The sequence below is a fragment of the Paenibacillus sp. 1011MAR3C5 genome (genome assembly GCF_003591485.1).
Taxonomy (GTDB): domain Bacteria; phylum Bacillota; class Bacilli; order Paenibacillales; family Paenibacillaceae; genus Pristimantibacillus.
The window spans coordinates 57,672-115,342 of the sequence record NZ_QZCF01000009.1 but is presented as its reverse complement, the minus strand read 5'-3'; the positions used below and the strand labels follow the sequence as shown (position 1 = coordinate 115,342).

General features: G+C 51.5%; 45 protein-coding genes, 1 tRNA gene and 1 pseudogene (2 of these 47 cut by a window edge). 12 read left to right on the top strand and 35 right to left on the bottom strand.

Features of this window, described 5'->3' with window-relative positions; genetic code table 11:
- Positions 1–3,272: the 5' portion of a family 10 glycosylhydrolase gene (locus D3P07_RS22565; RefSeq protein ID WP_119802500.1), read on the bottom strand. Its footprint begins 5,857 nt before the window's first position; the window shows 3,272 of its 9,129 coding nt (coding positions 1–3,272); the start codon lies at positions 3,270–3,272; the stop codon falls past the left edge of the window.
- 526 nt (positions 3,273–3,798) lie between these two features.
- On the opposite strand from D3P07_RS22565, the gene D3P07_RS27200 reads away from it, so the two are divergent.
- The 4 genes and pseudogenes from D3P07_RS27200 (at position 3,799) to D3P07_RS22555 (ending at position 5,703) form a co-directional block, all read left to right on the top strand.
- The gene (locus D3P07_RS27200) at positions 3,799–4,143 is read left to right on the top strand and encodes a helix-turn-helix domain-containing protein (RefSeq protein ID WP_182914477.1); all 345 of its coding nucleotides are present in this window, start codon (positions 3,799–3,801) and stop codon (positions 4,141–4,143) included.
- Positions 4,065–4,688: pseudogene (locus D3P07_RS22560) on the top strand (IS3 family transposase); the annotation flags it as partial. The gene D3P07_RS27200 and the pseudogene D3P07_RS22560, both read left to right, overlap by 79 nt.
- 83 nt (positions 4,689–4,771) lie before the next feature.
- Positions 4,772–4,948, top strand: a complete 177-nt coding sequence (locus tag D3P07_RS27970; RefSeq protein ID WP_397334615.1) for an IS3 family transposase — start codon at positions 4,772–4,774, stop codon at positions 4,946–4,948.
- Between the two features lie 563 nt (positions 4,949–5,511).
- The gene (locus D3P07_RS22555) at positions 5,512–5,703 is read left to right on the top strand and encodes a hypothetical protein (protein WP_119802498.1); all 192 of its coding nucleotides are present in this window, start codon (positions 5,512–5,514) and stop codon (positions 5,701–5,703) included.
- Between the two features lie 720 nt (positions 5,704–6,423).
- Here D3P07_RS22555 and D3P07_RS22550 read toward each other — a convergent pair.
- Positions 6,424–6,496 (bottom strand) — tRNA-Ala (locus D3P07_RS22550).
- A 177-nt stretch (positions 6,497–6,673) separates the two neighbouring features.
- A complete protein-coding gene (gene nrdR / locus D3P07_RS22545) occupies positions 6,674–7,153 on the bottom strand; it encodes a transcriptional regulator NrdR (protein ID WP_119802497.1) in 480 nt (159 codons plus the stop codon).
- Between the two features lie 144 nt (positions 7,154–7,297).
- Here nrdR and D3P07_RS22540 point away from each other — a divergent pair, with 144 nt between their 5' ends.
- A complete protein-coding gene (locus D3P07_RS22540) occupies positions 7,298–7,513 on the top strand; it encodes an alpha/beta-type small acid-soluble spore protein (protein WP_119802496.1) in 216 nt (71 codons plus the stop codon).
- A 101-nt stretch (positions 7,514–7,614) separates the two neighbouring features.
- On the opposite strand, the gene D3P07_RS22535 is transcribed toward D3P07_RS22540, so the two are convergent.
- The 11 genes from D3P07_RS22535 to D3P07_RS22485 all read right to left on the bottom strand — a co-directional run bounded on the left by D3P07_RS22535 (position 7,615) and on the right by D3P07_RS22485 (position 19,888).
- Entirely contained in the window at positions 7,615–8,184 is a 570-nt protein-coding gene (locus D3P07_RS22535; RefSeq protein ID WP_119802687.1) for a lytic transglycosylase domain-containing protein, read from the bottom strand.
- Entirely contained in the window at positions 8,181–8,783 is a 603-nt protein-coding gene (gene coaE, locus D3P07_RS22530) for a dephospho-CoA kinase (protein ID WP_119802495.1), read from the bottom strand. The genes D3P07_RS22535 and coaE overlap by 4 nt, the downstream gene beginning before the upstream one ends.
- A 15-nt stretch (positions 8,784–8,798) precedes the next feature.
- Entirely contained in the window at positions 8,799–9,494 is a 696-nt protein-coding gene (gene ytaF, locus D3P07_RS22525) for a sporulation membrane protein YtaF (RefSeq protein WP_182914463.1), read from the bottom strand.
- 159 nt (positions 9,495–9,653) lie between these two features.
- Positions 9,654–10,490: a DNA-formamidopyrimidine glycosylase gene (mutM, locus tag D3P07_RS22520; RefSeq protein ID WP_119802494.1), complete on the bottom strand. Its 837-nt coding sequence runs from the start codon at positions 10,488–10,490 to the stop codon at positions 9,654–9,656.
- A gap of 59 nt (positions 10,491–10,549) precedes the next feature.
- A complete protein-coding gene (polA, locus tag D3P07_RS22515) occupies positions 10,550–13,228 on the bottom strand; it encodes a DNA polymerase I (RefSeq protein ID WP_119802493.1) in 2,679 nt (892 codons plus the stop codon).
- Between the two features lie 115 nt (positions 13,229–13,343).
- Positions 13,344–14,546: an EAL domain-containing protein gene (locus D3P07_RS22510; RefSeq protein WP_147384559.1), complete on the bottom strand. Its 1,203-nt coding sequence runs from the start codon at positions 14,544–14,546 to the stop codon at positions 13,344–13,346.
- The gene (locus tag D3P07_RS22505) at positions 14,530–16,047 is read right to left on the bottom strand and encodes a diguanylate cyclase domain-containing protein (protein ID WP_182914462.1); all 1,518 of its coding nucleotides are present in this window, start codon (positions 16,045–16,047) and stop codon (positions 14,530–14,532) included. Before D3P07_RS22505 ends, D3P07_RS22510 begins: the two co-directional genes overlap by 17 nt.
- A gap of 241 nt (positions 16,048–16,288) precedes the next feature.
- Positions 16,289–17,047: a phosphate ABC transporter ATP-binding protein PstB gene (gene pstB / locus D3P07_RS22500; RefSeq protein WP_119802490.1), complete on the bottom strand. Its 759-nt coding sequence runs from the start codon at positions 17,045–17,047 to the stop codon at positions 16,289–16,291.
- Positions 17,048–17,059: 12 nt separating this feature from the next.
- Positions 17,060–17,947 (bottom strand): phosphate ABC transporter permease PstA, encoded by an 888-nt coding sequence (gene pstA / locus D3P07_RS22495; protein WP_119802683.1) that lies wholly within the window; start codon positions 17,945–17,947, stop codon positions 17,060–17,062.
- The gene (pstC, locus tag D3P07_RS22490) at positions 17,947–18,855 is read right to left on the bottom strand and encodes a phosphate ABC transporter permease subunit PstC (protein ID WP_119802489.1); all 909 of its coding nucleotides are present in this window, start codon (positions 18,853–18,855) and stop codon (positions 17,947–17,949) included. The genes pstA and pstC overlap by 1 nt, the downstream gene beginning before the upstream one ends.
- 76 nt (positions 18,856–18,931) lie before the next feature.
- Positions 18,932–19,888: a phosphate ABC transporter substrate-binding protein gene (locus D3P07_RS22485; protein WP_119802488.1), complete on the bottom strand. Its 957-nt coding sequence runs from the start codon at positions 19,886–19,888 to the stop codon at positions 18,932–18,934.
- Positions 19,889–20,058: 170 nt separating this feature from the next.
- Here D3P07_RS22485 and D3P07_RS22480 point away from each other — a divergent pair, with 170 nt between their 5' ends.
- Positions 20,059–20,955: a LysR family transcriptional regulator gene (locus D3P07_RS22480; protein WP_119802487.1), complete on the top strand. Its 897-nt coding sequence runs from the start codon at positions 20,059–20,061 to the stop codon at positions 20,953–20,955.
- Positions 20,956–21,259: 304 nt separating this feature from the next.
- Here D3P07_RS22480 and phoU read toward each other — a convergent pair whose 3' ends face one another.
- From phoU to D3P07_RS22465, 3 genes are all read right to left on the bottom strand, one after another.
- Positions 21,260–21,919 (bottom strand): phosphate signaling complex protein PhoU, encoded by a 660-nt coding sequence (gene phoU / locus D3P07_RS22475; RefSeq protein ID WP_119802681.1) that lies wholly within the window; start codon positions 21,917–21,919, stop codon positions 21,260–21,262.
- Positions 21,920–21,964: 45 nt separating this feature from the next.
- Positions 21,965–22,762: a phosphate ABC transporter ATP-binding protein PstB gene (pstB, locus tag D3P07_RS22470; protein ID WP_119802486.1), complete on the bottom strand. Its 798-nt coding sequence runs from the start codon at positions 22,760–22,762 to the stop codon at positions 21,965–21,967.
- Positions 22,763–22,881: 119 nt separating this feature from the next.
- A complete protein-coding gene (locus D3P07_RS22465; protein ID WP_119802485.1) occupies positions 22,882–24,129 on the bottom strand; it encodes a methyl-accepting chemotaxis protein in 1,248 nt (415 codons plus the stop codon).
- 200 nt (positions 24,130–24,329) lie between these two features.
- On the opposite strand from D3P07_RS22465, the gene D3P07_RS22460 reads away from it, so the two are divergent.
- The 4 genes from D3P07_RS22460 to D3P07_RS22445 are packed head-to-tail and all read left to right on the top strand — an operon-like array spanning position 24,330 to position 27,696.
- Positions 24,330–25,505: a M20 family metallopeptidase gene (locus D3P07_RS22460; RefSeq protein ID WP_119802484.1), complete on the top strand. Its 1,176-nt coding sequence runs from the start codon at positions 24,330–24,332 to the stop codon at positions 25,503–25,505.
- Between the two features lie 45 nt (positions 25,506–25,550).
- Entirely contained in the window at positions 25,551–26,351 is an 801-nt protein-coding gene (locus D3P07_RS22455) for a threonine/serine exporter family protein (protein ID WP_119802483.1), read from the top strand.
- 30 nt (positions 26,352–26,381) lie between these two features.
- Positions 26,382–26,813 carry a threonine/serine exporter family protein gene (locus D3P07_RS22450; protein WP_119802482.1) on the top strand — a complete coding sequence of 144 codons (432 nt, stop codon included), beginning with the start codon at positions 26,382–26,384 and terminating at the stop codon, positions 26,811–26,813.
- Positions 26,814–26,829: 16 nt separating this feature from the next.
- On the top strand, positions 26,830–27,696 hold the full coding sequence (locus D3P07_RS22445) for an AraC family transcriptional regulator (RefSeq protein ID WP_119802481.1): 867 nt from the start codon (positions 26,830–26,832) through the stop codon (positions 27,694–27,696).
- Between the two features lie 33 nt (positions 27,697–27,729).
- Here D3P07_RS22445 and D3P07_RS22440 read toward each other — a convergent pair whose 3' ends face one another.
- From D3P07_RS22440 to D3P07_RS22430, 3 genes are all read right to left on the bottom strand, one after another.
- Positions 27,730–28,452, bottom strand: coding sequence for a response regulator transcription factor (locus D3P07_RS22440; protein WP_119802480.1), 723 nt, complete (start codon positions 28,450–28,452; stop codon positions 27,730–27,732).
- 103 nt (positions 28,453–28,555) lie between these two features.
- A complete protein-coding gene (pnpS, locus tag D3P07_RS22435) occupies positions 28,556–30,337 on the bottom strand; it encodes a two-component system histidine kinase PnpS (protein WP_119802479.1) in 1,782 nt (593 codons plus the stop codon).
- A gap of 35 nt (positions 30,338–30,372) precedes the next feature.
- A complete protein-coding gene (locus tag D3P07_RS22430; protein ID WP_310732569.1) occupies positions 30,373–31,356 on the bottom strand; it encodes a bile acid:sodium symporter family protein in 984 nt (327 codons plus the stop codon).
- A gap of 102 nt (positions 31,357–31,458) precedes the next feature.
- Here D3P07_RS22430 and D3P07_RS22425 point away from each other — a divergent pair, with 102 nt between their 5' ends.
- A complete protein-coding gene (locus D3P07_RS22425) occupies positions 31,459–32,598 on the top strand; it encodes a YfbR-like 5'-deoxynucleotidase (protein WP_182914461.1) in 1,140 nt (379 codons plus the stop codon).
- A gap of 466 nt (positions 32,599–33,064) precedes the next feature.
- Here the strand turns inward: D3P07_RS22425 and D3P07_RS22420 are convergent, their stop codons facing one another.
- The 9 genes from D3P07_RS22420 to D3P07_RS22380 all read right to left on the bottom strand — a co-directional run bounded on the left by D3P07_RS22420 (position 33,065) and on the right by D3P07_RS22380 (position 46,890).
- A complete protein-coding gene (locus D3P07_RS22420) occupies positions 33,065–34,675 on the bottom strand; it encodes a glycoside hydrolase family 3 protein (protein WP_119802477.1) in 1,611 nt (536 codons plus the stop codon).
- A gap of 33 nt (positions 34,676–34,708) precedes the next feature.
- Complete coding sequence (locus D3P07_RS22415; protein ID WP_119802476.1) at positions 34,709–36,355, bottom strand: response regulator transcription factor; 1,647 nt, start codon at positions 36,353–36,355, stop codon at positions 34,709–34,711.
- Positions 36,352–38,163 (bottom strand): cache domain-containing sensor histidine kinase, encoded by a 1,812-nt coding sequence (locus D3P07_RS22410; protein ID WP_119802475.1) that lies wholly within the window; start codon positions 38,161–38,163, stop codon positions 36,352–36,354. The genes D3P07_RS22415 and D3P07_RS22410 overlap by 4 nt, the downstream gene beginning before the upstream one ends.
- 14 nt (positions 38,164–38,177) lie before the next feature.
- Entirely contained in the window at positions 38,178–39,542 is a 1,365-nt protein-coding gene (locus D3P07_RS22405; protein ID WP_119802474.1) for an extracellular solute-binding protein, read from the bottom strand.
- 116 nt (positions 39,543–39,658) lie between these two features.
- Positions 39,659–39,850 (bottom strand): hypothetical protein, encoded by a 192-nt coding sequence (locus D3P07_RS22400; protein WP_119802473.1) that lies wholly within the window; start codon positions 39,848–39,850, stop codon positions 39,659–39,661.
- Positions 39,851–39,859: 9 nt separating this feature from the next.
- The gene (locus D3P07_RS22395) at positions 39,860–42,739 is read right to left on the bottom strand and encodes a DEAD/DEAH box helicase (RefSeq protein WP_119802472.1); all 2,880 of its coding nucleotides are present in this window, start codon (positions 42,737–42,739) and stop codon (positions 39,860–39,862) included.
- The gene (locus tag D3P07_RS22390) at positions 42,736–44,325 is read right to left on the bottom strand and encodes an SWIM zinc finger family protein (protein ID WP_119802471.1); all 1,590 of its coding nucleotides are present in this window, start codon (positions 44,323–44,325) and stop codon (positions 42,736–42,738) included. Before D3P07_RS22390 ends, D3P07_RS22395 begins: the two co-directional genes overlap by 4 nt.
- A 123-nt stretch (positions 44,326–44,448) precedes the next feature.
- Entirely contained in the window at positions 44,449–46,197 is a 1,749-nt protein-coding gene (locus D3P07_RS22385; protein ID WP_119802470.1) for a sensor histidine kinase, read from the bottom strand.
- Between the two features lie 24 nt (positions 46,198–46,221).
- Positions 46,222–46,890 (bottom strand): tetratricopeptide repeat protein, encoded by a 669-nt coding sequence (locus D3P07_RS22380; protein WP_119802469.1) that lies wholly within the window; start codon positions 46,888–46,890, stop codon positions 46,222–46,224.
- Between the two features lie 181 nt (positions 46,891–47,071).
- Here D3P07_RS22380 and D3P07_RS22375 point away from each other — a divergent pair, with 181 nt between their 5' ends.
- Positions 47,072–48,685, top strand: coding sequence for a catalase (locus D3P07_RS22375; protein WP_119802468.1), 1,614 nt, complete (start codon positions 47,072–47,074; stop codon positions 48,683–48,685).
- Positions 48,686–48,924: 239 nt separating this feature from the next.
- On the opposite strand, the gene D3P07_RS22370 is transcribed toward D3P07_RS22375, so the two are convergent.
- The 6 genes from D3P07_RS22370 to D3P07_RS22345 form a co-directional block, all read right to left on the bottom strand.
- On the bottom strand, positions 48,925–50,763 hold the full coding sequence (locus tag D3P07_RS22370; protein WP_119802677.1) for a sensor histidine kinase: 1,839 nt from the start codon (positions 50,761–50,763) through the stop codon (positions 48,925–48,927).
- A gap of 15 nt (positions 50,764–50,778) precedes the next feature.
- Positions 50,779–52,353 (bottom strand): response regulator, encoded by a 1,575-nt coding sequence (locus D3P07_RS22365; RefSeq protein ID WP_119802467.1) that lies wholly within the window; start codon positions 52,351–52,353, stop codon positions 50,779–50,781.
- Positions 52,354–52,395: 42 nt separating this feature from the next.
- A complete protein-coding gene (locus tag D3P07_RS22360) occupies positions 52,396–54,063 on the bottom strand; it encodes an extracellular solute-binding protein (RefSeq protein ID WP_259391646.1) in 1,668 nt (555 codons plus the stop codon).
- A 164-nt stretch (positions 54,064–54,227) separates the two neighbouring features.
- A complete protein-coding gene (locus D3P07_RS22355; RefSeq protein WP_119802466.1) occupies positions 54,228–55,907 on the bottom strand; it encodes an extracellular solute-binding protein in 1,680 nt (559 codons plus the stop codon).
- Positions 55,908–55,984: 77 nt separating this feature from the next.
- Positions 55,985–56,881 (bottom strand): carbohydrate ABC transporter permease, encoded by an 897-nt coding sequence (locus D3P07_RS22350; RefSeq protein ID WP_119802465.1) that lies wholly within the window; start codon positions 56,879–56,881, stop codon positions 55,985–55,987.
- A gap of 34 nt (positions 56,882–56,915) precedes the next feature.
- Positions 56,916–57,671, bottom strand: partial view of an ABC transporter permease gene (locus D3P07_RS22345; protein WP_259391656.1) — the 3' portion only. Its footprint extends 159 nt past the window's final position; only the last 756 of its 915 coding nucleotides appear in the window; its start codon lies off the right edge, out of view; the stop codon is at positions 56,916–56,918.

Sequence of the window (57,671 nt, the reverse complement as noted above, 5' to 3'; positions counted from 1 at the left end):
TGCCCGTTGCCTGTACCGGCAGCTGAGCTGTCATAAAGGCTTTGCGCAGCTGCAATTGCCCCGCTTATTTCTGCTGTATCCTTTGTTTCGCTTCCATAAACAGCCACAAGATCATCGATATAAATGGTGCTGTCCACCTTATCATTGGATGATGTGGCAACGATACCGGGCAAAAGTGTTATAGTAAGGCCCGTAGTTTGATAGGACGGAGCCACCGTGTACTCCAGATACTTCCATCCAGTAAAATTCAGCGTATTAGAAATGTTTTGATTTGTATTAGTGGAACCAGCAGTAATTCCTGAACGGAACTCTGCCCTTAGAGCAAAAGTTGTAACATTATTTCCATACACCCAGAAACCTATCTTTTGCGGCACTTCCCCGGGTTTAAACACAAGGCCCGTACCTTGGTTCGGTCGAACATAAGCGCTTGCAGTACCTGCAACTTTGGATAGCTTATAGTCAACCTTCAAGGAACTATTTCCACTATGCTTTATAGCGGTATCATAGGACAAAGTTGGCGGTGTGCTGCTGGCACTGTCGCCTGTCCACTTAATCATGCTTTGGGCAGCACCGCCGTAAACAACCCCATTTTCAAAGTCGTCTAGCACTATTACTGCAGCAACTTCAACTGTAGCTGTAACATTAGTGGATGTACCATTTATTGTCCCTGTAACCGTAAATCTGTGTGTTGTTAAGCAGTCAACAGCCGGATCCACACTTGGCCAGGTTACTAAAACAGTGTCCTTCGTGCCATCATCATAGGTTACCTTAACGGTATTTGGAAGTTTTGGTGCTACGCCGATACCTGTCTTCACATATACCGGATCAATGCTTACTATGTTTACAGCGCTTTCAACAGTTACCGCAGCTTCTACCTTCATTGCGGCACCTTCAACGGTTCCCTTTACGGTAAAGTCATTAATGCTAGCGTAGTTTTCTGCCGGAATATCATCCCAGACTACTGCTACGCTTGAGCTTGTACCGTCAGTGTATGTGGCATTAACGCTAGGGGGAAGTATTGGAGGTATTCCCACCCGAGTTGTAACAGCTATGGGCGCATATACGTTAACTGCCGGATATACGATATAATTGCCTTCTGCTTTTAGATTTGTTCCATCAACTATTCCCTGTATGCCTTTCACACTTGGATTTCTGTATTCATCGAAAGGTGCGGCGTTTTTGTAATCTTCAGGATCCGGTGTTTCCCATATAACAGGAAGTGACGAAACTGTATGGTCTGTATATATGACATCCACAGTAGCTGGAAATACCGGAGCAGTATTTTGTTCTGTTCTTACAATTACAGGATTAATATATTTTATAGCCGGTGCAACAACTGAAACATGTGCTGTTACAGTCATTTCTGTTTGTGTTCCGTTAGTATGAATAACTTTCCCGGTTACATCAAAGCTATTTCCGGCAGCGGAATAAAGATTAGGGTCAGTTATCTTGTCCCACTTTACCATCATATTAGCCGGAGAACCTGATGTCATGTTAACCTTTACGGATACCGGAAGAACCGGGGCTGTACCGGCTGCAGTAGTAATGTCTGCATCGATTGCACTAACCGGTGTCGGTGCATTTGGCGAGCTCTCGTTCTGGAGGCGGTCAAGTGCCGTGACTACATACTGTACCTTGCTTGGATCGGATACAGCTGTATCAGTATAGCTTGTTATATCCTTACCGTCACTATCAACTGTCTTACCAACAACTGCAATTATTTTTGTTGAATCTGATGTATCAAGATTTTCATTCTGTCCAAATCTATAAATCGCATAATATGCTGTGCTGCCTGTTTCATCATTAGATGTCCATGTTACTTGTGTAGCGCCATCTACAGCCTTGGCAGTAACGTTTGTGGGCATCGCTGGAGCAACGCCGCTCTTCCAGGTTGATTTTGGTGATATAGCCTTATTTGCCCAAGCGGTCCTTACTCCCTCTTCTACAGCTTCCTTTTTATAAATTTTTGAACCTGGAATAATATTGCTGCCCTGGTATAGGAATGAACCATCGATCCCGCGGCCTGTAATTTCACTTCTATAGTTTGTATTGAGTTGTATCTCCCTGATAATCTCTTCTTTGGCATAGGGATCTAAAAATCCTGTTTCAGTTGAATTGGTTGTATCATTTACCCTATACAATCCCATACCCATATAAAGCTTTGTATTGGGATTTGTAAGGTGATCCGCCCACCATGTTGCTATTACACCGTAGGGAGCCACATCACGGCCAAAGGGCCAGTAAACCTGTGGGGTCAGGTAGTCAATCAGCCCCTCGTTCCCCCATCTTAACGTATCTGCAAAGGCCCTATCATAGTTTGGTCCACCACCGGCAGTTGGAGAACCGTTAACATGCCCGTCTTTAATATTGCCCCACATACCAGCAGGGCTTATTCCAAACTGTACCCAGGGTTTTGCTGAACGAATTTCTTGGGAAAGATCGCTGATTAGTTTGTATGTATTATTTCTTCGCCAATCGCCTCTGTCTGTAAAACCGCCCTTATACTTTTCAAATGTAGCTTTGTCATCATAATCATAGGCTTTGCCCTCATGGTAGAAATAGTCATCGAAATGAACGCCGTCAATATCATACTTATTAACAACTTCCATAACGCTATCCACTATCCATCCTTGTGCTTCAGGTATACCTGGATCTACTACATACACTCCATCATAGGCTTTTTTAATCCAATCAAAATGAGTGTTGAAAATACTCTTTGGCAGTGCCTTGAGTTGAGCAACCATGGCATCATTTACCGCAGTTGCAGCACGATATGGATTAAACCATGCGTGCAGCTCTATTCCACGCTTGTGCGCTTCGTCTATTGCATATTCAAGCGGATCAAAGCCTGGATCACCGCCTGGTGTCCCTGTCATAACTGTAGACCAGGGAACTAGATCAGATTTATAAAGCGCATCGGAAGATGGGCGAACCTGAAACATAACTGCATTCAGATTGCTAGCAACTGCCGCATCCAAGATATTGCTTAGTTCTTGCTTTTGCTTTTCCACCCTTGCTGCAGTATCAGAAATAGCTAACGATGCTGAAGATGGCCAGTCTGAATTGTAAACGGTTACAATCCAAGTCGCACGCATATCTTCCTTCTTAGAAACATTCGAGTTTAAGTACTGTTGATATGGTGTCCATGCATCTGAATCTGGAGGAGTAACCCCCGCCGCTGAAACGTGAACAGCAGGTAACATGGATGTTAGCATTAATACGATAAGCATCCGGCTGCATATTGCTTTGCAACGCACAAATAAACGATTCATTTTCACTGCTCCTTTTATTAATGTTGGTATTTCGCCCCAAGCCACTGAACAGTTTCGCCTTATTTCTTTTCCCCATCCCTCCCTATAAAGTAATTTTTCAGCTTAATATCGCACAGCGTTTCCTATCTGAATATTATACAAATTCGAATGTTTCGTCAATAAATTTCGCAAATACATTTTATTATGAAACTTTATTTCGACATAAAAATATAAGATGCCTCGCTCTACTCTGCAGAACGAGGCATCCGTTGCGGCTGTGTTCCTGATAACTGAAGCGGTAATTGTAAATAAACTAAGAAAAGATAAAGGGCCTGCCTGCAGGCATGCCTGATTTGGGCGGCATGATGTAAAATAGGCTGCAAAGCCGTGCGGGGCAAAGGTTTCTCCTCGGAGAAACCCGGATTGCCTACATTTTGCATACCGTGCAAAATAAAGACACCTAAGAGTGTTGTAGTGCACCCCTTAGAATGGACATTGGATTAACCCCCAGGTTTAACCGATGAAATTCTAGGGGGTGCATTTTTTCGTGGCATTTAAAGGGCAGAAGCTAAAACAATACTCGCATGAGGTTAGAGTTGAGGCAATTAGACTGCATGTTGAGGAAGGTTGGACTTATCGTCGGATTAACGTACATTTTGGGATCATAGACAAAGATCGAATGAAAATATGGATGAGAAAATATCGAAAGCTAGGCGAGTTTGGACTCTTGGATCGTCGAGGGCGTAAAGAGGAATACATCGATGAGAACCTCCATATCGAAAGCTTAAAGCGGGAGAACGACATGCTAAAAAAGTGTTGGGAAATCTGGATGCAGGAGGAACGCGTCAAAAGTACAGGGCCATTGAACAGACAACAAGATGGTACGGTGTAGCGGAGTTGTGTAAAGCGTTCAACGTCTCGCGTAGTGGCTATTATGCGTATTTAAAGCGTAAGTCAGGCGATCGGGATCAAGAGCTTAAGGAGAAGATCCAAGCTTTGTACGCTAAGTATGACGGCAAATACGGGTACAGACAGCTTCAGCTCTTTCTGTTGCGAGAACATGGAATTTGGGTCAATCACAAGAAGGTTCTGCGTCTCATGCAGGAACTTGGAATACGTTCTAAAATCCGGCGTAAGCATCGATGCAACTATGTGTCGTCTGCAGGTGGTCGTGTTGCGGAAAACGTACTGAACCGAGAATTTCAAGCCGAGTTGCCAAGTCAAAAATGGGTCACTGACGTGACGCAATACCGCGTCTCGGATACATGGATGTACCTATCTGCGATTAAGGACCTGTATAACAATGAGATTGTGGCATACCACATGGATCTTCGAAAAGACAACCAGCTCATCCTACAGACATTCAAAAAAGCATTTGAAAAGCAAAAAGACGTGACTGGATTAATCGTTCACAGCGATCAAGGATTCCAGTACACGTCCCATGTATACCACGACATGCTGCCAAAGGTTGGCGCCCAAATCAGCATGTCTCGTCGGGCAATTGTCATGACAACGCCTCATTGGAGAGTTTCTTCTCGCCTCTCAAAACGGAAGGACTCTACCTCTATGATATTCGATCCATTGAGGAAGCACAAAGGAGAATTGAGTCCTACATCACTTTTTACAATCATTCGCGACCGCAGAGAAAACTAAAAAAATTGACGCCGGTTGAGTACCGGCGTCAGTTTGCTGCTTAGGTGTTTTTCCAATGTCCGCTAATTGGGGTCTTGACCAACATTCATGGGCGGGCAGCGGAGGCTTTTCTGTTTCGCACGCTTCGCGTGCTCGACTGGCTTAAGCCATTAACAGTAGCCCAAGCGCAGCAGAATCTGAGCTTCGTCGGATAGGTAAATGTTGCTCCAATATGCTATTTCCTTAATAAGCGACACACAGCAATCCGCAGTAAATACAAAAAAACGGCATCTCTGCCGTTTAGTGTTAGGTGTTGGTGGAGAATAGGGGGATCGAACCCCTGACCTCATCGCTGCCAGTGGGGAGATGGGGGTTTGTGCGTTAAGGATATAGCAGGAGAAAGCCTTGTGAGACAAGGCTTTCAAGAATTTTTATGTTTTTTCGTTCGAGCTTATAGAACCTATAAATCAAACGTTCTGAAACATATTGTGCCTACTTCGAAAATCAGGAAATGAGCAAGTAAACCACTGTCTTAATTGAAAAGTTTTACGTATTTCTGCTTAGAGACACTGGACTATCTGAACGTTCCATCCAAGACATTCAAAAGATCGTGAAAAGCTCATTTAAGATGGCTCAAAGACGCAAATACATTACTTACAATCCGGCTGCTGATGCTGAGGCTCCAAAAGTTCCCCATAAGGAGATGTCCGTATGGAACCTGGAAGAAGCCGTTAGTTTCTTAAAGCTTGCAGAGAAAGATGACCTTCATATTGCTTTCTTACTTGCTTTGACTACTGGGATGGGCAATAAGAAATATTAGGACTGCGCTGGAAGGACATTGACTTTAATGAGCCCCCTTAACCCTCGGAATTTACTTCGCAAGTTCTACAGCTTAATCAAGAAAGCTGATGTACCACAGATCCGCTTCCACGACCTAAGGCATACAGTAGCAACTCTCATGTAAGCCCAAAATATAAACCCTAAAGTTGTTAAAGAAATTCTAGGACATTCAGACATCAGAGTAACTCTCGATACTTACTCTCATGTTTTACCTTCAGTCCATAAGCAGACTGCTTCGCAATATGGGGATATGTTATTTGGGCAATCAATTAATCAAGGCTAAATATTTGAACCTATGTGCTATTTCCCCATACGTTGGAATCGGTGTACTCAATGAATTTCCTCTAAAGTAGCTCAAAAAATTCAGTACTGTGACCAAACGTGTGACCAAGATAAGATTCTTAGTCAATAAATAACATCAAAAAAACCTTGTAGCTTCGGGAAATCCCGTTGTTACAAGGTTTTTTTAGTATGGAGCCTAGGGGGATACGACTCGGATAAGCTCGTCAATCAACATGGGATGTCCGAATCCTGATCCTATGCTGACGAAGCTTATTCAACGAGGACTTTTAGCGGTAGATTCAGACGCCGTGCTCCTCCGCATTCGCTCCGTCCGCGCGGACTGAACCCCGGGGTTCGCCCCCTAGGCAATCCATACAAAAAAACGCCATCACAATATGTGATGACGTCCTTTTTTGTATGGAGCCTAGGGGGATCGAACCCCTGACCTCATCGCTGCCAGCGATGCGCTCTCCCAGCTGAGCTAAGGCCCCGAATAACGACAAGATAGATCATACCATGAGAGGAAAGCGATGTCAATTGCATTTTAATAGGCTATTGGGCTGCTTCTGTATCACATTATAAGAAGAAGCGCGGGGAGACATATGCTCCCCTGACGATCTGCTCCGCCCTATGCAATTCCACGCTATTCCCGGCAGAAATCCCTCTCCCTAACCCTTATCCCCGCCATTAAGCGGATGCTTATGCAGCAAGCTGTTGAGCTCCTTCATAAACATGTCGATGTCCTTGAATTGACGGTAGACGGATGCGAAGCGGACATAGGCCACTTCGTCGACCGGATAGAGCTGGCTCATGACGATACCGCCGATCTCGCTGCTGTCGACCTCTGCATGTGCTGTCGTGCGAAGCTCCTTCTCCACCTCGGAGACGATCACTTCCAGGCGCTCAACTGGCACAGGACGCTTCTCGCATGCGCGGATGAGGCCGCGAAGAATTTTGTCACGGCTGAATTCCTCGCGGCTTCCGTCTTTTTTGATGACGATTAGTGGTGTTTCTTCAATCATCTCGAACGTTGTAAAGCGACGGTTGCACTTCTCGCACTCCCTGCGGCGGCGGATGGACTTGTTTTCGTTGGCTGGACGAGAGTCCAATACCTTGGTTCCCGCATAGTCACAATACGGACATTTCATAGTGATATCCTCCCTTCAACTTACTGTTTCATCAGATTACATCCTTACAAGCTAACTACATCCATGAAATCCCATACGTTTCCTGTAATGATCTTTGGAATATCGCACATAATACAGTTACCAACCGCAAGGAGGTGAACAACAATGAGTCAATCCCGCAGCAGCAACCAATTGGTAGTGCCGCAAGCGACTGCCGCTCTGGACCAACTGAAATATGAAGTTGCACAAGAGCTGGGTATCGCGATCCCACAAGACGGCTACTACGGTAACATGGCAACGAGAGACGCAGGCTCCATCGGGGGTTCCATTACCCGTCGCCTGGTTCAAATTGCTGAACAATCTCTAGCCGGCACAAAATAATGATTCATCTGTATGAATAACGAAAGTCTTGGAGCAGCTTGTCCAGAAGAGACAAGCTCTCCAAGGCTTCCTTAACGTTCAATGGTCATATGATATTCGTCCTAGAAACGGGGATACAAATCTTTATACTTATTATAATAGTAAAAGACCCGTTGTACATAGTGCCGCGTCTCGCCGAACGGGATATCCTTGACGCTATCCATGTTCCCGTCCCAGCTTCCAGCCTCCAGCCACTTGCGCACATTGCCAGGTCCGGCATTGTATGCGGCTACAGCAGCCACGGCGTTTTGCTCGAATTGCACATGCAAGGAATTCAAATACCAAGCTCCAACCTCGATACTTACATCCGCCCGGTGACGAAGTATGTCATCATCCACCTTGGCGAATCCCGCCTTCTCCACGACCCAATGCGCCGTGTCCGGCATGATCTGCATTAATCCCAAAGCACCCTTCCTTGACTCGCGGCCCGTGACGTAATTGGATTCTGCCCGTATAATCGCTGCGATCAGATGAGGTTCCAGATCGTAATTCGATGCGCTTGCCCGTATATCTTCCTTATAGTAAACCGGATACATCCATGAAGCCAACCAATCTGATTTCAGAAAAAGAATGGCGAGCAGAGCTAGTACCAACACTAGAGCGTACCGTTTCTTCATCCGCAGTCTCTTCATCTTGATGTCCCGACCAGACGATGCCATAACGCAACTACCTGCTCCTGCGTCTCCTCCATCGTCCCGCTGTTGTCAATGATCCAATCCGCGCGCTTTCGCTTCTCTTCGATATCCATCTGCAAGGAAACTCTGCGCCGCGCTTCTTCCTCTTTCATCCCATTGCGATCCATTAGCCGCTCGACCTGAAGCTCGGGAGGAACATAGACCACAAGCACGCCTTCATACAGATCAGCTTGCTTCGTCTCGTACAGAAGCGGCACATCTCCAATGACCAATCCCTCAGGCTCCGCTTCCGCATACGTATGTATTTGCTCCCACATTCGCTTGCGCACAGCCGGATGCGTGATCGCTTCCAGCTTCGCCAGCAAGTCCGGGTCCTTGAATACAATATTGCCCAGAGCTGCGCGGTCCAGCGTGCCCTCAGGCTGCAGGACAGCTTGTCCGAAGAGAGAGGCGATCGCCTCTAGCGCCGGCTCTCCGGGCCGCACGATCTCGCGCGCGACCGCATCGGCATCCACAAGCCGAGCGCCAAGCTCGACGAGCATGCGCCCGACTGTGCTCTTGCCGCTGGCGATTCCGCCGGTCAAACCAATGATCATTGCGACCACCTCCATTTATAACAGCTTCATAATGCCTATCAAAATCAATAATATGCCCGGCACATACGACAGCACATGCATGCCTTTCTTTGCGGCGAACCGCATGCCGAGCCGTGTGCCCGCGACCAGGAATAATGCTCCCGCAGCCGCAATAACAAGCGGTGTCAGAAGCGGCGGAAGCCCCAGCAGCGCAGCGCCGAGACCAGCGCCGAATGCATCCAGCGACAGAGCTACACCAAGCATGACGGCTTCGGATGATGAGATGGTACCCGAGCGGTCCACATCAGCCGCTTGCGGCGTACGCAAGATCTGAATCACCAGCCCCAGCCGCTTCAGCTCCAGCTTCAGCACTTGGGCCGTCTCTACAGCTGCAGCAATTCTGGCAGGCTCACTAGCCCTCCCAATACCCTCAGCCGCGGGTTCCGGATCATCATTGCTTTTGCCCCGCACTAGTTGAATCAATGCCCAGCAGCCTATCGCGATGAGTATAGATGCGCCGATAAGCGAAGCGGCGGATTCCGAAATATACTTGCCGATCCACCCCCCGGCTTGCATAGAGAGCCCGATAATTAATCCGGAGCAGCATGCGATAATGAACACCGACAGGAAAGGAATACGGATTTTCCTGAGGCCATAGGTCACGCCGACGCCAAATCCATCCAAGCTAACGGCAAAAGCAAGCACGACCAGCGATATCAAATGTGCAATCAACGTAAAGCTCCTCCCCGCAAGAGCAGATGACTGTTACATGGTCAGGTCCAACGGGACGGACCAGCGACAGGGCATCCGCCTATCGTTCGTAACATCATCATATGCGGGGGTGACGCCACGGTGCACAGTATACGGCAAATTGGACTATGGCTTAGTCAGCTATGCTTCCTTCATCGGCTGGCACTTTGTACAGATGTGCGTGCCTCTGCCGCCCACGACAAACTTATGCAGCGGCTTGCCGCAGCTATTGCAAGGCTCGTTCTTCCTGCCATAGACCAGGAATTGATGCTGGAACATCCCCATCTCGCCCTGTCCGTTCACATAGGACTTGATAGACGAGCCGCCGGCATCAATCGCCCGCGCAAGCGTAGAGCGAATCGCTTCATGCAATCTCTTCCATTCGGCCCCGGTCAGACTGCCCGGCGACCGCTCGGGATGGATGCGAGCCAGGAACAGCGACTCATCTACATAGATATTGCCCAGACCGACAATAAGCTCTTGATTAAGCAGCAACGGCTTGATCTTGGTCGTGCGCTTCTCCAGCTTGCTCTTCAGCACTTTCACCGTAAAAGCTTCGTCCAGCGGCTCGATGCCCAGCTTGTTCAACGGCGGCAGCTCCAGCTCCTCGCCTGTCTTGAATATATGCATCGTGCCGAATTGACGGACATCCTTGTAGCGGAGATCCGTTCCGTCTTCGAAGTGGAACATCACATGCGTATGCAGCTCTACCGGTTCATCGGAAGGGTAGACGCCGTAACGCCCTTCCATCCTTAGATGCGACACCAGCACCAGTCCGTCAAGTATGATGCGGAGGAACTTCCCTCTGCGTTCTACCGTTTGAATCGTATGGCCGACTAGCGCGTCCGCGAATTGCTGCGGTTCCGCCGGCCGTTGTATAATGCGTGGCAGCTTCACGGTAACGGATTGGATCCGTTTGCCCGCGACAAGCTCCATTAATGTTCGTCTAACCGTCTCTACCTCTGGCAGTTCAGGCATGTCTCCTCACCTCAACAACCATTATACTGCATTCAGGTCCCATACGCCTTATCTCAGCCCTACTTCGCCTCGTACCAATTATCTCCGAAGCTGACATCCGCCTTCAGCGGCACAACCAGCTCAAGCGCGCCTGACATCACCTCAGGCAGCAGCGTCTTCATCAGCTCCAGCTCATCCGGCGGAACCTCGAATACCAATTCGTCATGCACTTGAAGCAGCATGCGGCTCTTAAGGCCGCGCTCGCGAAGCGCTTCATCCATCTGCACCATCGCCAGCTTGATAATATCGGCAGCCGTGCCTTGGATTGGTGTATTCATCGCCGTCCGCTCAGCGAACGAACGTAGATTGAAGTTCGACGCCTTGATCTCCGGCAAGTAGCGGCGGCGGTCCAGCAGCGTCGTCACATAGCCGTCGCGCTTCGCCTGGGCTTTGATATTGTCCATATAATTGCGCACACCCTTGAATACGCTGAAATACTGCTCGATAAACTGTGCCGCATCCTTGCGTGTAATGCCCAGATTCTGAGACAAGCCAAAGTCGCTGATGCCGTATACGATGCCGAAGTTGACGGCCTTGGCGGAGCGGCGCATATTGCTGTCCACTTGTTCAGCCGTTACGCCGAATACGTCCATCGCTGTTTTCGTATGAATGTCCATGTCGTGGATGAACGCTTCCTTCAAGTTCTCGTCATCGGAAATATGAGCAAGTACACGCAGCTCGATCTGCGAGTAGTCGGCTGCCAGAATCGTCCAGCCCGGCTCAGAAGGCACGAATGCCTTGCGGATTTGACGGCCTTCCTCCAGCCTGATCGGAATGTTCTGCAGGTTCGGGAATTGGCTGCTTAAGCGGCCTGTTGCCGCGATTGTCTGGCGGTAATACGTGTGCACCTTGCCCGTCTCCTCGCGAACCTCCTTCAGCAAGCCTTCCACGTATGTGGATTGCAGCTTCGAGAGCTGGCGGAAATGCAGGATCAGCGGAATGATATCATGGTATGGAGCAAGCTCCTCTAATATTTCCGCATCGGTCGAGTAGCCTCCTGTCTTCGTTTTCTTCTTCGAGGGCAGATTCAGCTTTTCGAACAGGATCTCGCCCAGCTGCTTCGGCGAGTTGATATTGAACTCCGTGCCCGCAAGCGTGTAGATCTCACTCATAATGCGGGAGAGCTGTGATTCCAGATCCTTGCCCAGCTCCTCCAGCACGCTCTTCTCCACCTTGATGCCTTGGTGCTCCATGCCGGCAAGCACACGGGATAGCGGATGCTCCAGGTCAAAGTACAGCTTGCTCATGCCTCTATTCTTCAGCTCTTCGGTCATAATCGGCAGCAGTCTTCTGACCGCGTCCGCCTTCAGCGCCAGATGGCGGTGAAGCGTCTCGGCGTCCGGCACCTTGAACTTGGCGCCTTTGCCGTAGACGGATTCGTCCGACGGCACACCGCTCAGTCCTTGGCGGTCATGGATCGCGCTCAGAGACAGCGCGCTGTCTGTCGGATCGAGCAGGTACGCGGCGAGCTGGACGTCGAATGCCGCCCCGCCAAGCGCTAGACCGTTCCAGCGCAGCGCCAGCTCTGCCTTATGTGTATCGAAGCCGTACTTCGGCTTGCCTTCGTCAGCCAGCCATTCGCGGAAGCCCTCTGCTCCCTCTCCCTTGACCGCTTCCATAGAGAGAACGAACACCTCATCCTCTGTTGCTATGGATAGGCCAAGCAGCTCTGCGTGATGCGGGTTTTCGCCGACTGCTTCGATGTAGAGGCCCTGCTTGTCCGATGCCAGCAGCGCTTTCGTCAGCCGCTCCAGCTCGCCGGAGTCGCCCTCATCCACAACCGTAATGTTCAGCTCCGCGATCGCCGCCTTTGCCTCGGACTCCGTCGCTCCACTGTCAGAGCTTAGCTGCAGCTTCTCCAGCAGCGACTTGAACTCCAGCTTGCGGAATGCCTCGCCCAGCTTCGCGTTGTCATAGCCGCTCCAGCGCAGCTCGTCCGTCTCCCGCTCGAGCGGAACCTCACGATAGATCGTCGCCAGCTTTTTGCTCATCATGGCGTCATCCTGATGATTCTCCAGATTTTCCTTCAGCTTGCCTTTCAGCTTGTCAAGATTGCCAAGCACATTCTCTACCGAAGCATATTCATGAAGCAGCTTAAGCGCCGTCTTCTCGCCTACGCCCGGCACACCGGGGATGTTATCGGACGTATCGCCCATCAGCCCCTTCAGATCAATGATCTGCAGCGGCACGAGTCCGTACTTCTCTTGGATCGACTCAGGCGTATACAGCTCCACCTCGCTGACGCCCTTGCGGGTGACCGCGACCGTTACCCCTTCCGAGGACAGCTGCAGCATATCTTTGTCCCCAGTTACCACTACCGTCTTGACGCCTTGCTCATCCGCCTGCTTCGTCAGCGTGCCGATAATATCATCGGCCTCATAGCCGTTCAGCTCGAACTGCGCGATCCCGAAGGAAGTAATCAGATCCTTCAATACCGGGAACTGCTCCGACAGCTCAGGCGGCGTCTTCTGCCGTCCGCCCTTGTACTCGCTATAGCCCTCATGACGGAACGTCACCTTGCCTGCGTCGAATGCGACCAGCACATGCGTCGGCTTATGCTCCTCCAGCAGCTTCAGCAGCATCGTCGTAAAGCCAAAAATCGCGTTCGTATGCTGGCCTGCCGAATTCGTTAGTGGCGGCATAGCGAAGAACGCGCGATATGCAATACTATTCCCGTCAATCAACATCCATTTATCCATAAAAAGTAGAAGCACCCCGTTTCTCCAAAGCTAAACATCCTATTTTCCTATCATACCACAAAATGGGCTCTTCCCAAGCATCGTCACCCCGACTTGCCTGGAAAAAGCCCTGCTTTTATGCCGGGAATGGACCCGGCTTGCCCAGATGGTAGCCCTGCGCGTAAGGGATGCCCATTCGGGTCAGTGCCGCAAGCTCCTCTTCCTTCTCGATGCCTTCGGCAATAAGCGGCACGCCGAGCTTCGCCCCTACCTCTTGCAGCGTATGCAGAATATGCGCCTTCACGTCGTCTTGATGAATATGCTGGATGATGGAACGGTCAATTTTCAAGTAGTCGGGCCGCAGCTCCACAATCGACTGCAAGGAGGAATAGCCCGCTCCTACATCGTCAATGGCGATCTGATAGCCTTGATTGCGGTAATGCTGCAGCGCCTTCTTGACAGCCGGGTAATCTTCGATAGAGCTTCGTTCTGTAATCTCGAATACGACCTGATTCGGCTGCAGATGATGGCGCTCCAGGAAGCTGAGCGTACGTCCCGGCAAGAAGAAAGGGTCCTCCATAATCTGCGCCATCACATTAATAAACAGCTTTTGATTCGGGGCAAGCTTCAGGCATCCGTCGATCGCATGCTCCCGTGCGATCCGGTCAAGCGAATAGACGGAGCCCTCTTCGCCAGCGAAGCGGAACAGCTCCAAAGGACCGCTGAACACGCTGTTATCGTGAAGCCGGGTCAAGGCCTCATAGCCGAATATGCCCGCTCCCTCGCCTAGCGCGACAATCGGCTGATAGACGGGATAGATCGCCTTCTCCGACAATATGCTGCGCAGAGCTCTGCGCCGGGCATGCCGCTTCACATCGCCTTCACGCTGGCTTTGCAGAATCGCACGCTTGGCAGCCTCATACCAGATCGACCCTCCATCGCCTTGCGCGCCGCGGCAATCCAGCACAGCAACTCCAATATTCAACTGGCTGGGGCCGCCCTGCTCCACCCGCATGAATTGTTCCAGCTGACAGCCGGCTGCATGGGCGGCTTGCTCCAGCAGGCTCTCCCACCATCCCCGCTCCATCCCCTGAAGCCACGCTCTAAGGAACAAATCATCATTTTGCCAGCACCACTCCAGCTTCAGCGCCCTATCGCGCATTATGGCCGGCATCTCTTGCTCAGCAATCGTCCTCCACTGCACTCGCAGGCGAGCAGCCGCATCTTTGTCTGCGCCATCATCGGATCGTTGCCACGACAGATAGATCAAACCTGCATATTCAGAGCCATCTGGAATAGCTGATCTCATTATTGCCCCAGTCTCATTCTGTATGTTCACCGTCGATTGTATCCTCTCTATGCTGCTGTTCCGTTAGATGCCCGATCATGCATATACTGCCTCTCATCGACTTGGCCCTTTTCTTCAGCCTTGCGGCTTGCTGCGAGATCATGGCCGGGCTCACCGGCGCCTGCCCATCCCATACGAGCACCGACAACGACAGCGATACACCCGCTTGCTCGATCAAATGGCCGCTGCGGTCCGTTACCGCCGTTACTTCTTCACCGCCATAGAACTGGCGCACGCCTTGATCGAACAAGCCGATCAGCTCGCGGCAAGCCACCTCGGTTTGAGCGGGATTACTCAGGGCAATAAAGTCGTCCCCGCCAATATGTCCAATGAACGTTTCCGAACCGCCTATCTTGCCGAACACGCCCCTCATCAGGTCGGCCAGATACCGGATCAACTCATCGCCAAGCCCGAAGCCAAAGCAATCATTAAACCATTTGAAAAAATCCATATCCGCATATACCATGGCAAAAGCTCTCTTCCCGCTGATTCGGCTGGCAAGCTCCGACTGAATGCCGCTGTTGCCCGGCAAGCCCGTAAGCGGATTAGCCGATCGTGCCTCTTCAGTCCGAAGTGCTGTCATACACTCCAGAATCGCTCTGACGGAAGCCGCTCCCTTCAATTGACCATTCTTCGTAATGATCACCACATCATATAACCGGAAATCACTTCTCTCCATCGCGAGCTGTGAGACTCGCTCCACCGGCATGCTCTCATCCACTATAAGCGGTTGATTATCCATAATGCGCTCGACAGACCGGTTCCAGTACAGAGGAAGTCCATATTGACCGGCAAGCATCTGATGCAGCTTCTCCCGCATGAGCAGGCCTACCGGCTCGCCATCTCTCACCACGACAATCCCGGGCACATGCGCATCGGTATCGAACACATACGATGCTTCAGAAACATGAGCATAGGAAGCTATAGCCGTAATGGGAGCCGCAAGCGTCCCGATGGTCTGTACGCCTGGCCTTACAAGACTAGCAGCTCCTTTCCGTGCAGCTGCTCCTAAAGACGCCCCCGCATGGACATCACCCCTGCCCTTCTCATGGCCACTTTCAGAAGCCGACAGCTCCTTTGCCGCCAACATAGCGCGGTAGACGGAGGTCTCCGCCATCACATCCTGAGCAGGCAGGGCAAGACAGAGACCGATCCCTATTCCGGTGCCCTCAGCGGGCGCCTCGCTTCCCTTCTGCATCGCGGCCTCAGCTATCCGCTTGCGCAGCAAGCTTGTCCATCGTCCGGCCGCATGCGAGCTCCATTGCTCACCAGGACGAAGCCGCAGCAAGAAATAATATTCATGCTCCAGCCGCTGTCTCCAGAACACCCGTCTCTCCTCGCCCTGCCAGTTCCCCATGATGATGGCGTCCAAGTCCCCATATCCAGGGCTCCCCTGCAAATAAAGGACAGCTACGCCGCATCCCGCGGCCCATTGCTTCCGAATGGACTGTATCATCCCTTGATGCAGCAAACCCAAGCCGATCTCGCCCATGCGAATCCCCTCGATGCCAGAAATGATAAATCGTAATGAATCCTTACTCCTACCATAACGATCAAGTGTGAACATTGATCTATACAATTGTTAGGGCCGCGTAAAATTGCACAAAAAACCGCGACTTTTCTCCTAGACATCGGTCCGGCACCTTTCGCGAAGCCCAAAAAAAGACAACTCCCCGCCGGCTTGCCGCCGACTGGAAATTGCCTTGAAAATAAATGGCCCACTACCGAATTACTTAACCGAATCGCCCTGAGATGTAATCGCTTGTTTCCTTTTTCACCGGATTCGTGAACATCGTCTCCGTATTGTCATACTCCACCAGCTCGCCAGAGAGGAAGAAGGCGGTCTTGGAGGATACGCGCGCCGCTTGGTGCATGTTGTGCGTCACGATGACAATGCAGTAATCCTGCTTGAGCTCGGAGATCAGCTCCTCCACCTTGGAGGTAGATACCGGGTCGAGCGCTGAAGCCGGCTCATCCATCAGGATAATATCCGGCTTCACCGCGATGGAACGCGCGATGCACAGACGCTGCTGCTGTCCGCCCGACAGCTTGAGCGCGGAGGAGTGCAGTCTGTCCTTCGTCTCCTCCCACAGAGCCGCCTTACGCAAGGACTCCTCAACGAGGTCATCCAGTTGGCTCTTGTTCTTCAAGCCATGATAGCGCGGACCGAAGGCGATATTCTCATAGATCGATTTGTGGAATGGATTGGGGCGCTGCCAGACCATGCCGATCCGGCGGCGGAGCAGGACGACATCCGTCTTCGGATGGTTGATATCCTCATCGCCAATCCAGATCTCGCCCGTCATCCGCGCGTTCGGAATAAGATCATTCATCCGGTTCAGCGTACGCAGGAAGGTCGACTTCCCGCAGCCGGACGGCCCGATCAGTGCCGTGACGTCTTTATTGTTGAAGTCTATCGTTACATTCTTAACGGCTTTGTTGTCGCCGTAATATACGCTCAAATCCTTGACGGATATTCCTTTTTCAGTCATATGCTGTGCCTCCTATTTCATAGCGGTAAACTTGCGGTACATGAATCGGCCAAGCCACCTTGCCAGAAGGTTGAACAGAAGCACGGTAATGACAAGTACAGCGGATGCGCCTGCGGCGATCTCCGTCGCATCGGGAGCAAGGCCTTCGGAATTGATCTTCCAGATATGAACGGCAAGCGTCTCGGCAGGGCGGAACGGATTCAGCGGCGACACCGGGCTAAGCGGGTTCCAGTCCGAGAAGTCAAGACGCGGCGAGCTCATGCCTGCCGTGAAGAGCAGCGCAGCCGCTTCGCCGAAGACGCGGCCAGCCGCAAGGATCGTGCCGGATACGATAATCGGCAGCGCGATCGGCAGCATGATCGACGTAATCGTCTTCCACTTGGTGAGACCGAGGGCCAGCGCCGCTTCCTTCTGCTCGCGCGGCACGCTCTTCAGCCCCTGCTCCGTAATCCGCACCATCAGCGGCAGGTTGAAGATCGTCAGCGCCAGGGCGCCTGCGAACAACGAGAAGCCGAGCCCGAAGTAGTTAACCAGCATGAGAAGACCGAACAAACCAACGACGATCGAAGGGAAGGAAGACAATACTTCCACGACGAGCCGGATAAAGTCCGTCATTTTGTTCGCTTTGGCATATTCGCTCATATAGATGCCAGCGCCGATACCAAGCGGCACTGTGATGATCATCGTCAATACAAGCAGGAACAGCGAGTTGAATAATTGGGGACCGATGCCACCGCCCGCACGAATCGACTCTGGAGGCGACGTGAGAAAGTCAAAGCTCAAGTGCCCAAGACCGCGCACCATGATAAAGCCGAGCAAGCCGGCAAGCACAAGCACGATCAAGCCCGCAACGCCGATAATGACGCCTGTGGCAATCTTGTCAACTGTTTTGGGTTTCATCATAATTTCGACCTCTTTTCCAGCCAGCGTACGATAAAGACGAAGACAAAGGTCATGACCATCAAGATAAGCGCCAAGGACCAGAGTGCATTGTTATGCGCTGAACCGCTGACCGTATTGCCCATGCTGAGCGTAATGGCGCTTGTCAGCGTTGAAGCGGATTCGAACAGGCTGCGCGGGATGAACGGCGCATTGCCGATAACCATCTGTACGGCAAGCGCCTCGCCGAACGCTCTAGCCAGGCCAAGCACGACGCCCGTCATAAGCGAAGGCAGCGTCGTCGGCAGCACAACCCGATATATCGTTTGCCAACGGGTAGCGCCAAGCGCATATGAACCTTCCTTGAGGCCGGAAGGCAGCGATGCTAGGGCATCCGTAGCAACTGTAGTCATCGTTGGTAGAATCATTATGGACAGGACTAGAGCACCTGCAGCGATGCCGACACCCTGACCCGGGAATACATCCCTGAAGAAGGGAACAATAACGCTAAGTCCGATAAAGCCGTATACAACGGATGGAATGCCCGCAAGCAATTCAATGACGGGCTGCAAGTATTTGCGCCCGAATCGAGGTGTGATCTCAATCATGAATACCGCTGCGCAGAAGCTGAGCGGCGCCGCAATCAGCGCGGCAAGCATCGACGTGCTGAAGGAACCGAAGATGAACGGCAAAGCACCGAACAGAGGCGGCTCACCCTCTGGACTCCATTTCAGCCCGGTTAACAGATCAAGCACATTTACATCATTTTTAAAAAAGGTGCTGAGACCTCTGGAAGCTACAAAGTAAACCATCGCGACAATCGTTGTCACGAGAACCAATACGCAAAGGGTCGTATAGATGCGCCCGACCCATTCTTCTGCAAAATGATTGTTGGCTGATATTTTTTTATCGGTAGTAGTCTGGGCCATATGAATCTCCTCTACAGAGCTTGAAAGAGGCAGATCGGTTGTCCGCCTCTTTCGTGCTTAGGATGGGAAGCTATCTTTATTTTTTTGTGATGTTGCCTTCGATGTCGCGTACAACTTGCATGTTTTTCGCAGGGATGTAGCCAAGCTCAACGACTGCGCCGTCTTGAACTTCGTCCGTCATCATGTAGTCAAGGAAAGCTTTCACTACTGCGCTAGGCTCGCCTTTCGTGTACATGTGCTCGTAAGCCCATACCGGATACGTGCCGTTCGCTACGTTCTCTTCGTTAGCCGCTACGCCTTCATAAGCAATCGTCTTGATGGAATCATCCAGGTAAGACAGGGCAAGATATCCGATAGCGCCTGGTGTTTCGCCGATAATTTTACGAACCGTACCGGAGGAATCCTCTTGGATGGAGCCTTGCAGGTCGTCTGTTTTCGTGCCAAGTGCATATTTTTCAAAAGTAGCGCGAGTACCGGAGCTTGCTGGACGGTTTACGATTACGATTTTTTGGTCATCGCCGCCAAGCTCTTTCCAGTTCGTTACTTTGCCAGTGAAGATATCAATTAATTGTTGTTTTGTCAGTGTATCCACGTTCACTTTAGGGTTAACAACAGCTGCCATTGCAACTACAGCTACTTGATGGTCAACCAGTTCTGCAGATTTGTCAGCGTCAAGCTTCTCTTCTGCATACACGTCGGAGTTGCCGATATCTGCTTGACCTTCGGATACTTGCGTCAGGCCTGTACCGCTGCCGCCGCCTTGTACTTGGATCGTTACGCCGCTGTTCGCATCCATGAATGCTTTCGATGCTTGGTCTACCAGAGGCTGAAGAGCCGAGGAGCCTGTTGCTAGGATCGAACCTTCCAATTTGGTCTCAGGAGTAGGTTCATTGGATGGCTCAGTGGATGCGTTGCCTGCGTTATTTGTCGCTGGAGGCGTGCTTGCATTTCCTCCATTGTTGGTGTTTTGTCCGCATGCTGCCAGTGTGAATGTCAATACCATTGCCATAATCAACATGACCGTCTTCTTCATTTCCTAGTTTCCCCTCTCACTACCTGTTTGATTTTGTTTACAAGACTTATTGTAGAGCGGCGCTATTATCCTAATGTTTTCTGTTTGTAAAATTAACAATTAAATATGATAGAATCCTTCTATGATTTCGATTATAATATTGATAAAATCAATGATCTCGGAGGCCGCTTATGAGTTTGTTAAAAATGAAGTTAATCGTCTACATAGATCGGTACAAACAGATCACTGCCGTAGCCAATGCATTGGAGCTCAAGCAGCCTACCATTAGCTTTCATATGAAAAAAATGGAGGAGGAATGGGGCGTCAAGCTGTTCGAATCCCGTACCGGCAAAGTGCTCCTTACGCCAAGCGGCAAGATGCTGCTGAACTATGCTTTGCAGATTACAGCGTTGTACGACGAAGCCATGACGCGTCTGTCTGTCATGCATGAAAGCAAGCGCAAACGCTTCGTCATCGGCTGCAGCAACAGCGCCGCCGCGTATATGGCTTATTCCTCGGCTTTGCGGCAGCTTCAGCCGCTGCGCGAAATCGCTAATATTTCCGTATCCGTTCATGAGCGCGAGGAGCTGTTCGATAAGCTGGAGCAAGGAACGGTGGACCTTGTTTTATGCGGAGAAGATCGCATCCATGGGGATGGCGGCAATTACCGCCACCAAGCAATAAGCAGCGCGGCCTTGAAACTTGTCGGCGCAAGCACGCATCCACTGATGGAGGCCGGGGGCGGCGTCTTGTCCTCGGACATGCTGAGCGACAAGGCAGAAACGGTCGAACTGATAGACGTCTCAGTACAGCAATGCATCGCGCAATGGAGCCAAAGCGAAAACCACTACTTCCATACCGGCATCTCTTACGGCAGTGTCGAGCTTATCCTGAATCATCTTGCCGATGCCGAGTCGCTCGCTCTGCTGCCCGAATGTCTGGTTCCCCGCGATGGCCGATACGCCATATTGCCGCTATGGGGCGATGTTCCGTCCTGGAAACTGGTTGCGAGCTGGTCCCGTCACTACTGGGATCAGGAATTGATTGCATCTATTACGCGCTTGTTGTCACCGGATTCTGCATCGTAATTGCCATTTTACATGGCTCTCTCGCAACCTATCACAACTTGGAAATTTGAAACATTTATTCATTTCATACTAGTTTTGGGCTCTCCCCTGCGCTGCCTGCAGGCGATACCGGCCCGGAGGGCCTTTTCTTCATTCGGCTCATAGCTTGCTTTTCTGATTCATTCCGTCTTCCTTGACCATCATACAAGAAAGAAGCCGGATATCCGGCTTCGGGACTTGCGTCAAATGAAAAATGGCAGTGAAGGAATCCATTCCTTGCACCGCCATCTTATCATCTAACTTTTATTCAGTTCGGATTGACAGATTACACATTCAGATCGGGCCGCGACCCGGTTACGAGGTAAACGACGCTTTCGCCGATGTTCGTCGCATGATCGCCGAAACGCTCCAGGTAACGTCCAACAAAGCTGAGCAGCGAGGACTGCGTAATGTTGCGCGGGTTCTCCATCATGAGCGAGTACAGCTCGCGCGTGATTTGACCGTACAGCGCATCTACCTGGTCATCGTCCTTCGACATTTTATAAGCGAGATCCACATTCTCTTGAACGAAGGACTGGATCGATTCGTATGTCATTTGCTGTACGATCTCGGCCATGCGAGGCAGATCGATCAGCGGCTTAATCAGCTCTTGGCCTTCCAGCCTGAGCACGACTTTGGCAACGTCCACTGCCAGGTCGCCCATGCGCTCAAGGTCGCTCGCGATGCGGAATGCAGCCAGAATGCGGCGCAAGTCCTTGGCTACCGGCTGCTGGGTGGCGATCAGCTTGGAGCCGATCTCCATAATTTGATCCTCCATTTGATTAAGCGTTGGATCATTCGCAATCATTTCCTTCGCGCGCGCTACGTCGATCGTCTTCAGCGCTTCCATCGAATCCGCAAGAGCGCTCTCTACGAAGCTCCCCATCTCGATAATCAGTTGATGAAGCTTCTCCAGCCCTTGGTCGAATTCTTTTCTCATCGTCATCATATTCGTGTCTGCCTCCCCAATCGTCCGTTGATGGTTGTTCGCTTAGCCGAACCGTCCCGTAATGTAGTCCTCGGTGCGCTGGTCTGTCGGGTTCGAGAACAGCTTCTCCGTCTCTGCATATTCCACGACCTCGCCATTTAAGAAAAATACCGTTTGATGCGATACCCTGGCCGCCTGATGCATATTGTGCGTCACCATCACAATCGTATATTTGTCCTTCAACTCCTGCGCCAGCTCCTCGATCTTCAGCGTCGAGATCGGGTCAAGCGCCGAGGTCGCTTCATCCATCAGCAGAATATCGGGATTCACTGCTATGGCTCTCGCAATGCACAAGCGCTGCTGCTGGCCGCCTGACAGACCAAGCGCGGACCGCTTCAAATTGTCTTTAACCTCGTTCCAGAGCGCGGCCGACTTCAAGCTTGTCTCTACGATCTCATCCAGTTCTTTTTTGCTATGCTTGCCGTGCAGCCGAGGTCCGTATGCAACGTTGTCATAGATCGATTTCGGAAACGGATTAGGCTGCTGGAACACCATGCCGATCTTTCTTCTCAACGTCTCCACTTCCACCTCGGACGAGTAGATATCCTCTCCATTAATAAGCAGCTCGCCTTCGATGCGTGTACCCGGAATCATGTCATTCATCCGGTTCAGCGTACGGAGCAGCGTCGATTTCCCGCAGCCGGACGGACCGATGAATGCCGTAATGGCTTTCTCCGGTATCGTAAGCGAGACGTCCTTCAGCGCATGGAACTGGGTATAGTATAAGTTGAGGCGATTGATGTCAATTAATGTTTTCAAGCCGTAATCCCCCTTCGGTCGATTCGCAAGATGCCGGGGCATATGCGAAGCAGCTGGCACATCAGATGCAAGCTAGCTTTATCGTAAACAGCTATTATGTGTAAAAAGCGATTCTAGTTCGCTCTCTATCATACTTTCGCAATGTAAATCGCGTGTTTCCGTTATGTTAACGTAGTGTTAAATGTCGACTTCCGCAATTGATCCAGCTCCTGCGATGCCTGTTCTGCCTGACGGTAAGCCTGCTCTGTCAAAAATTCAATCTGCTTCGCGCTGTCCCGGTTTCTCGCCGCAACCTGGAATAAGGAACCGAAGGCTCCTTCCGCTGCCTTCACTTGCAGCTCGCTGCTTACTGTTTCATTTCGCCCCGCCTGGGCCAGGCTCGCTGTATGGCCAATCGCGCTCAAGATCGCCTTGGTCAACGTCGTAATTTCAAGCGCCGATTTCTTCGTCTGATTGGCCAGATTCATCACTTCCCCGGCGACCACCGCGAAGCCCCGGCCATGCTCCCCCGCTCTTGCCGCTTCAATCGATGCGTTCAGCGCCAGTAGATTGCTCTGATCCGCCAGCTCCTTAATGAGCGCCGATACTTTGCTGATCGAGCCGGCTTCCTCCTGCAGCTCCTTCATCTTCTGCTCTTGCAGCCGCGAGGCGTCCGCCATGCTTCCGAATGTATGCGTCACGCTGTCCAGCGCGGTCTTGCCGCTTAATGTCAAATCCACCATATCCGCGGACAACGTCTCGCCTTGCGCCGTCGACTGGCGTACGCTTTGAATGGCGGCTTGTATGTCCTTCATCCGCTGCTCAACGGATTCGATCGTCCGAAGCTGGCTTTGGACCGACTGCTCCTGCAGCTTTCTGGATAAGCCGAGCAAATGTCCCACAGTCACAATACCGGCGAACCGTCCGTTTCTCGCTACAATTACGCAATCATACAATACGCTCTCATCGCGGCTTAGCGCCTGATCGATAATATGCTGAGGCGCGCTGTCCGCCTCCACGACTAACGGAGAGGAATCCATCAGGACGACAATCGATTTCTCATAATACAAATCCGCACTGTAACGGCTACCAAGCTTCAAGAAAAAGCGGTTCCTCATCATGAGACCCTTTACCGATCCGTCCCTGCCGCTTATCACCACACATTCCGTAGCAGGATGCTGCTTGAAGATGCCCATTACCTCTCTGCATGAGTTCTCCTCACTGGCGGTTGGCGCTTCATGAAGGAAAGCATCCAGCCGAACCTCAGGCATTGCCGCTGGCATAGTCGCAGCACCTGACGCGTTTGCCGAACGGATCTTTTTCGGAGCCTTCATAGTTTCGGTCTTTTCGATAGGGGTGGATGTTTTCTTGGCTTCAGCCGCAGTAGCGCCAGCACCCTCAGCTCGTTGATCCAGTAATTCGATTGTCATGGATTCACTCTCCTGTCCTATCTTCTCTGGCTACACTATAGGACCTTAGCATCATCCCGGTTTAATGGCGATGTAAACGCAATGTTAAATGTCTTACTTTTCCGAAATATCTGCGGCATATCGAATCCTTAGGCAGTATGATAAACTAGGTATCGAGGAAATAGGCTTCAAGGAAAGACGCGACCAATGGAGGAAACATGATGACGACCAAACAAACCGTAATGGAAACGATAGAGCAGCACGCGGATACATTCCGCGCCATTTCTCGTGCGATCGGCAGCCGTCCGGAGCTGGGGCATGAGGAGGTATTTGCCTCCGGCTTATTAAGCGAGGAACTGGAGCGGCAAGGCTTCAAGGTTGAGCGAGGAACGCTGGGCATCCCGACCGCCTTTGTCGGCGAATACGATTCCGGCAAGCAGGGGCCGACCATCGCATTTCTGTGCGAATATGACGCCTTGCCCGAGATTGGCCATGCCTGCGGGCATCATCTGATCTGCTCCATGAGCATGATTGCAGCTGTAGGCCTGAAATCCGTCATCGACGAGCTAGGCGGCAAAATTCGGGTATACGGAACGCCGGCAGAAGAAACGAAAGGCGCCAAGGTTCCGATGGCTGAGGCGGGATTGTTCGACGATTGCGACATCGCCCTGATGGCGCATCCCTACCATTCCTACGAGCGTTCCGGTGAATCGCTTGCGCTCGACGCCATCCAGTTCGAATTTACAGGCGTAGCCGCTCACGCCGCAGCAAGCCCATATGAGGGCGTGAACGCGCTGGACGCCGTGCTGTCGCTGTTCCACAATGTGAATGCGCTTCGCCAGCAGACTCGAAGCCATGCGCGCATCCACGGCATTATCGACAATGGCGGGAAGGCTCCGAACATTATTCCGGACTACGCTTCGGCCAAGTTCTATGTACGGTCGGCCAACCGCAACTATACGAATGAACTGACAGCTAAAGTCAGACGTATAGCCGAAGCGGCGGCACTTGCAACGGGAACAACGCTTAAGATGAGCAACTATGAATTCTCTTATGACGAGCTGCTGACGAACGAGACGCTGTCGAGTCAATTCAATGCGAATCTCATCGAAGCCGGCCTTGCTCCAGAGGAGATCGAATCCGGCAAAGACAACGGCTCGCTGGATCTCGGCAATGTATCTGTCCGTTGTCCGGCCATCCACCCGTACGTAAAGGTCGTAGACGAGCGATATCTGCTTCATACAGAAGCGTTCCGCGATGCCGCCATGACCGAGCGTGCGCTGGACGGCATGATCTTCGGCGCGAAGATGCTGGCGGGCACCGCTTATGACGTAGCGGCAAGCTCAGAGCTGCTAGAGCGCATTCGAGCGGAATTTCACGCACAGACCTCCAAGTGACAGCGATCCTGGACGACGAACACCTATTAGAGGAATGATAAAACTATGACGGACAATCCGATCCCTATCGAGAACGAAAGCTTGAATGCAGGGATACCCAAGTCCCAAGTTGACCTTATTACCCAAACCTGTCTGCTCGCGGGCAAAATCATCCTTCAGAACGGAGGAGAAACGTATCGTGTGGAGGATACGATGGTCCGTATCGCTGCCGCCTACGGTATCGAAAGCTCGCACAGCTTCGTGACGCCGACTGGACTTATCTTCGCAATCGACGGTGCCTCTCATGTCACCCGGCTCTATCGGATATCAGAGCGCAATAATAACCTGCTTAAAGTATCCATGGTGAACGATATCTCCCGGAAGATCAGCGGCGGGAACCTGCCTGTTGAAGAAGCCTTCCGCTTGCTGGAGGATATCGACCGTACACAGAATGCTTACCGGAATGTGTACAAGGTGCTGGCCGCATCGATCGCGAGCGGTTGCTTTCTGATCATGTTCCAGGGCAGCTGGTCAGATTTTCTGCCGGTTGCACTGATCGGCGGGCTTGGGTATTTGTTTTTTCTTATTATCCATCATTTCGTTCCGATCAAATTTTTTGCAGAATTTTTGACGGCCATTATGATAGGTGCAGCTGCGTCACTCGTTGTCCATTTCGGCCTCGGGTCAGATCTGGACAAGATCATTATCGGCTCCGTCATGCCGCTTGTGCCCGGCCTTCACATTACGAACGCCGTCCGCGATCTGATGGCCGGACATTTGGTATCGGGCTTGTCGAAGGGAGCAGAAGCCTTCCTGACTGCATTCGCTATCGGGGCCGGCATCGCGACCGTCTTAACCTTTAATTAATGAGAACTCGCATAAGGGAGCTAAGCGCTCATGTACATCGTTGCCCAAATTATAACTAGCTTTATCGCATCGGCCGCCTTCGGCTTCGTATTCAATGTGCCGATGCGCTTGCTGCCGCATTGCGGCACAGTGGGCATGGCCGGCTGGATTGTCTATGTGGTTGGAATCGAGCTGAATCTCGATGCGATACCCGCAACACTTATTGCCGCTTTTCTGGTGACGGTGCTTAGCCAATGGTTCTCCAAGCTGAATAAGACCCCGATCATTCTATTCAGCGTATCCGGCATCATCCCGCTTGTCCCCGGCGGACTGGCTTACGACGCTATGCGCCATGTCGTCGTGGATCAATACGATACGGCCGTACAGCTAGCGGTGAAAGCCTTCATGATATCCGGCGCCATTGCGATCGGACTTGTATTCTCTGAAGTGATTAATCAAATTATTCGCAGATCAGAACGTTGAGGGAGGCGCCAAACTGATGGAGGCAATCAACGAAAAAGTCGTATATGAGAATCCGCTGCTGTCCATTCGCATTTTCCGTACGCTCAGAGATGAAGGCGGTTTTACGAATTGGCATTATCATAAGCAGCTTGAGCTGCTGCTCATTATGGAGGGCCAGCTTGACGTCTATCTGGAAGAGGACAGCTATCATCTGGAACCCGGAGAAGTCGTCATTATCGGCGATTCGGAGCTTCATCGCGACCGGAGCAGCAAAGTTCTGGATTATATCGTTCTACAGTTCGATCTGGAGCAGTTCTTCGACCATAGCTCCATTCCCTATATGCGGTATTTCTCGCAGACGCACACCCCGCTTAGCAAAGCGAATTATATTTTCCGGGAAAATGAGGAGATCAAGAAGCAGACTGCCGCATGTATTGAAGGCATCTTGCAGGAAGTGAAGCGCAAGAACACCGGGTACGAGCTTGCCGTCAGCATTCTGATCAAGCAGATCTTGCTGTTGCTGCTGCGCGGCGATACGCGCAAAATGCTTGTCGAGCAGGACAACTTCGAGAAGATTCGGCTGAAGCCTGTGCTCGATTACGTCGAGAACCATCTGACCGACCGGATTCAGGTCGAAGAGGTATGCAAAATCGCCAACATGAGCTATTACTATTTCGTCAAATATTTCAAAAAAACGATTGGCCTCTCCTTCACAGAATACGTCAATTACCGGAAAGTAAAGTGGGCGGAGCGCATTCTGCTGACCAAGGATCTTAGCATCTCCGAAGTCGGCGAGAAGATCGGCATGCCGAATATGGCGCATTTCTACAAGATGTTCAAGAAGTACAACGACTGCTCGCCAAAGCAGTTCCAGCGAAAGATGCTCGCATGGCAGCGGCCCTAGACCATTACCCAAACGACAAAAAAGCTCGCATCCCTATCCTTTAGGGGTTGCGAGCTTTTTCGGCATGACCAGCTTGTAGCCAACGCCTCGTATCGATTCGATCTGGACGGATTGCTGTCCCAGCTCCAGCTTCTTCCTCAGTGAGCTGACGTGGACGTCAACCGTACGCTGGCCGCCGATATAATCGAAGCCCCAGACGACATTCATCAGGTCGTCGCGGGTAATGACCATACCGGGCCGCTGCACCAGATAGAGCAGCACCTCGAATTCCTTCGGTCTGAGCGGGATCGGCTCTCCGCCTACGATGACTTCGTATTTCTCCGGGTAGATCGACAGCTCTCCCACGGTAATTACTTTCTCATTCGTCGCTGCCGGCGGGGCGTCATCCTGCTGCGTCCGTCTCAGTACAGCGGATACGCGAGCAAGCAGCTCCGCTACGCCGAATGGCTTCGTAATATAATCATCTGCTCCATGCTTCAGCCCTTGCACGACCTCTTCTTCCGCATTGCGCGCGGTTAAGATGATAACGGGTGTGCGCACGCCATTCTGGCGAAGCCGGTTAAGCACTTCGAACCCGTTCAAGCCGGGCAGCATAATATCAAGAATAATAAGATCGAAGCTCCGCTGCAGCGCTGTCTGCAAGCCTTCGCCGCCATGATCGATAACCGTCGTCTCATACCCCTCTTGCGTCAAGTTGTACGACAACAGCCTTGCGAGCGTCGGTTCGTCTTCAATTACTAGCACTTTGTGCAACATATTGACCTCCAGCCTTGGGAATCGGGCGCATCGCCCGTCTTCCTCGCTTCAAGATGAATCATCCTTAGTTTACCATGGTTTTATGAAAAATAGGTAAACCTTTTTATTGAATCACTGGCAATTCTATCGTGAATGTCGTCCCTACGCCAACCGTGCTCGTCACGGATAACGTTCCTTTATGCAGCTCGACCAAATGCTTCACGATAGACAAGCCAAGTCCGGTACCGCCTGAGCTGCGCGACCTGGCCTTGTCGACACGGTAGAAGCGCTCGAATATGCGCGGCAGGTCCTTCTTCGGGATGCCGATGCCCGTATCCGTAATCTGAATACGGATATGGTCTTGATCCGAGGCATACACAGAGATGCTCACCCGTCCGCCGTCAGGCGTATAGTTAATGCCGTTGGACAGCAGATTCATCATAATCTGCCGCAGACGGTCCTCGTCTGCTTCGACATACAAACCGGTCTCAATGCTGTGGCTTAGCTGAATATTTTTGCGCCTCGCCTCCGGTTCCAGCAGCGTTAATGTTTTGGCCACGAAGCTCTCTAATTCGACCGGAGAGAAGTACAGCGGCACGCGCCGCGATTCAATCTTGGACAGCTCCAGAATGTCCCCGATGAGCCGGTTAAGCCGTTCACTCTCGTCGAATATAATCTGCAGGAAGGACTTCGCTGTCTCCTCATCCTTCACCGCGCCGCCGAGCAGCGTCTCTGCGAAGCCCTTCACCGCCGCGATCGGCGTCTTCAGCTCGTGTGAGACATTGGCGACAAACTCGCTTCTCATCCGCTCCAGCCTGCGAATGGCTGATACATCCTGCAGCACAAGCAGCACGCCTCCGAATTCGCCGGGACCGCTCTGGCTGATCGGCACCAGATTCAGCTCCAGCAGCCTCTCCTCAGGGAAGTAGAAGGTAATCTCCTCCCGCAGATGCCTGCGTGTATCCAGCGCCTCCTGAATGATCTGGGCCAGCTCGTATTGCTGCTTCGCTTCCGTGAAGTGCCGTCCTACCAGCTCCCTTGCCGAGAAGCCCAGCACTTCCTCCGCCCGGCGGTTCATCAGCAGAATCTGGCCCTTGGCATCGATCATCACAACGCCGTTAATCATGTTCGCGAGGACGCTCTCAAGCTGGCTTTCATTTTGCTTAATGCGCGTCATCTGCACTTGCAGGCTGTCCGCCATTGCGTTAATAGCCGTCCCCAGCTCGCCGATCTCGTCATGCTTTCTGACCTTGACCCGCGCACGATAATCCATGTTCTTAATGCGCTTCGCGACCTTCGTAATTTGTTCCAGCGGACCCGTCAGGCTCTGCGCAATCCGGTAGCTGATCAGCGCTGCGATGACGAACAGGATAAGCAGTCCTCCGATAAGCACCATCGTCAGCCTGCCGATGCTTTGATCGACCTCTTGCAGGCTCATGGCAAGCCGCAATACGTACGGCTCCTGGCCTGTATTGATCTCGACCGGAATGGCGACATAGATCATGTTCTGATTCATGGTTTCGCTGGGACGAACCGCGCGGCCCGTCCCCTGCATATAGGCGTCGATGACCTCTTCACGATCCAGATGGTTGTCCATCTTCGAGGCGTCGTAATCCGAATCGCCGACGACAACGCCGTCGCTGCGGATAAAGGTAACCCTTGCATCCGTATACGTCTTCAGTTCCTTCGCCTCCATCGTATAATAGGAAGTCATGGATCCCAGATCATCGCCCTTATGCCAATCCATCTTGGCGGCGATGACCTTCATCTGACGCACCATATTATCTTCCAGCGCATTGATATGATTTTCTTTGAACGTCTTCATCATGAGCATACCCGCCGCGAAGACGGATATGGCAATCATCGATATCATAATGAACGTTAGTCTCGCACGAAAGCTGTTCATCCGCTTTTGCTCCTTCACATTCGACTATCCATCGTTTATCCTACATGCGCGCTGCCGCTTGCGCCAGTCTTATCTTTGTTAAGTTTTTGTAAAACATAATGGTGTACGGTCGCCAGCGGCTGCTGCACAAGAATGGACAGAACGACCGGCACGGCGGCAAGCGGGCTGAAGTAGCCAAGAGCGAGCACAATGCCCAGCGAGATATTGCGCATGCCCGTCGCATACGAGACTGTGATCTGCAGTTTGCTGTCGTGCAGGAATGCCGTTCCCACGAAGCCAAAGGCGTAACATAAACCGACAAGCGCAATGACGGCCGGCACCAGCACAAGCATATCCTGCTTCAGCTGATCGACATACGGTGAGATTGCTGCCGCATTTAATGAAACAACGCCTACAAAGCAGAGCTTCGATATCGGCGCAGTATAGGGCTTCGTCAGCTGCTGAATCTTGCCCCTCGACCATTCATTGAGGGCAACGCCAATCACCGTCGGCACCACAATCAAGACGACGAGATCCAGCATAAGCGGACCGGCGTCTATCTGAGTTGACGTTCCGAAGAACAGATGAATGGCAGCAGGCACCACAAGCGGACTAAGCAGCGAATCCAGCACGACGAGCGCCAATACAAGCGGCACGCTGCCTCCAGACATGCTGACCCACAGCACCGTTGATACGCCAAGCGGGATAATAGTGAAGAGCACAAGCCCGACCACATAAGGCGAATCAGAGCCGAATAAGGCTGTGCCGCCCCAATAAGCAGCCACAGGCGATACAAGATGGGCAAGGATTAATGTCAGCCCCATAATACCAGGCCTCTTCAGCACGCCGCCAAGCTCGCCCAAACCGCAGCCAAGCGCCATGGTCAGCGTGACGAACGCGAACAAATAAGGCACAGCCCGAACCATCGGACTGAGCGCATCAGCAAATATAAATCCAAGCACAAGCGAACCCGGAATAATTAGAAACATCCACTTTTCAAAATACCGGTTAAACGCTAGTCCCCACTCTCGCATGCCCATCCCTCGATCTTCTCTCTAGTCTCTCTTTACGTTTAAGCTTTATAATAGCATAGACAGTATAGGGTTCATACATTTCAAACGATGAATAACGAGGGGTGCGCCATGAACAATAGCCGATTCATCAGCGCCATAATTGGCATGCAATATGTATCCAGATGGAAAGAGTTTTCTCCGCGCTACAAAGACAATGCCGCCAGCCACAGCTTCCGCTGCGCTTCTATCGCCGTGCTTGCCGGCATCGCCGAGGAGCAGCTCTTCGGCAATCGCATCAACAAGCTGCAGTTGGCCGCCAGAGCGCTGCTGCATGATCTCAATGAGACCGTCACCGGCTCCATCAAATACGTCACCAAAAAAGACAAGCATGTCGCCGGACACATCCAGACGCTCGAGGCGGAAGTCAGCAAGGATATCGTGTCCCAGCTGTCCAAGTCGCTCCAGTCCCGCTTCTACGACTACATCGTGGATGCCGAGGATAATACCTACATCGGGCAGCTTGTGCGCGGCATCGATACATTCGATGCGATGCTCTTCTGCAAGCGGGAGTATGAACGCGACGCCAGCACCTTGTTCAAGGAGAAGTACGAGGAATTGAGAGATGAGCTGCGGCGCTCGCCTTGCCATTCGATACTGTGGCTGCTTGAGCAGTCGGAGCAGAATGAAGGCATCCGGCAGTTCCTGCACCATATTCTAAACCTCGATCTGATCGAGCGCTGGGGCGGCAGCTTCAACTTGGTCCCCGATAACGACGCCACGCATTCCTTCCGCGTAGCAGCCATGTCGCTGTTCAACGGATTGCTGGAGGCGGAGCGGTTCGACCGCAAGGATATCGATCTGTACCGCTTGCTCGGCAAGTCGCTGCTGCATGATGTTGTGGAGGGCGTCAGCGGTGATGTCGCTTCCCCTATCAAGAAATCTTCGCCAGCGATCCGTCAGGCATTCGAGCAATATGAGCGGGAAGTTGCGAAGGAGATGGTGGGGCAGCTGCCTGCCTTCCTTCATCAAGAGCTGACGGACTTCCTCGTCGATGCGAAGGACGACACCTACGAGGGGGAACTCGTGGACATTGCAGACAAGATCGACGCGCTAATCAAGAGCAATCTGGAGATGCGCAATAATCCCCATTACGGCGACAAGTATTATCAGCAGCTCATTCATATCCAGCATCATTACGAGAATCCTTGCGTTATCTTTTTTCTCGCGTATATTTTGCACGATTTGACCTACGACCATTTTGTCCGATAATAGATACCCATAGAGAAAAAAGAAGCTATTTTAAAAGTAGGTAACTTAAAGACATCTCCCTTTGATGAATGAACCGGCGAAAATAAGAGATGGCGGTGCCAGGGTTTTATCCCAGCACCGCCATCTTTAGCTTTTCGTTTGTCTTACCATTTAAGATGGGCTATCTAACAATTAATCTAGACAAATCCGCCCTTTTGTCGCGATTAGCGGTGTGTAGCACAGCTATTTCACTTTTCGGGGTGATTCCATGCATTTAACGTTGCTCTGCAACGCTATTTACGCGATGCCGCCCTTTTGTCGCGATTAGCGGTGTGTGACACAGCTATTTCGCTTTTCGGGGTGATTCCATGCATTTAACGTTGCTCTGCAACGCTATTTACGTGATGCCGTCCTTTTGTCGAGATTAGCGGTGTGTAGCACAGCTATTTCGCTTTTTTAGGACTGCCCTGCTTGTATTAATAATGTATTATTGCTGAGCGCTCCAGCCGAACGGATACGCCGGCGAAATTTCCAGAGGCAATGTGCCTGCCGCTTTCAGATCGCCAAGCAAAACTTTCGCTGCGGAAGACAGTGCAAGCGGTCTGCACTCGTACACCGCGAGGTAGCTCTTCACTTCCGGATACAGGAGCAAGTCGAGCGGATTGCGCACCGATACCGCTACAACGCGGTCGCCTGCCAATTTGACCGCTTCACGGGCAACATCCTTCTCCAGCGGATGCTTCGATGCATCGTAAGTGACGACAACGATTTGCTCGAATTCATCCAAGCCTTGCAGCGCGTCTTCGCTGTTCATCTTGCGCTCAACAACATTCGCGCCATAGTGCTTCAGGAAGTCGCCCAGTGTACCGTCGCCGGACAACATCTCGTCGGCTACCGATACCGGTACAATATCCGGCCACAGCACCAGCGTCTGCACATCGCGCTTCAGCGGAAGCGATGCGCCTTCGTTCTTCACCAGCGTAACGGAAGCCTCGCTCCACTTGGCAGCAACAGCCTTGTTCGAAGTCGTGCCGATGGCATCCTTCACATTCTCCCATGGCTCGATCGGCTGCTCCAGCTGGCGCTTCTCTTTCAGCTTCAGTACGCGGCCAACCGCTTCGTCGATACGCTCCATGGAGAGCTCTCCGCTCTCGACAGCCGCAGCTACCGCTTCAAGCGCAGCAACCTGCTTCTCAATACGGTGGGAGACCAGAACCATGTCAGCGCCCGCTTTGATCGCTTTCACTGCACCCTGCGCCGGACCGTAGAACTCATCGATTGCGCTCATCTCCAGACAGTCGGTTACGACTACGCCATCATAGCCCAGCTCCTTGCGAAGCAAGCCTGTCAATACGTTCTCCGACAGCGTCGAAGGCACGCCGCTCGGCTCCAATGCCGGTAAGCACACATGTGCGGTCATAATGCAGTCTGTACCCGCTTCAATCGCCGCCTGGAACGGCAGCAGCTCGATCGCGTCCAGACGCTCGCGGCTATGCGGCAATACGGGCAACGCATGGTGAGAGTCGACAGAAGTGTCGCCATGACCAGGGAAGTGCTTTACCGTAGCGGCTACGCCTGCGGATTGATAGCCTTGCACCGCGGCAACGCCGAGTCTCGATACAACGTCGGAACGGTCGCTGTACGATCTAACGTTAATAACCGGATTGTCCGGGTTGTTGTTCACGTCGATACATGGCGCGTAGTTCATCGTAATGCCAAGCAGTCTGAGCTCTTCGCCGCAAATGCGTGCCGTCTCTTCTGCCGCTTCGGATTGGCCCGTAGCGCCAAGCGCCATATTGCCCGGCATAAGCGTTACGCCGTCGACCAGACGGGCTACCATGCCGCCCTCTTGGTCAATTGCGATAAAGATCGGCGGCTTGCCCGCGTCCTTCGCAATCTTCTGCAGCTTCACAGACAAGCCGTGAACTTGCTGCGCGCTCTCCACGTTGCGTGTGAAGTAGATCGTGCCGCCGATGCCGTAAGACTCAATCAGCCCTTTAATTTCTTCGGTAGGCTCGAATCCGTTAAAGCCGAATACGAACAGCTGCCCGATCTTTTGTTTCAAGTCCCAGTTTTTCCAATCCCCATAACGTGCCATTCCATTCATCCTCCTACAAGTTCCATCCGTTTTTTAACTGCTTTCTTCCTCAGCTTCCGCCTCGAAATCCTTCCCCTGCGACTGAAATTTGCTCCGGTAGTCGGTCGGATTGTCTCCCGTATACTTCATGAACACTTTGGTGAAGTACCGGCGCTCCGCATAGCCGACCTCTTTCGCAATTTGCGCGACGCTCTTCTGAGATTCGGCAAGCAAACTCTTGGCGCGCTCCATACGTTGTCTGGTCACATATTCAATGAAAGTCTCCCCGTAGGTCTGCTTGAACAGCAGACTAAAGTAAGACGTACTTAGACCAACATGGGTAGCGGCTTCTTCTACGCTAATATCCCGGTACAGGTTTCGATCCAGAAAGATTTTGGCTTCCGACATGGAGTTTTCGGATTGCTTCTTCTTATCCATAGAGCGCTCAGACACCGCGCTTGTTACCTGCTGGATAAAGGTAAGCAGATCCTTAATCCCGAACCGAAGATCCAGCCTGCGCCAGAGCAGCTCCTCCTGCTCGCGGGTGAAGACTGCCATCTCTTTCATTTCCCTCATCAAATGAAGGACAAAAAAATGAAGCAGCGGCTTGACTCTGGAGCTGTTGCTCTCATTCAAGAGCTGAAGCTGCTGGGAGATGTTCTCCGCTTCGGCGCCGACGGACGCGACGTCGCCCCGCTTTACGGCGCTGATCAGCTTCTCGGCCGTCACCCAGAACGCCTGATCTGCCCCTGCGGAGCGTTCCTGCTCTAACGGGTAATACGTGATCGAATTGGTAGCAGGCGTAAGCTGCATCCCCATCTGTACGAGCTTGAAGGCGTCCGACAGCTCCTCTACCCGGACGAACTGACGGTAGATGCCTGCGTTAAGCGACAGCTTGATATGATTGCGAACCGCAGTGAGCAGCATCTCCGCCCATACGCGAATAACCGCCACATCGAATACCATCGCCTTATCGGTCTCAATCAGCACGCACCATTCGCCGTCTCTCGTCTGAATGACGGCATGATGAAGCCCATTGCTCTGCAGCTTCTCCCGCAGAACATTGCACACCGCAAAGTTCCACAGCTTGCGTTCCTTATCCGACCAGTCGCGCCAGTCCTTCGTTTTCTCGGAGCTGACATCCAGGTCGAGCACAATCATCACAAATTGCTGCAATCTCAGCTGCTGCTCATCGCCGGAGAATAGCCAGTGACTTCCTGAGAAGTCGGTATAGTCCATTATAATATCATATAAAATCTTCTCGCTGGCAAGGTCTATCATGCGGCCGATCTTCTGCTGCTCCTCAAAAAGCTGCTTTTGCTTATTGCGTTGATTAGACATGACGCGCGCAATCACGCCCGTCAATTCATCATACGGAATCGGCTTCAGCACGTAATCATTGACGCCGTACTGGATTGCGGCACGCGTATAAGCGAAGTCCTGGTATCCGGACAGCATAATAATATCGCATGGGATCTCGCGCTCCCGGATTTGCCGCACAAGCTCCAGGCCGTCCATGACGGGCATCCGAATGTCGCACAGAAGCAGATTAATCGACTCCTGCTCCATCAGCTGCAGAGCCTCTACACCGTTCTTCGCTACGCCCGCCACGGTCAGACCAAGCATCTCCCATGGTATGACTTTCTCCAAATTTCTCGTAATATGCGCTTCGTCATCGACTAGGAGCACTTTGCCTATCATAGTCCCTCACCTCTGCTCTTCGGAATGATGCACCGGATCGTCGTACCGTAGCCTTCAGAGCTGCATATCATCATGCCAAAACCGGCGCCGTAATGAATGCGTAGGCGATCCGCAACATTGCGGATGCCGAGTCCTCTGCGTTCGCCCATCTCCGCTTCGTCATGCGACTTGCGGGAAGGACTGTAGCCGTCGGACAGCTTGTAGAGAACCTCATGATTCATGCCGATGCCGTTGTCGCTGACCATAATGATCAGATGCTGCGGTTCCACCGTCACAGCAATCGTAATTAGTCCCTGCCCATCTTCATATCCATCGAATCCATGCTGGATACTATTCTCGACCAGCGGCTGCAGCGTCAGCTTCAAGATAGTATATTCGAAGGCTTCCTCCGGCACATTAAGCTCATAAGAGAATAGCTCCTCGAAGCGGTATTTCTGAATTTCTAGATAACTGCGGACATGCTCCACCTCTTGCTTGATGCCGATTTCCTCCGTATGATGCATGCTCGTCCGAAGGAGATTGCTCAGCCGCCGGACCATCAGCATGATTTTGGCGCCTTCGTTCTGCGCGGCCAGCGCATTGATTGATTCCAGTGTATTGAATAGAAAATGCGGCTTGATCTGCGCTTGCATCAGCATCATCTCCGCATGCTGCTTGCGCTCCTGTTCCCTTCTAACCTCACTGAGCAAATCTCCGATTCGCTCTACCATGCTGTTGAAGCTGTTAGCCAGCAGCACTGTTTCGTCCTTGCCTTGTGCGGTAACGCGGATATCGAGCAGGCCTTGCTCGACGAGTCTCATTTTGCGGACAACTTTAATAATCGATTTGGCGACCCGGTTCACGAAGAAGACGTTGAACAATACCGCCGAGAGCAGCCCAATCACAGTAATCATGCCGATCCACTGCATGAACCGGACATTCTCATTCGTTAGAGAATTCCATGGCTGAACCGATAGCAGCACCCACCCGTTCCGATCAAGCTGATAGGAGGACACCAGACTGTCTACGCCGTCGAACTTCATCCGTGAGCTCTCGTACGTTTCGGTCAGCTGCGGCATAGAGTTCGTATAATTGTCGATGCTGTGCCCGTCATAACGATTATTGCTGTCCAGCATCACAAGTCCCCGGCTATTCAGAATGAAGTAGCGGGCTCCGGGCGAATCGGCATCCGGATTCTGGAAGGCCTTCAGCATGCTGATGACTTCCTCCGTCTTGAACTGCGTAACCATGATGCCCAGGTCGTTGAACGATTCCAGATCCTTGACCACTCTCATCATCGTGAAGAGCGGAGGATTGACCCCGGTCAAGTCGCGCTGCTCATGCGGACCGATCCAAAGCGGCTTGCCCCCTAGCCGAATTACGTCGTCGTAGAGCGAATGCCGCTGCAGCTCGCTGAACGAAATCGGCTTGAACGTCATAGGGTCATTGCGGTAGGAGCGGAACATCATGCCGTTCTTAGCATAAAGCACGACGTAGCTGACGGCCGGATGCTGGAACAGAATCCGGCTCATCTCCTTCTCTGCCTGAGTGAATCGGATGAGCGTGCTGGGATCATCCATCGGAAGCTCGCTCAGCCTCAGAGGATCCTGCACTTCGGAGCTGATTACGTTGCCGTGGGAGAGCTGATCCAGCTCCCGGAAGAAGTACGATATATTGCCCCCGATCGCCTTCAGGGTTATCTCGGATTGCTCGCTGTATTTCTTCTCCAGCAGCGATTCCGAATTCATGAAAGAGAAGATGCCAAGACCGATCATCGGAATAATGATGAGCGATATAAAGGCAAGCATCAGCTTTGGTCTAAGATTCATGTAAGCTTTGCCCCCTATTTGCTTTCCCACGCCGGGGGAGTGCCGAGTCCGGCCGACTTCACTTGCGCGGCATTCGCCTTCTCTTGGGCGGCTTGAATATTAGCGGCCACTTCCTCAGGGGTGCTAAGCCCGCCAAGCAGCTCCTGAAGCCGAACGCCGATTTCGGCAGTTACAACAGGCTGTACGATCGCGTCGAACGCCGGCCACGAGCTGGAGGCGTTGTTCATAACCGTCAGCACCTCGTTCATAAGTGGATCGATACCAGAGAGGTCGGATAATTTCATGGAGGGCAGCAGCTTGTCTTCCTTCAATGCCCGTTTCTGCACCTCTTCGTTGAAAAAGTTGGCGATGAATTTTTTGACAATCTCCATCTGGTCCTTTGACAGCGTCGACGAGAACCCAAATCCATTCGAATAGGACGCGTTAATGGAATGCTGGTCGCCCAGTCCGCCCGGAATTTCAGGGAATGAGAAGAAGCCGAGCTGCCCCTGCAGCCCTCCGGCGTCCTGGCTCGTGAACTGAACGGCATCCCAAGTGCCCGTGAAGACCATGGCCGCTTGGCCCCGCAGCAGTTGGGAGCCTTGCGCCGGCGTCAGAAGCCCGAGCGCACCTCGTGTGAAGTAGTCCTTGTTCACGATTTCAGCATAGGCCTCGAAGCCTTTGACGAACTGCGGGTCCGTCCATTTGGTCTCGCCGGTAACCAGCTTATTAAACGCGTCGATACCGACGTATCTCTCCATGATGGTATTCCACATCATGCCTGTCATCCAGGCGTCCTTGGCTGCCAGACCGAATGGCACATAGCCTGCTTTCTTAATCTTCTCCGCCGTCTCCATCAGCTCATCCCATGTCTTCGGGATGCCAAGATTCAGGCTGCTGAATATTTTTTTATTATAGAACAGCCCTTCGCTATAGCCGCCATAGGGGACGCCGTATACCCTTCCGTCTATCTTGAATTCATCGAGGCTCTGGAACTTGTCCATCAAATCGAGCTCCTCCAGAATCGGCGTCAAATCCAGCATCCGGTTCGCCTTGACATATAGCTTCAGATCAGCGCCGCCGAATACCTCGAAGATATCGGGCGGGTTGCCGGCAGCCATCTCCTGCTTCAGCTTCGTATCGCGGTTGACGATTTCCTCAATGCCTTCCATCTTGAAGGTAACGCCTTTATTCTCGGCCATCGTCTTGGCGACGACATCCTCCAGCAATCTGAGGCGCGTCTTGCTCGTTTCCTTAATCTGCGTATGCCGCAGCGACAGCGTCACTTCTCGGTAAGTGTCTTCCTGATCATGGGAATCCTTGGGCTCGCTCACGCCGCAAGCAGCGGCGTTCGTCATGAATGCAAGAAGAACAGCAATTAGAATATAGCTTTTCTTCAACGTAGGAAATCCTCCTCGCAGAGATACATGTTCCCCGATCGTACTTCTATTATAGCCTTACTCGCAAAGCAGGAACGAGGCTAAAAAAAACGACAATAAGGGATATAATTCTATTGTTACCGACGAAGTCCTTCCGTGATCTCTCTCACCCGGGCATAGAAAGCCTGCCAATGCTCGCTCGCATGGACGGGTCCAGGGTCGGCAAGCTGCTCTGATTCCTCTTGACTCCCGGCCGGATCAGCCTGACCCTCCCGCTTGCCCTCCAGATTAAGACGATTGATTCTATCCTGCAATCCCTCTCCTGCCATTAGACGCTATCACCCTTTCAGCCAGCCCTCGCGAAGCGCGAACAGCTCTCTCAGCTCATCGGTGCTAAGCTCGGTAATCCAGTTCTCCGAACCGCTTACGACCTGTTCGCTCAGCGACTGCTTGCTATCAATCATCTCGTCAATCTTCTCTTCCAGCGTACCGAGCGTAATGAATTTATGAACCTGAACCTGCTTGGTCTGCCCGATACGGAACGCACGGTCCGTCGCCTGATTCTCCACTGCGGGATTCCACCAGCGGTCGAAATGGAATACATGATTGGCCGCCGTCAAATTCAGCCCTGTCCCGCCGGCTTTCAGAGACAGTACAAATGCGCAGCGCGGCTCGTCTTCCGATTGGAATTCGGTGATCATTTCATCACGCTTCGCTTTCGGAACGCCCCCGTGCAGATATGGAACGGGAACGCCCAGCCCTTCCTCCAGCATGCTCTTGATGCGCTCGCCCATCTCGACGTATTGGGTGAAAATAAGGCAGCGCTCGCCTTCAGCCGCGATCTCCTCGCACATCTCCAGCAAGCGGGCCATCTTGCCCGAACGCTCGATCTCCCAAGCCGAGCCGCCCGTCTCCTTAAGCAGAAGCGAAGGATGATCGCATAGCTGCTTCAGCTTGGTCAGGCTGGATAATATCAGACCGCGGCGCTGCATCGCATCCAGCTTATCCAGCTTCTCCATCAGATCGGATACGATATTCTCATACAGCGTGCCTTGTTCGGTCGTCAGCGTCATATAGCTCTTCGATTCAATCTTATCCGGCAGAGACAGCTGAATAAGCGGATCTTTTTTGACGCGCCGGAGCATGAACGGCTTCACCCATCTCTGTAAGCCTTCGATCATTTCCTTGTCTCTGGAACGCTCGATAGGCGCGACAACCGCTCTGCGGAAGTCATGCAAGCTGCCCAGATACCCCGGGTTGACGAAATCGTAGATCGACCAGAGCTCGGTCAGCCGGTTCTCCATCGGAGTGCCTGTCAGCGCGATCCGGTGACGGGACTCCAGCCTTCTGATCGCCCCCGATTGCTTCGTGTACACATTTTTGATGTTCTGTGCTTCATCCAGGCATAATGCGTTCCAATGCACGCGCGCCAGCTCTTCCTCGTCCAGCTGCGCCAGCGAATAGGAAGTTATGACGAGATCCGCTTCGCTCACGGACTCCACTAACTCCTCGCCCTTAGGACGCTTGCTCCCGTAATGGAGCACCATTCGCAGACTGGGAGCGAACCGGGCAATTTCCTTCTCCCAGTTGCCTATCACGGAGGTAGGGCAGATGAGCAGCGACGGACCGTTCGCCCCGTCCTCATGCTCCTTCACCATCGCCAAATACGCCATGAACTGAATCGTCTTGCCAAGACCCATATCGTCTGCCAATATGCCGCCAAAGCCGAATTTGCGCAGAAACAGCAGCCACGATACACCTTGCTGCTGATACGGGCGAAGCTCGCCTCTGAACCAGGACGGAGGATCAGCTGCCGGCAGCTTATTCACATGCTGAAGCTGCTCCAGCCATACTGCCAAGTGCTCGTTCAGCTCCACCTCTGTCTTCAGGTCATGAGATTCCTCAGAACCGATATCCAGGTCAGCGCCTCCGCGCAAATGCATCTCCAGCACATCGCGGAACGTCAATCCTTTACGCTTGCCGACGCGCTTCATCCACTGGCGGATTTCTGCGACATCTTGCGGGTCTAGATGGACCCATTCATTGCCCACCTGGAATAGCCGCCTATTCTCTTCCGCCATACGGAGAAATTCGCCTTCCGACAATTGAACATCGCCAAGCGCCAGCTTCCAGTCAAACTGTACGATCTGGTCCAGTCCGAACAGTGATTGTGCAGAAGAGCCGACAGAAGACTTCATCTTCGCCTTCAGTCTGAGCTTTCTGGAGCGTACCGCCTCCCACCATGCAGGCAGAAGGACAGGAATGCCCGCTTCCAGCAGCGCAATGCTGTCGTGCTCCAGGAATGTCCATGCCTCTTGTTCGGCGAGCGTCTTCCTGATCTCTCCGCTTTTCTCCTCCAGATGAGCCAATATGCCCGCCCATTTCATTTCTTCCTTCTCCAACTTCGTCGCCAGGTAAGGCTCCCACTCTTCCGGCAGATCAGGAGCTGTCTGATTGCCCGGGGCATCCGATTCAAGCGGCAGCCACTCTCCGCCATCGCGATTCTGCAGAGCGGGCCGCAAGCGCCAGCTTCTCCCTTCCGCGGGTTCAGCCAGTTGAAGCGCCACGCGGAATGGAAGCATATCCTTCTGGAAGCCGATCGCAACAAGCCATTCTGATTCGTCGGCTCCCTTCCGTCTCAAGACGCCTTCGCCCGCAGTTGCTGCAATGGAGCGCCAGAGCGCACCGGCTTCCTGATCGCCTTCTATGATTTCTTCCAGCGCTTCGCCAAGCCATCGATGAATCTCGGTATCTCCGAACCCGGCTGCTTGCTGAAGCAACTGCTCCCATTGCTCTCTGAGCTCCATGCGCTCATCCGGTATGGCTACAGACCATGCTCTGTGCTCCTCCGACCAATTATGCCAGTCTGGCTCATACCAGCCGTTCCGCAACGCTTCTCTTAACATATTCGCGATACGCATGATAATCGTCATTCGCGGTGACCAGGAGATGCGCAGCAAGCGAACAGGCGCAGGCGCAGACAAATAATCGATAGCCAAGAGAGGGGAAAGCTTCAAATACAGCTGAGCGCCGATGCGGTGTTCCTCAATCTTGGCCCCGTACCATGACGCCTTGTGCCACCCGAATAACAGCGTTCTCTGCTTCCCTTCGGGTATATCCTTCCGTTCCATACCCGTCAAGAAAATCCCGCACTCGCCTTGCCCACCGTTCCACAAACCGTCAATTGTCCATTCTCTCGAGCTGGTCAGCGTTCTCATTTGATAATCTTTCCTTTCCACAGCTCTTCCTGCAACGCCCGCAGCCGTTGATTTTTCGTAACCAGCTCCGTCAGGTAGACGTCCCACTTTGCCGCTTCCTTGATCGATTTGTACAGCTTCTCCAGCTTCTTGAGCTGCTTGACTGCCAGCCGGTAGCCTTGCCTGTTCCGGGAAGCGATCGCGCTGTCTACGGATTGATGATAGAGCGGCAGAAGCACATGCGGCTCCGCCTTCGCAACCTCCCTCATGGCGGCTGCGTCTATCTCCTCGGCTTTCACGCCAAGGAACATTTGCAGATCCGCCCAATCCTCATACCGCTGCAAGCTCAGCCAATGCTCTGACAGCTCAGAATACGAATAGGGAAGCAGCTCCGTCATATAGCCGTTCCATACCGGAAGCTCCGGGCAATTCTCGTCCGCCCGGCGGCACAGCGCCATGAATGGACCGATGTTGCGGGCATTGCGATTCGGGTACACACGCTCATTAAGGAAGCTCATCCAGCGTTCAACCAAGTCCCATTGTCCCGCATCCATACGCTGAGCGACACAAGGATAGATCAGCTTCTGAATGCGCTCAAAGGCCCCTTGGGCAAAGTAATGAATCGATTGCTCATCCTCGCCCCTCAAGAAATACAGCATGCCGACAGCGGCGTACAGGAACGAATCGTTGCGTTCACCTGCGGATGGCTTGCCCAGCTCCGACAGCAACGAATCCAGCTCCCGCTTATGCCAGGCCAGATCGGCTGATAGCTTCTCGCAGAAGGTCAAATACATATATCCCCACTCGAACAGCTGGCGATCCGTCACGAGTGCCCGCGCTTTCATGCGCCCTATCAGCTCGTCGCACCACGCTTGTTCTGCATCGCTCATCGATGCAGGGTCCAGCTCTCCGGCAAGGGTATGCAAATGCTCAATCCATGGCTCTGCCATTCTTAGGAACGACATCTCATGATAATACCGGCTGAAGCTGTCTACGGTATTAATGGCTCGCTCTGCCTGCTCCAGCACGAACAGAATGGCAGTCGACCAGTGCAGTCGCCGGCGAGACGGCTCCCAGTCCTTAGACAATCCCTTCAGTGCGGAGAGGACAGGCTGAAGCGCATGGAGAGAGTGCCGGCATTTCTTCCATGTCTCTCCGTACTCTCCCTCCATCCAGGCAAACCATTCCATGGCTGTTCCATCCTCGCCCGGATGGCTATATGTATCTTCCTGCGGCTGGTCGGAATTCCCCCGGTTAGCCAGCTCGCTGGCCGGAACCAATCCAAGCAAGCGGAAATAAGACTGCTCCGCAGCCGACTCGTCTCCGAAGGTTTCCGCGCAATATTGAAAATACACGGCAACCATATGTTTGCAATACCCATCAAATGGACATGTGCACGTACTGTAGCCAAAATGCTCCGCATCCATCACGACCGCATATAGATCGGTACCCCGCACAATTCCGGTAAGCGTGTCGTGAGCGGTTTCCTTCGCGTTCTGGACATATCCGTTCTTATAATAACTCCAGCCCCGTTTAATAATTGTGCCGGATACATGGTTGCCAAGCTGCTGCTCGAAGGCAGCGTGCAGCTTCTCATCGAGGCGCATAGGAGTTCTTCACCCGCTTTCTTTCCCGTACAATGCATTCTTACCATTATAACAGAAAAAACGCCATGAAGACGAATGTGTTCCGCCCCATGACGCTCAATCCAAGTAATATGAGTCCAGCTGTTATAACGGCAAACGAACGATGACGGTGAGCTGGTCTTGCCCTTCGGCGACGACCGCGGCTTCCCCTTTGTACCGTTCTACAATTCCTTTTACAATCGCTAATCCCAGCCCTTGATGCTGATTTTGTTTGGTCGAATAGCCAGCCTCGAATAATGGCTTCGCTGCTTGCTCCTCAGCTTGATGACAAGCGTTCGTCACCATAAATTCGAGCGAATGCTCCGTTTGGTTCCCTACCAGCAGAACATTCCTTTCCTCCTCGCCATACTTCAGCACCTCATCGAATGCATTGTCGATTAGATTGCCGAGGATCCGGTTAATGTCCAGCGTCTTGCCGCCCATCCCTTGCAGCCTGAGACCGTTGAACCGGCATTGGAAGTGGATGCGGTGTCCTTCCGCCTGCGAGATTTTGGACCGGATAAGAGCCGCAATTGCGGGGTTGCCGATATTGATTATATCGTTCATGACCTTGATTTCACCGGTCAGCTCTTTCGTATACGCCACCAGTTCTTTATGCTTGTTCAGCTCGGCCAGCGAATGAATGGTTTGCACATGATTAATAAAGTCATGCCGCTGTGCGCGTATGGAGTGGAACAGGCTGTTAATCTCTTCGGCGTACGTCTCCTGCGTCACGGCAACCGCTTTATCCCTGGATTGCTTCGCATATCGCATCGCAATGATGGCGATAATCAGGCTTGCCAGTGTCAATAGAGTAATAATGAGTCCTAAATTCAAAAACTGCTTGTTCAGCTTCTCCTGAATAATGCCATAATCCGAAATGATCGTAAGAACATAGTTATTAAGCGGATTGCCCAGCTCATCCACGACACTTATATCGCGGTCGCTCATCGATACGGGAATAAACATTTTATAAATTTGGCGTCCATCCACTTTGTCCGTGTTCGTCACGATCGTATTCGAATGATACGCCTGTTGGACGAACTTCACATCGCTGTCGGATTTTATCCCGTATGTGCCGAACAGGAGAGAACGCTGAACGATATGCTCCTTCGTATCGCCTTCTCTGTCTGTCGATTGGATGCCCTCCGGGAAAGTTCGCGGATTGAACACCGCAATCTCCAGCAGTGATTCATCCTTGTCCACCAAATCCGTCAGCAGCCGCTCCACTCCGGCGATCTGCATATACGTTTCTTGGCTGCTCTTGAAATCGACATAAGGATCGATCATATAATTCGTCGTCCCGTCGTAATAGTAGCCCCATTTGTAAATTTTTTGCTTATCAGTTGAAGAGGTTTCGAACGGGCCGCTCCAAAAATTCGCCATCTTTTGGCCCAGCCAATTGCTCGACACTTCATCCTGATTGAACAGCTGCTGGAAGATCTCATACCATGGCTTCCAATTCTTTGTGCTTGTTCCCGGCTGCGTAGGATCGGAAGATTGATACAGTACAATGTCATCTTCGGTTCGCTTGAGCAAACTGATATGAGCGATATCGAGCTTCTCGCTTAGCTCCTGAAGCTGATCGCTTGTCACTTTCTCGATATCCGGATCGAGCGCATATTGGGCTGCTATTGAAGCCGTTCTCAGCTCTCTGCCGATTTGTTCCTCATAAAACTCCGCGCCTTTTCGCGTTTGTTCTACAGATAGCTCGATTTGCTTCGCGAGCCGGAGCATCTCTTGCTTATGGCCGTCTTCCAGCGTTTTTTTCGTCAAGAAGTAATAGACCGTATTGTTAACCAGGATCAACGCGGCGATCACGCTGATTGCCATAAGCCATACATTGCGCTGCATCTGTCCACTCTTGCCCCTTTATGATCATTTTTTGAGCAGCAATCGAACCGCCCACTTGCGCTCCGATCGCTTCCTGTATCGCGGCAAGGCTTTATACAAGCGAAGTCCCTCCTGGACAGCCAGCTTCGAATCACGGGTCTGGCCCATCTCCTTATAGATCGTCGCCAACTTGTCATACGCTTCGCATGAAGATGAATGAATGCTCTGGAAGTCCTCCAGATCCTTCAAGGCTTGTTCCGGATTATGCTTCATCCGCGCAGCCGCCAGACGCAAATATGGAGCGCCGTATTTGACTTTCGGGTTCAGCTTCAGTGCGCGTTCGATATAGGCTTCACCCTTCTCCGCGTCACCCTGCTGCAAGTAAGAGTATCCCAGATCATCCCAGTATTCGGCCGATTCCGCCAGCGCTGCCTGAAGCGGCTCAAGCACCGCGGCCGCTTCCTTGAATTTCTTGCTCTCAATAAGCAAGCGCGCAAGCTCATGCTTGGAGGACACGTCACTAGGGGAGGAAGCGATATGCTGTCTCAGCTTGGAGATACGGCTTCTTCGCTTGAACGGCTTCCATAGGCTCGGCGTAAGGCCCACGAACCTGCGATCCAGCGCATATAGAATAACGAGCAGTACAATCACTGCGATTATGGGATTCCCCAATAGCCAGCTTAGCCAAAGGAATAGAAATGTAAATTTAATCATGCCATCCTCCACAATACCCAATATTTATGAAATGGTATATAGTCCAATCATATCACAAACGGAGTTCCGATGAGCCCTATGATACGAATTTCTCCCTTTGAGCTTCGCATAAAAAAAGCAGCCTATACCCATAATACGCTGGAACGATTTCCAAATTAAAGCGAAGGTGGAAGGACATCCTATGACAGCGCATAACGACGGCAGGCCGGCTTCCGGTGCTGCAAGCGGGGAGCCCGCGCCCGGCGAGACCAAGGAAACGTTAACGAACCGGCAAGGCCATCCTATTACGGACAATCAAAATATTCGCACCGTCGGCAACCGCGGTCCGTCTACACTGGAAAACTACCATTTCATCGAAAAGATATCGCACTTCGACCGCGAGCGAATACCGGAGCGTGTCGTGCACGGACGCGGCGCAGGCGCGCATGGTTACTTCGAAGCCTACGGAAAGCTGGGAGACGAGCCCATCTCGAAGTATACCCGCGCCAAGCTGTTCCAGGAGTCTGGCAAGCGCACTCCGGTATTCGTGCGCTTCTCGACCGTTATCCATGGCGGGCATTCGCCCGAGACGCTTCGCGATCCAAGGGGTTTCGCTACGAAGTTTTATACCGAAGACGGCAATTGGGATCTGGTCGGCAACAATTTGAAAATCTTTTTTATCCGCGATGCGATGAAGTTTCCCGATATGGTGCATGCCTTCAAGCCTGATCCGGTCACGAACGTGCAGAGCATGGAGCGATTCTTCGACTTCGTATCGCAATCGCCTGAAGCGACCCATATGATTACGTTTCTGTTCTCTCCGTGGGGCATTCCGGCGAACTATCGTCAAATGCAGGGCTCCGGGGTGAATACCTATAAGTGGGTTAACGCCGAAGGAAAGGCTGTCATTGTGAAGTATCATTGGGAGCCGCTGCAGGGCATCCGTAATTTGACACAGAAGGAAGCCGAGGAGCTGCAGGCCAAAAACTTCAATCATGCGACTCAGGACCTGTACGAAGCAATCGAACGCGGAGATTATCCCGGATGGGAGCTTCAAGTGCAGTGGATGAGCGATGACGAGCATCCGGAGCTGGACTTCGACCCTCTGGATGACACCAAGCTATGGGACCCCAAGCAATTCCCTATGCTTCCTGTCGGCAAGATGGTGCTGAACCGCAATCCGGAGAATTACTTCGCCGAGGTCGAGCAAGCCGCCTTCGGTACAGGCGTGCTAGTGGACGGTCTGGACTTCTCCGATGACAAGATGCTGCAGGGCCGCACCTTCTCCTATTCGGATACGCAGCGTTACCGGGTAGGCAGCAACTACTTGCAGCTTCCGATCAACGCTCCGAAGAAGCGAGTAGCGACCAACCAGCGCGACGGGCAGATGGCCTTCTACGTAGATGTGGCGCCGGGACAAAATCCTCACGTCAACTACGAGCCTTCTTCCCTACGCGGACTGATAGAAGCGGATCGGCCAGGCGCTCCTCACGATCCCGAATATAACGATAAGCTTACCCGGGCGCCAATCGACCGGCAAAATAACTTCAAGCAGGCGGGAGATACCTATCGCAGCTTGGAGCCGTGGGAGCAGGATGAACTCATCTCGAACCTGGTGGATGCGCTAAGCACTTGCACAGACCATATTCAAGAGACGATGATCCGTCACTTTATGGAAGCGGATGCCGATTACGGCAAAAGGGTAGCTGAAGGCTTGAAGTCGGCTAACGGACCAAAAGGCCATGTCGGTACTCATCCAGCTAACGAGGGTATGGAATTGTCCGAGGAGCTTGGGCATTCAACTGACGGGTATTGAGATTAAGAGACGAAGACTCGAATCATAACAATCAGGTGAAGCTACAAATGGCGGTGTCGGGAGCTTAACCCTGCACCGCCATCTTCTGATTCCGCACACTTCTCTACCTGGTAGCGTTCGCCTTTATAATCTGACTCCTACATTAAACCCTTTCATTCAAGGAATCTGGTTATAACAGCGATCGGAAGGATTAGTCTTGCGCAGTTTGGATATTAGGCCATGTCATTACCGTAAGCAAATTAGCTGCTGGTTTGATCGTCCTCCGGGTCCTCCAGGAACAACTTGCGCTTCCTGGCCGGTATGCGGACATTGACGGAGGTCCCTGCGCCTCTTACGCTGAATATCGATACACCGTATTGCTCGCCGTATTGCAGTTGAACGCGCTGATGAATATTGCGGATGCCGAAGCCGGTCTCGCTTTCATTCGAGGCGTTCATGATCTCCGCAATCCGCTCCTGTCTCACGCCCATCCCGTCATCGATAACCCGGTACAGAATGTCGCCGCCGTCCAGCTTGGCCACGATGCGGATATGAATCCGGTCGCCGCTCCAGGCGTGCTTCAGCACATTCTCTACAAAAGGCTGCAGGATCAGCTTGATCGTTTCATATTGCCATACGTTCACGTCCACATCGAACGTGACCTCCAGCCGGCGCCCATACTTCACCTTTTGGATATCCAGATAGGCGTTAACCTGCTCGACTTCGGAGGATACAGGAATAAGCGTTCTGCCGGAATTAAGCGTCAGCCGGTAAAATTTCGCCAGCTCCACCACCATTTTCTGCAGCTTCTCATTCTCCCCGAACTTGGCCAGCCGGTTGATAGACGACAGCGTATTGTATAGAAAATGCGGATTGATCTGTGTCTGCAGCATCTCAAGCTCCGCTTCCTTCTTTTGCAATTGGGTCAAATAGACTTTATTAATGAGCGCTTCGACATCCTCGCCCATTCCGTTAAGCGCCGTGGCGATTTGCGAGAATTCATCTCTGCCCCGATAGGAGATCCGCTTATGCAGGTCACCTTCGCGAAATGCATTCAGGACGGAGACAAACTTCGTAATCCGCTTGGAGAAATAACGCGACATAAAAATGCCTGTAAAGGTAAACAAGATGAAGCAGAGCAAGCATAACAAGAGGATGTAAGTACGGACACGCTCGGCCTCCTGCTTGATGATCGTCAGCGGCACATAAGCGACAATTGTCCAATCCTGCCTTGGCATAAACTCTTCCAACGTCAGGAATTCGCCAGGCGGATGCGCCTTCGCCATAGAAGCCAATGTGATTGGCGCGCGTTCGCTTGCTTCCTTCGCATCATGAAGCTGCTGATTAGAGGCATAGATGATTTTCCCCGTCTTGTCTTTCACAAGCAAGACGGCGCCGTCGCCAAGATTGCGGAAATAAACACTCTCAAATAACTCCTCAATAAGCACACTGAACCTCATCATGCCAATTTCCTCAATCTTGGTCGGAATAGACAAATCAACAATTCGACGAATCATGGAGATGCGGTCGCTAGCCTTATCCTCTTCCACTTGCTTCCATTGCATCGTAACGCCGTATTCTTCATCGGGAAATGAGTAATACCACGGCTGATGGATGATTCGATTATATTCCAATAGGTTAAACACCTTTTCCCTGTATTGCGCTTCTGGCTTATCATAGTTGTGATAGACTTCATCAATCGTAGGATTATTATAGTAGACAAACAATCTCAAATTCATGCCAATCGATCTCTTCGCACTATCAAGCTTCGGCTCTAGCCTTTGCTCATAGCGTTCATTCACTTCCTTGCTGTCAGCAAGCTTAACCCTTAGGCTTTCTATAAAATCATCGTCTTCATATAGCGTGGAAGATATCCGGATAATATCATCAGCTTTATACGTGACATTATCCCGGATTTGGACCAAAGTATTTTTTATATTCGCTCTGGTCTGCTTCCGCATGGATGAATCATACATCGAATGGGAGACGTAACCGTTCACCGTGATGAGGATAATAATAAATACTAGGTAAGAGAGCATGAGCTTATAGCCGATTGGCATATAGCCCAGGCGTTTTCGTTTCTCCCAGACTGATTTCATCTTTCCCTCCATAGGCTACTGCTCTCTTTTGCGATACTCAAGCGGCGTCATGCCAAACTTCTCTTTGAATTGCCTGCTGAAATATGGCAAGTAGCGATAGCCTACCTGATCCGCAATTTCATAGATTTTCATGCCTGGCGTCTTAAGCAGCTCGCAAGCCCGTTCCATGCGCAGTTGAACCAGCAGCTCATTGAAGGTATGCCCTGACTTTTCCTTAATGAGAAAGCCCAGATAGCTTGGTGAGAATGAGAAATGCTGAGCGATGTCCTTCAGCGTTATATTCTCGCTCATCCTGTCCTTGATCGTCTTCATGACGTTGCGGATAAACTTGCTGTCCTTCGTACTGTTCTTGTGATGCAGCTTCTCCGATATCTCAAATACGCGATAGAGCAGCCATCTGCGAATATCGTCAATCGTCTCGAACTGGAGCAAAATATCCAGATTGCGGATATCGATGCCAAGCAGCTCGAACAAATCCTCGTTCATGGTGCTGAGATGCTGATCCAGCTTCCATATAATATAATTGGTCAGATTATGAACCGTAAATTTGGAGCGCAAACTCGTCAACGAACGGAACAATCCTTCAAATTCGTCATAGATTTGAACAAGCTCGTAATCTTTAACCGCTTTCATTAAAGCGTTCATATGAGCGTCCAGCATGCGGGAATCCAGCATGCCCGGCTCTGCGCTTACTTCCTCGTAATTAATAATGCCACCTTTTCCGAGGAACATCTTGCCTTCAACGGCTTGAATAGCCTGGGCGTATGATTCGTGAAGCCTCTCCGATGAATGCACCGGCGCTCCCAGTCCCGTCGTTACCGTAATCGTCAATCTGCGCTGGGCGGTATCAAGCAGCTTGGCAATTCTAGCCTCAATGCCGTCCGCCTCCAGCAGCAAAGCGATCCGCTGGGAATTCAGCTTGCAGTAAGGAATCATCCCTCCTGCGCTTACCACTTCATGAAACTGCTTCATGAACACTCTAGACACTTCCATACGGGACTGAGCATTATCCTCCGTTCTGGAGAGCAGATCCAGCTCCATCACCGCCACCCGAACCGGCCATTTCAAGCGGTGCAGCTCATGCGTCTTCGTCAATTTCGCCATAAACTCGCGGTCCGATGTATCCTCCCCTTCGAAAAGGCGCAGCAGCAGATCGCTTTTGGCTATGGGGATCATATTCTGGTACGCTTCCTCGACTTCCCGGTGCTTCAGCTCCTCGTCCAGGTCGCGTTTCACCTTCATGAGCGAAGCAATCAGCTCATTGTCATCCATTGGCTTCAACACATAATTGTAAGCCTTCAGAGACAGCGCTTGCTGCACATAGCTGAACTCCTGAAACCCGCTTACAAAGATGATTCGGATATTAGGCTTCCGCTGCAGCGCGATCCGGGCCAGCTCCAGTCCTGACATATAGGGCATATTCACATCACTTACGAGTATATCAATGGCATGCTGATCCAGCACCTCGCAGGCGGACAGCGCATTGTTGACGGAGCCCTTGACCTCCATGCCCAGCTCCGTCCAAGGAATGAACTGCTTCATTCCTTCCAAATCCAGTTCTTCATCATCCACCAACAGCACATTGTACATCGTCTCTTCCTCCCATGAAGCATCAATGCTGAATGTAAGTTGCTATTCGTTATTCAGAACTTTCAAATTTTCTTGCCATCTCCTCGTAATGTAATTCAAGTATTGCTGGAATTCCGCTTCCATGGAAGCCCGATGTGCATCATCCAGTATGGACAGCACTTCCTCGTCGGTTTTCCCGAACAACGCATCCCTGCGAGCATCAAGCCATATCTCTTTGAGCTTGCTCATAATTCTGCCTTCCTCCGAATTGGGAGGCGGCTGTACATTGATGAATTCTGTCCCGTCGCCTTGCGATTCCCAAGTGATTTCTTGCTGCCAATACGACGACCAATTCCGCTGCTCCTCCGGCAAGGTCTGCTCGTATTCGCTTTTTGTTTTATCCAAATAAACGGTATTGCCCACCCATATCATGTCACCGGATATCGCCTGTATTTCTGCGAGTTCCTTCTGATCGGTCCCGTAGCGGGCTGTAAAGTTAGGCGTGATGCCGTCCTCCCTGAAGCCGTTCCAGTAGCCTCCTGGTCCCGGAGGTCCCCACATCTGAACTGCCGAGCCTTCCGGTCCTGTCATCCAGTCCAGCATGGCGAAGATCGCTTCCGGGTTTCGAGCGCTTGTCGTAATGGTTGCGACATTCCAGCCCAGAAGATTGTAAGTGCCCGGGTAGATCTTGGAGCGGTCAAGACCCTGCTTGTAGACCGGCTCGATGAACATATATCCGTCATCGGGGTTGATCTTGCGCAGCTCCGCATCCCCTACCATCCCGTTAATCATTGGATTCGCGCTGGCATAGACAGCCACTCTGCCCTGCACAAGCTTCTCGGTCACCTGATCCTCCGTTTGGGTCATTGCATCCCCAGGAATCAGGCCTTCCCGCATTAGCCTAGCCACATAAACAGCCGATTCGCGAAACGCCGGGTCCTTATAGATAGACGTCATCCGATCGCCTTCCGTTACAGCATACAGCCTGGTAAAGCCTAAATTATTTTCCTTGAAAGCTGAAAAAAGCTGGTCAATGCCATGCCCTTCCTTCGTCTGCCCCGTCTCAAACGGAATGATGCTAGGATAATGCTCCTTCACCATGAGCAAATACTGATACAAGTCTTCCGTCGTATCTAATGGCGGAAATCCCAGCTCTCGATATATTTTTTTGTTAATCACGTATCCCGCATTACCGTAAGGCCTGTTTGTATAATAGTTGGGAAAATAATAAATTTTGCCGTCCGGCGAGCGGAGCAGCTCCAATATTTTTTCACCGGCCCATTGCTTCAAATTCGGATACTTGTCGATATACGCATCCAGCGGCACAAGCATGCCCGCTTCCCGCATCTGCTCCAGGTCATAATCCCGGTCGCCCCATACGATATCCGGCAAGTTGTTGCCGGCCATCATTTTCTGCAGCTTCTGCTTTGCCTTTCCATCCGAACTGATAGGTGATATATGAATATTGAATTGATCCCTGATCCACTTGGATGCAGGGTCGGCTCCCCATGCGGGCATGGAATAGTAGCTGTAATGGCCGTAGAACGTAATATCCAGCCTTTCCTTGCCCAAAATGTAAAAACCGTTTTCATACAGCCCGCTATCATCGATCGGTGTTGGTTTGTTCGTTTCTGATTCTTTTACTGTCCCTGCATTGCTGCAGCCCCAGATTAAACTTAATGCCAAAGCTGTAAGCAGAAGTCGCATGAACATTTCTCTCTTCTTGTTCACTGACCTTGCGCCCCCTTGAAAGAATGGTAATTTCGACTGTTAATAGTCTAATGATACCAAAAACACCACTAACAATATATAGAAAAGATGATTATAAATGAATGCAGAGACATCCCAACAGGGTCTGTCGAACCTGTTGGGATGTTTCGTCTTGCTATGCGGGATTAGTTAAGTCCCAGGATTTTGCGTTTTTCTTGCCATTGAGCTGTACGCCATTCCAGCAATTTGCCGTATCCAATCGCTTGTGCATCGGCTTCAGCCTTGTCAAGAATACGGTCGACTTCTTCTGCACTCTTCGCTTGCGAAGAATCAGCAAGTACTTGCAGGAACATATCGGCTACCAGCTGCTGGATGCCGGCTTCTTCAGTCTCGGCAGCAGGAGTCAAGTTTCTAAATTCTGTTGCATCAATACCCGTCGGCCAAGTCACTTCGCGCTGGTAGCGGGCTTGCCAGTTTTGTTGATCTACCGGCTGGGACAATTCATATTTGTTTTTCGCTGGATCGATGTAAGCGGAGTTGCCAACGATCATAGCAGGTAGATTGTCCGTTTGAATCTGGGCAACTTCATCTTTGTCATACTCGGCTGTAAAGTTTGGCAGTCCCTCGCCGTCAAACCCTTTCCAGTTCTTGCCTTCAGGTCCGAAGAATTGCAGGTTCATACCCTCAGGACCTGTATACCAATCCAGGAATGCGAAGATTTTTTCCGGATCTTTTGCATTCTTTGTAATAACAGCAACGTTCCAGCCAAGCTTGTCATAGCTACCTGGGTAAATTTTGTTTTTATCCAGACCTTCTTTATGGAACGGCCAGATGACGAAATATCCATCCTCTGGATTTGTGCTTGTAATCTGAAGGTGAGCTTGATTGGCTCTGTTTGTTACGTCCGCACTGCCGTAGACAGCTACGCGGTTATTGATCAACTTCTCTGTGACGTGATCTTCGGTTTGCGTGAAAGCATCTTGTGACATCAGTTTTTCCGTGTACAATTTGGATACGAATTTCTGAGATTCACGGAAAGCAGGATCTGTAAAGATCGACGTCAGTTTATCGCCGTTAGGCACAGCCAGGAACTGGCTGCCTAAGGAATCGTACAATGCGCCTTCTTTAAATGCCGTATACAGCAAAGCTACGCCTTGACCGTCTTGTGCGCGGCCTGTTTCATATGGAACAACCTCGGAGCCATATTTCTCTTTAACCTTTACAAGATAGTTATACAGATCGTCCGTCGTTTCCAGCTTTGGCTCGCCGAGCTCTCTGTATATTTTTTTGTTGACTGCATAGCCAGCCGTATTCGTTGACTGGTTTGTGTACCAGTTAGGGAATTTGTACAGCTTTCCGTCTTTGGAACGAAGGAGATCGATTCTTTCTTCGCCGAGCCATTTTTTCAGATTCGGATATTTGTCCAGGTATTCGTCCAGTGCGACAAGCTGTCCGTTCTGTTCCATGCGGTCCATATCCGGATGGAAACGGTTCATCCAGATGACATCAGGAAGATTGCCGCCTGTCATCATCGTAGTCATCATTTCATCATTGCTGCCATTGGCTTGAACCGCTTTAATGTTCAGCTGTTTGTTTTCTTTCAACCATCTGGTTACCGGATACTCCTCCATGCCTAAATAGTTGGTCCAGTTGTAGTGGAAGAACAAGGAGAATTCCAGCGGCTCGGAACCGAATTGCCAAGCAGCGTTTGCTGGCGGATCTGTCTCAGTACCCGAACCGTTTGTTGCCGCAGCCGATGGCGAAGGCTTGGTATTGCCGGGTTCAGACTTGCTGCAGGCTGCCAGTATCGTTGTCAGCAGCAGAACAGCTGAGACAACGAGCAGCAGCGACTTTCTTCTCTTCATAGATATTGCCCCTCTCAATTTGTAATGTATATGTCCAAAGCGACAATCGCCTTAAACCGTTGGTCACAATCCGGTTGCTATTCTTTCAAAGATCCTACCAATACGCCTTTAACGAAATACTTTTGCACGAACGGATACACAATAATGATCGGAATCGTTACCACCATCATCGTTGCGCTTGTAAGCGACTTCGATGTGAATGTTCTGGCGCTATTGATTTTTGATATGACATCATTGGGCAACCCGGACAATTCAATAATGTTGGAGTTGAGCAGTCTTCGAAGAATGGTTTGTACTGGCAATAAGTCCGGATTCGAAATATAAATGCTTGGTACGAACCAGTCGTTCCAATGCGCGATAGCGGTGAACAAGCCCAGCGTTGCAATAACCGGTCCGGATAACGGCAGTATGATTCGGAAGAATATTCCCCACGTGCTGCAGCCGTCAACTTGGGCTGATTCTTCAAGACCAGCCGGCAATCCTTTGAAAAAAGTTCTGAATATAATCATGTTCCAGACGCTGATCAAACCGGGAATGATGAATACTAGGAAATTGTCCATCAGCCCAAGCGCACGAATCAGCAAGAAGGTTGGAATCAACCCGCCGCCGAAGTACATGGTGAAGACAAAGAAAACCATGTAGAACTTGCGGGCCATCAGATATGAGCGAGTCATCCCATAAGCCAGGATGGCCGTCATCAGTGTTGAAGCAATGGTTCCAACTATCGTCCGATAGAAGGAGATCAAGAAACCATTAATCAACTTGTCATCCTGAAAAACAACATCGTAGTTATCCCATGTGAATACCCTTGGCCAGAATGTCACTCCGCCTCTCGATGTATCCATCCCTTCATTGAAGGAGACGACGAGCGCATTCCAGAACGGATATAAGGCTGAGAATGAAAGCAGTATGAGGAAAGCATAGATGAAATACAGTAATAGCCGGTCGCCAAAACTAACTCGTTTTAACCGCATGGCTTGTCGACCTCCCGATAGTCTGTTAAGTGAATTACCATAGGCTGCTGCCTGCTCTTCGCGCCAAGTAATTGGCCATAGTCAGCAAGCCGACGCTAATGACCGCCTTGAACAACCCGATGGCAACTGCGAAGGAATATCGTTGGTTCTGAATCCCGATTCGATATACGTATACATCTAGAACATCGGACACAGGTCTCAGTATCGGATTGGAAGCAAGAATGAGAATATCCTCGAAACCTGCATTCAACAAACTGCCCATAGCCAGGATCATAAAGATGATAATGACCGGCATAATGCTTGGAATCGTAATGTGTGCGATTTGTTTCAGCTTGCTCGCTCCGTCAATTTCGGCTGCTTCGTACATATGCTGATCGACGCCGGCAATGGCAGCCAAATAAACAATAGAAGCGAATCCGATTTCCTTCCACACATTCGTTGAGATAAGAATGGTCCAGAAATACTCTTTTATGGATAGGAAGTTGATGGATTCATCAATGGCGCCTATTCCTTTCAGGAGAATGTTGACACTGCCATTTTCTGTAGATAGCAGCGACATCACTAGACCGCCTACGATAACCCAGGACATAAAGTGCGGCAAATACGTAATGGTCTGTACGATCCGTTTGAACATCAGATGACGAACCTCGTTCAACATAAGCGCTAGAATGATCGGTGCCGGAAAGCCTATAAAAAATTTCAATAAGCTGATAACGATCGTATTCCGCATAATCTGATCAAAGTTTGGAGCATTGAAAAACGCTTCAAAATGCTTGAATCCGACCCAAGG

Bases quoted from the DNA above. Each gene is read 5' to 3' on its own strand.
- D3P07_RS22555 (WP_119802498.1), top strand. From the start codon at position 5,512: ATGGCTCAAAGACGCAAATACATTACTTACAATCCGGCTGCTGATGCT.
- nrdR (WP_119802497.1), bottom strand. From the start codon at position 7,153: ATGAAATGTCCGTATTGTGACTATGCGGGAACCAAGGTATTGGACTCT.
- D3P07_RS22540 (WP_119802496.1), top strand. From the start codon at position 7,298: ATGAGTCAATCCCGCAGCAGCAACCAATTGGTAGTGCCGCAAGCGACT.
- D3P07_RS22535 (WP_119802687.1), bottom strand. From the start codon at position 8,184: ATGAAGAGACTGCGGATGAAGAAACGGTACGCTCTAGTGTTGGTACTA.
- coaE (WP_119802495.1), bottom strand. From the start codon at position 8,783: ATGATCATTGGTTTGACCGGCGGAATCGCCAGCGGCAAGAGCACAGTC.
- mutM (WP_119802494.1), bottom strand. From the start codon at position 10,490: ATGCCTGAACTGCCAGAGGTAGAGACGGTTAGACGAACATTAATGGAG.
- polA (WP_119802493.1), bottom strand. From the start codon at position 13,228: ATGGATAAATGGATGTTGATTGACGGGAATAGTATTGCATATCGCGCG.
- D3P07_RS22505 (WP_182914462.1), bottom strand. From the start codon at position 16,047: ATGGGCGAGATCGGCTTGGGTTTGCTGCATCAAGGGATGATACAGTCC.
- pstB (WP_119802490.1), bottom strand. From the start codon at position 17,047: ATGACTGAAAAAGGAATATCCGTCAAGGATTTGAGCGTATATTACGGC.
- pstA (WP_119802683.1), bottom strand. From the start codon at position 17,947: ATGAAACCCAAAACAGTTGACAAGATTGCCACAGGCGTCATTATCGGC.
- pstC (WP_119802489.1), bottom strand. From the start codon at position 18,855: ATGGCCCAGACTACTACCGATAAAAAAATATCAGCCAACAATCATTTT.
- D3P07_RS22485 (WP_119802488.1), bottom strand. From the start codon at position 19,888: ATGAAGAAGACGGTCATGTTGATTATGGCAATGGTATTGACATTCACA.
- D3P07_RS22480 (WP_119802487.1), top strand. From the start codon at position 20,059: ATGAGTTTGTTAAAAATGAAGTTAATCGTCTACATAGATCGGTACAAA.
- phoU (WP_119802681.1), bottom strand. From the start codon at position 21,919: ATGACGATGAGAAAAGAATTCGACCAAGGGCTGGAGAAGCTTCATCAA.
- pstB (WP_119802486.1), bottom strand. From the start codon at position 22,762: ATGCCCCGGCATCTTGCGAATCGACCGAAGGGGGATTACGGCTTGAAA.
- D3P07_RS22465 (WP_119802485.1), bottom strand. From the start codon at position 24,129: ATGACAATCGAATTACTGGATCAACGAGCTGAGGGTGCTGGCGCTACT.
- D3P07_RS22460 (WP_119802484.1), top strand. From the start codon at position 24,330: ATGACGACCAAACAAACCGTAATGGAAACGATAGAGCAGCACGCGGAT.
- D3P07_RS22455 (WP_119802483.1), top strand. From the start codon at position 25,551: ATGACGGACAATCCGATCCCTATCGAGAACGAAAGCTTGAATGCAGGG.
- D3P07_RS22450 (WP_119802482.1), top strand. From the start codon at position 26,382: ATGTACATCGTTGCCCAAATTATAACTAGCTTTATCGCATCGGCCGCC.
- D3P07_RS22445 (WP_119802481.1), top strand. From the start codon at position 26,830: ATGGAGGCAATCAACGAAAAAGTCGTATATGAGAATCCGCTGCTGTCC.
- D3P07_RS22440 (WP_119802480.1), bottom strand. From the start codon at position 28,452: ATGTTGCACAAAGTGCTAGTAATTGAAGACGAACCGACGCTCGCAAGG.
- pnpS (WP_119802479.1), bottom strand. From the start codon at position 30,337: ATGAACAGCTTTCGTGCGAGACTAACGTTCATTATGATATCGATGATT.
- D3P07_RS22430 (WP_310732569.1), bottom strand. From the start codon at position 31,356: ATGGGCATGCGAGAGTGGGGACTAGCGTTTAACCGGTATTTTGAAAAG.
- D3P07_RS22425 (WP_182914461.1), top strand. From the start codon at position 31,459: ATGAACAATAGCCGATTCATCAGCGCCATAATTGGCATGCAATATGTA.
- D3P07_RS22420 (WP_119802477.1), bottom strand. From the start codon at position 34,675: ATGGCACGTTATGGGGATTGGAAAAACTGGGACTTGAAACAAAAGATC.
- D3P07_RS22415 (WP_119802476.1), bottom strand. From the start codon at position 36,355: ATGATAGGCAAAGTGCTCCTAGTCGATGACGAAGCGCATATTACGAGA.
- D3P07_RS22410 (WP_119802475.1), bottom strand. From the start codon at position 38,163: ATGAATCTTAGACCAAAGCTGATGCTTGCCTTTATATCGCTCATCATT.
- D3P07_RS22400 (WP_119802473.1), bottom strand. From the start codon at position 39,850: ATGGCAGGAGAGGGATTGCAGGATAGAATCAATCGTCTTAATCTGGAG.
- D3P07_RS22395 (WP_119802472.1), bottom strand. From the start codon at position 42,739: ATGAGAACGCTGACCAGCTCGAGAGAATGGACAATTGACGGTTTGTGG.
- D3P07_RS22390 (WP_119802471.1), bottom strand. From the start codon at position 44,325: ATGCGCCTCGATGAGAAGCTGCACGCTGCCTTCGAGCAGCAGCTTGGC.
- D3P07_RS22385 (WP_119802470.1), bottom strand. From the start codon at position 46,197: ATGCAGCGCAATGTATGGCTTATGGCAATCAGCGTGATCGCCGCGTTG.
- D3P07_RS22380 (WP_119802469.1), bottom strand. From the start codon at position 46,890: ATGATTAAATTTACATTTCTATTCCTTTGGCTAAGCTGGCTATTGGGG.
- D3P07_RS22375 (WP_119802468.1), top strand. From the start codon at position 47,072: ATGACAGCGCATAACGACGGCAGGCCGGCTTCCGGTGCTGCAAGCGGG.
- D3P07_RS22370 (WP_119802677.1), bottom strand. From the start codon at position 50,763: ATGAAATCAGTCTGGGAGAAACGAAAACGCCTGGGCTATATGCCAATC.
- D3P07_RS22365 (WP_119802467.1), bottom strand. From the start codon at position 52,353: ATGTACAATGTGCTGTTGGTGGATGATGAAGAACTGGATTTGGAAGGA.
- D3P07_RS22355 (WP_119802466.1), bottom strand. From the start codon at position 55,907: ATGAAGAGAAGAAAGTCGCTGCTGCTCGTTGTCTCAGCTGTTCTGCTG.
- D3P07_RS22350 (WP_119802465.1), bottom strand. From the start codon at position 56,881: ATGCGGTTAAAACGAGTTAGTTTTGGCGACCGGCTATTACTGTATTTC.